Origin of the sequence: Priestia flexa NBRC 15715 (assembly GCF_001591565.1) — a bacterium.
GTDB lineage: Bacteria > Bacillota > Bacilli > Bacillales > Bacillaceae_H > Priestia > Priestia flexa.
Window position 1 is genome coordinate 1 of sequence record NZ_BCVD01000011.1, and the last position, 46072, is coordinate 46072.

At 37.2% G+C, this 46072-nt stretch carries 46 protein-coding genes and 1 pseudogene; 8 read left to right on the plus strand and 39 right to left on the minus strand.

Annotated elements, in window-relative coordinates; translation table 11 throughout:
* From BFL01S_RS03310 to BFL01S_RS03320, 3 genes are all read right to left on the minus strand, one after another.
* Positions 1-1101: LXG domain-containing protein (locus BFL01S_RS03310; protein ID WP_174521175.1), on the minus strand; the 1101-nt coding region annotated here is incomplete at its 3' end.
* 55 nt (positions 1102-1156) lie between these two features.
* On the minus strand, positions 1157-1420 hold the full coding sequence (locus tag BFL01S_RS03315) for a DUF5344 family protein (protein WP_061784862.1): 264 nt from the start codon (positions 1418-1420) through the stop codon (positions 1157-1159).
* 2 nt (positions 1421-1422) lie between these two features.
* Positions 1423-1848 carry a hypothetical protein gene (locus BFL01S_RS03320; protein WP_061784863.1) on the minus strand — a complete coding sequence of 142 codons (426 nt, stop codon included), beginning with the start codon at positions 1846-1848 and terminating at the stop codon, positions 1423-1425.
* 219 nt (positions 1849-2067) lie between these two features.
* Here BFL01S_RS03320 and BFL01S_RS03325 point away from each other — a divergent pair, with 219 nt between their 5' ends.
* From BFL01S_RS03325 to BFL01S_RS03355, 7 genes are all read left to right on the plus strand, one after another.
* Complete coding sequence (locus tag BFL01S_RS03325) at positions 2068-2490, plus strand: Rrf2 family transcriptional regulator (RefSeq protein ID WP_061784864.1); 423 nt, start codon at positions 2068-2070, stop codon at positions 2488-2490.
* Positions 2491-2586: 96 nt separating this feature from the next.
* Positions 2587-3441: an SDR family oxidoreductase gene (locus BFL01S_RS03330; RefSeq protein WP_025909578.1), complete on the plus strand. Its 855-nt coding sequence runs from the start codon at positions 2587-2589 to the stop codon at positions 3439-3441.
* A gap of 607 nt (positions 3442-4048) precedes the next feature.
* On the plus strand, positions 4049-4294 hold the full coding sequence (locus tag BFL01S_RS03335; RefSeq protein WP_061784865.1) for a beta/alpha barrel domain-containing protein: 246 nt from the start codon (positions 4049-4051) through the stop codon (positions 4292-4294).
* A 16-nt stretch (positions 4295-4310) separates the two neighbouring features.
* Positions 4311-4679, plus strand: a complete 369-nt coding sequence (locus tag BFL01S_RS03340; protein ID WP_025909580.1) for a spore coat protein — start codon at positions 4311-4313, stop codon at positions 4677-4679.
* Between the two features lie 18 nt (positions 4680-4697).
* Positions 4698-5834, plus strand: coding sequence for a zinc-dependent alcohol dehydrogenase (locus tag BFL01S_RS03345; protein WP_061784866.1), 1137 nt, complete (start codon positions 4698-4700; stop codon positions 5832-5834).
* A gap of 16 nt (positions 5835-5850) precedes the next feature.
* Positions 5851-6045 (plus strand): hypothetical protein, encoded by a 195-nt coding sequence (locus BFL01S_RS03350; RefSeq protein WP_025909582.1) that lies wholly within the window; start codon positions 5851-5853, stop codon positions 6043-6045.
* A gap of 18 nt (positions 6046-6063) precedes the next feature.
* Positions 6064-6363: a spore coat protein gene (locus BFL01S_RS03355; protein ID WP_061784867.1), complete on the plus strand. Its 300-nt coding sequence runs from the start codon at positions 6064-6066 to the stop codon at positions 6361-6363.
* 198 nt (positions 6364-6561) lie between these two features.
* Here BFL01S_RS03355 and BFL01S_RS03360 read toward each other — a convergent pair whose 3' ends face one another.
* From BFL01S_RS03360 to BFL01S_RS03415, 13 genes are all read right to left on the minus strand, one after another.
* A complete protein-coding gene (locus tag BFL01S_RS03360) occupies positions 6562-7329 on the minus strand; it encodes a tyrosine-protein phosphatase (protein ID WP_061784868.1) in 768 nt (255 codons plus the stop codon).
* A gap of 216 nt (positions 7330-7545) precedes the next feature.
* Positions 7546-8355 (minus strand): N-acetylmuramoyl-L-alanine amidase family protein, encoded by an 810-nt coding sequence (locus tag BFL01S_RS03365; protein ID WP_061784869.1) that lies wholly within the window; start codon positions 8353-8355, stop codon positions 7546-7548.
* Complete coding sequence (locus BFL01S_RS03370; RefSeq protein ID WP_061784870.1) at positions 8355-9410, minus strand: YARHG domain-containing protein; 1056 nt, start codon at positions 9408-9410, stop codon at positions 8355-8357. The genes BFL01S_RS03365 and BFL01S_RS03370 overlap by 1 nt, the downstream gene beginning before the upstream one ends.
* Before the next feature lie 228 nt (positions 9411-9638).
* A complete protein-coding gene (locus tag BFL01S_RS03375; protein ID WP_061784898.1) occupies positions 9639-10775 on the minus strand; it encodes a nucleotidyltransferase domain-containing protein in 1137 nt (378 codons plus the stop codon).
* A gap of 58 nt (positions 10776-10833) precedes the next feature.
* Positions 10834-11181 carry a helix-turn-helix domain-containing protein gene (locus BFL01S_RS03380; RefSeq protein WP_061784871.1) on the minus strand — a complete coding sequence of 116 codons (348 nt, stop codon included), beginning with the start codon at positions 11179-11181 and terminating at the stop codon, positions 10834-10836.
* Between the two features lie 74 nt (positions 11182-11255).
* Positions 11256-13052 carry an ABC transporter ATP-binding protein gene (locus BFL01S_RS03385; RefSeq protein WP_061784872.1) on the minus strand — a complete coding sequence of 599 codons (1797 nt, stop codon included), beginning with the start codon at positions 13050-13052 and terminating at the stop codon, positions 11256-11258.
* Between the two features lie 41 nt (positions 13053-13093).
* Complete coding sequence (locus BFL01S_RS03390; RefSeq protein WP_061784873.1) at positions 13094-13579, minus strand: lasso peptide biosynthesis B2 protein; 486 nt, start codon at positions 13577-13579, stop codon at positions 13094-13096.
* 43 nt (positions 13580-13622) lie between these two features.
* On the minus strand, positions 13623-13922 hold the full coding sequence (locus BFL01S_RS03395; RefSeq protein ID WP_061784874.1) for a lasso peptide biosynthesis PqqD family chaperone: 300 nt from the start codon (positions 13920-13922) through the stop codon (positions 13623-13625).
* Entirely contained in the window at positions 13894-14847 is a 954-nt protein-coding gene (locus tag BFL01S_RS03400) for an aldolase (protein ID WP_061784875.1), read from the minus strand. Before BFL01S_RS03400 ends, BFL01S_RS03395 begins: the two co-directional genes overlap by 29 nt.
* A gap of 90 nt (positions 14848-14937) precedes the next feature.
* Complete coding sequence (locus BFL01S_RS20275) at positions 14938-15063, minus strand: paeninodin family lasso peptide (RefSeq protein WP_025909593.1); 126 nt, start codon at positions 15061-15063, stop codon at positions 14938-14940.
* Positions 15064-15077: 14 nt separating this feature from the next.
* Positions 15078-17012 carry an asparagine synthase-related protein gene (locus BFL01S_RS03405; protein WP_061784876.1) on the minus strand — a complete coding sequence of 645 codons (1935 nt, stop codon included), beginning with the start codon at positions 17010-17012 and terminating at the stop codon, positions 15078-15080.
* Positions 17013-17410: 398 nt separating this feature from the next.
* On the minus strand, positions 17411-18175 hold the full coding sequence (locus tag BFL01S_RS03410) for a tyrosine-protein phosphatase (protein ID WP_061784877.1): 765 nt from the start codon (positions 18173-18175) through the stop codon (positions 17411-17413).
* Positions 18176-18403: 228 nt separating this feature from the next.
* Positions 18404-19165 carry an SGNH/GDSL hydrolase family protein gene (locus BFL01S_RS03415; RefSeq protein ID WP_061784878.1) on the minus strand — a complete coding sequence of 254 codons (762 nt, stop codon included), beginning with the start codon at positions 19163-19165 and terminating at the stop codon, positions 18404-18406.
* 174 nt (positions 19166-19339) lie between these two features.
* On the opposite strand from BFL01S_RS03415, the gene tagU reads away from it, so the two are divergent.
* On the plus strand, positions 19340-20278 hold the full coding sequence (gene tagU, locus BFL01S_RS03420; RefSeq protein ID WP_061784899.1) for a polyisoprenyl-teichoic acid--peptidoglycan teichoic acid transferase TagU: 939 nt from the start codon (positions 19340-19342) through the stop codon (positions 20276-20278).
* 40 nt (positions 20279-20318) lie between these two features.
* Here the strand turns inward: tagU and BFL01S_RS03425 are convergent, their stop codons facing one another.
* From BFL01S_RS03425 to BFL01S_RS03530, 23 genes and pseudogenes are all read right to left on the minus strand, one after another.
* Positions 20319-20669 carry a triple tyrosine motif-containing protein gene (locus BFL01S_RS03425; protein WP_169799836.1) on the minus strand — a complete coding sequence of 117 codons (351 nt, stop codon included), beginning with the start codon at positions 20667-20669 and terminating at the stop codon, positions 20319-20321.
* A gap of 67 nt (positions 20670-20736) precedes the next feature.
* Positions 20737-21702, minus strand: a pseudogene (gene tagH, locus BFL01S_RS03430) (teichoic acids export ABC transporter ATP-binding subunit TagH); the annotation flags it as partial.
* A 17-nt stretch (positions 21703-21719) separates the two neighbouring features.
* The gene (locus BFL01S_RS03435) at positions 21720-22523 is read right to left on the minus strand and encodes an ABC transporter permease (RefSeq protein ID WP_061784881.1); all 804 of its coding nucleotides are present in this window, start codon (positions 22521-22523) and stop codon (positions 21720-21722) included.
* Positions 22520-23797 (minus strand): nucleotide sugar dehydrogenase, encoded by a 1278-nt coding sequence (locus BFL01S_RS03440; protein WP_061784882.1) that lies wholly within the window; start codon positions 23795-23797, stop codon positions 22520-22522. Before BFL01S_RS03440 ends, BFL01S_RS03435 begins: the two co-directional genes overlap by 4 nt.
* A 72-nt stretch (positions 23798-23869) precedes the next feature.
* Positions 23870-24883 carry a glycosyltransferase family 4 protein gene (locus tag BFL01S_RS03445; protein ID WP_061784883.1) on the minus strand — a complete coding sequence of 338 codons (1014 nt, stop codon included), beginning with the start codon at positions 24881-24883 and terminating at the stop codon, positions 23870-23872.
* A 10-nt stretch (positions 24884-24893) separates the two neighbouring features.
* A complete protein-coding gene (locus tag BFL01S_RS03450; protein ID WP_235859195.1) occupies positions 24894-28400 on the minus strand; it encodes a CgeB family protein in 3507 nt (1168 codons plus the stop codon).
* Positions 28397-28657 carry a hypothetical protein gene (locus BFL01S_RS03455; protein WP_061784884.1) on the minus strand — a complete coding sequence of 87 codons (261 nt, stop codon included), beginning with the start codon at positions 28655-28657 and terminating at the stop codon, positions 28397-28399. Before BFL01S_RS03455 ends, BFL01S_RS03450 begins: the two co-directional genes overlap by 4 nt.
* Before the next feature lie 5 nt (positions 28658-28662).
* The gene (locus BFL01S_RS03460; protein ID WP_061784885.1) at positions 28663-29958 is read right to left on the minus strand and encodes a glycosyltransferase; all 1296 of its coding nucleotides are present in this window, start codon (positions 29956-29958) and stop codon (positions 28663-28665) included.
* A complete protein-coding gene (locus BFL01S_RS03465; protein ID WP_235859196.1) occupies positions 29955-31190 on the minus strand; it encodes a glycosyltransferase family 4 protein in 1236 nt (411 codons plus the stop codon). Before BFL01S_RS03465 ends, BFL01S_RS03460 begins: the two co-directional genes overlap by 4 nt.
* 86 nt (positions 31191-31276) lie before the next feature.
* Positions 31277-32158, minus strand: coding sequence for a UTP--glucose-1-phosphate uridylyltransferase GalU (gene galU, locus BFL01S_RS03470; RefSeq protein WP_061784887.1), 882 nt, complete (start codon positions 32156-32158; stop codon positions 31277-31279).
* Between the two features lie 32 nt (positions 32159-32190).
* Positions 32191-33315, minus strand: coding sequence for a non-hydrolyzing UDP-N-acetylglucosamine 2-epimerase (gene wecB / locus BFL01S_RS03475; protein ID WP_061784888.1), 1125 nt, complete (start codon positions 33313-33315; stop codon positions 32191-32193).
* A 45-nt stretch (positions 33316-33360) separates the two neighbouring features.
* A complete protein-coding gene (locus BFL01S_RS20630; RefSeq protein WP_169799837.1) occupies positions 33361-33513 on the minus strand; it encodes a hypothetical protein in 153 nt (50 codons plus the stop codon).
* Positions 33514-33533: 20 nt separating this feature from the next.
* Positions 33534-34301, minus strand: coding sequence for a tyrosine-protein phosphatase (locus BFL01S_RS03480; RefSeq protein WP_061784889.1), 768 nt, complete (start codon positions 34299-34301; stop codon positions 33534-33536).
* Between the two features lie 285 nt (positions 34302-34586).
* The gene (locus BFL01S_RS03485; RefSeq protein WP_061784901.1) at positions 34587-35300 is read right to left on the minus strand and encodes a CpsD/CapB family tyrosine-protein kinase; all 714 of its coding nucleotides are present in this window, start codon (positions 35298-35300) and stop codon (positions 34587-34589) included.
* A gap of 1 nt (position 35301) precedes the next feature.
* Positions 35302-36051, minus strand: coding sequence for a YveK family protein (locus BFL01S_RS03490; protein ID WP_061784890.1), 750 nt, complete (start codon positions 36049-36051; stop codon positions 35302-35304).
* Between the two features lie 235 nt (positions 36052-36286).
* Positions 36287-37294: a mannose-6-phosphate isomerase, class I gene (manA, locus tag BFL01S_RS03495; protein ID WP_061784891.1), complete on the minus strand. Its 1008-nt coding sequence runs from the start codon at positions 37292-37294 to the stop codon at positions 36287-36289.
* 16 nt (positions 37295-37310) lie between these two features.
* Positions 37311-38150 carry an aldose epimerase family protein gene (locus BFL01S_RS03500; RefSeq protein WP_061784892.1) on the minus strand — a complete coding sequence of 280 codons (840 nt, stop codon included), beginning with the start codon at positions 38148-38150 and terminating at the stop codon, positions 37311-37313.
* Between the two features lie 59 nt (positions 38151-38209).
* On the minus strand, positions 38210-39589 hold the full coding sequence (locus tag BFL01S_RS03505; RefSeq protein ID WP_061784893.1) for a sugar phosphate nucleotidyltransferase: 1380 nt from the start codon (positions 39587-39589) through the stop codon (positions 38210-38212).
* Between the two features lie 3 nt (positions 39590-39592).
* Complete coding sequence (locus tag BFL01S_RS03510) at positions 39593-40738, minus strand: glycosyltransferase family 4 protein (RefSeq protein ID WP_061784894.1); 1146 nt, start codon at positions 40736-40738, stop codon at positions 39593-39595.
* A gap of 18 nt (positions 40739-40756) precedes the next feature.
* Complete coding sequence (locus BFL01S_RS03515; RefSeq protein WP_174521176.1) at positions 40757-42109, minus strand: UDP-glucose dehydrogenase family protein; 1353 nt, start codon at positions 42107-42109, stop codon at positions 40757-40759.
* A 31-nt stretch (positions 42110-42140) separates the two neighbouring features.
* Complete coding sequence (locus tag BFL01S_RS03520) at positions 42141-43337, minus strand: glycosyltransferase family 4 protein (protein WP_061784895.1); 1197 nt, start codon at positions 43335-43337, stop codon at positions 42141-42143.
* 46 nt (positions 43338-43383) lie between these two features.
* Positions 43384-44844: a lipopolysaccharide biosynthesis protein gene (locus BFL01S_RS03525; protein ID WP_235859197.1), complete on the minus strand. Its 1461-nt coding sequence runs from the start codon at positions 44842-44844 to the stop codon at positions 43384-43386.
* A 27-nt stretch (positions 44845-44871) separates the two neighbouring features.
* On the minus strand, positions 44872-45999 hold the full coding sequence (locus tag BFL01S_RS03530; protein WP_061784897.1) for a glycosyltransferase: 1128 nt from the start codon (positions 45997-45999) through the stop codon (positions 44872-44874).
* Positions 46000-46072 lie beyond the last annotated feature (73 nt).

The following is a 46072-nucleotide window of genomic DNA, read 5'->3' on the forward strand; positions in this document are numbered from 1 at the left end:
CCAGCTTTCTTTGGACACTTCGATGGCAAGCTTTGTGCTCACTTTCGCTTTTGCGAGACCGGCTGCTGCTTGGGATTGGACATCTGCCCACGTTTCGTGAGCTGTGTGCTTCATATCCTTTACGCCGTCTGAAACAGCTTGTACGCCGGTGTTCCAGCCCGTTTTTGTCGCGGTCCAAGCAGCTTCTGTTCCGTGGGTGACTTTGTCAACGCCTGCGTGAAAGCCATCCATTGTCTTATCCCATGCATGTTCGACCCCACTTGTGACGCTTCTCCAAGCCGCACCCCAAAATCCTTTTTCTTCTTTCTTCTTGGCATGTGGGTTTTCGCATACTTCAAGCGTGAAGCTTTCTTGCGCTTGAATGTTCTTTTGATTTTCGTAGGCTTTTCGCTCGGCTTCTTTGGCTTCCACATACGAAACGGCGCGGCTGTTGGCTTCCCCCTGCATGCCATACACTGGGCTTGCTTTATAGGCATCAAGGTCAAAGTAAAGAGGCGTCGCGTTACCTGCTTGACTTGTGGAACTTGTGACGGCTTGAATGTTTTGGGTGACCATATTATAGAAGAATGACAGCCCTTTGTATTCTTGAACGAGATCCGCGTCTAGCTGATTCACGGCTTGGAGCGTATCCTTTCGCTCTTGTTCTGCTTCTTCTAGGTACTGATTGTACTTAGCACTTGAAAAGACGTTGAGCGGTAAGATATGGTCGATTGTATTAAAAATATTCTGCAGAGCGTTTTGCTGCTGGATAATCATTTCTTTAGCTTGCGTGTTTCCTTGATGAACATTTTGGTCTAGAAACGCTTCCGCTACAAACGTACTTCCTTCAAGCTCTGAAGTTCCCATTTTTGCTTCAATGGTTTCAAAAAAAGCTCGGTTTGTTTCAATTAAGTTCAGCCACTGATTAGCAATGTCTGCGTGGCTTTGATAAAAAGCTTTAATATTGTCTGCGCCTTTTCCTTGAAGATCCTCATCTAAAGCGGCGATTCGCTTAAACGCTTTTTGTAATACTAGTAGTTGCTTTTCCATTTCGTTATATGAACTGATGCGCTCTTTTGCTGTCTCTAGCAGCGCGCTCGCATCATATACAGCGTTTTGCACTCCAAAAAGCTCCTCTCTATTATATACGTTTTCTACCTATCTTTCATCCTACGCCTTATCTGCGCGCCATCATCTCATCCTGCGCTTTCAGCTGTTTGAGGTTGCTTTCCGTATCCGCTATTTGCTTAGTCAGAAGCTGAACATAGTTCGTCATGAGCTGCTGGATTTCCATCTCTTGATTCTTCATCATCTCCGTGATTTCTAAACGATTGTCTCCGACGCTTTTCATTTCCTTTACGACGATGTTATCTTTCGCTGCCTTTAACGCGTTTAGCTCATTCATGACCGATTCATAGTTTAATTTAATCGTTTTTCCCATGCTTACAGCCTCCCTCTGATATGACTAATCTTTCGGTGCAGATCCTCCGCTGCTTCTTCTCCTTTATGTACAAGCGAACTCGCTTCTGTTGCCACGAAGCTCAGTCCGTTTAATAGAAGCTGTTGACGTTCAAGCTTCAGAATTGCCGAATCAATATCCGATAAGTAGTCTTCATATTCATCTTGTAAGATTCGCTTCAGCTCTTCTTTCGCACTTTCACGCTGTTCATCAAATGAAGTCGACCGCTTTCCTTTCCATCCTTCTCCAAGCTCTGGATTGGTTACTAAGCTCATATCGTTCATGGAGAGCGTTCTCTCTGACGTCACTTGCTGCTTGGCGGACTCCAACAACCGAATTTTTTCATTTACTTCCGCTGCTTGATGAGAAATCGTACTTGATAGCCCAGCAATAATCTTTGCGTAATCCACTGATCGCACCTCCGCACAGTATTTTTCCATATTTTATAGTATAAAATAATGAATATTGGTTCTAAATAGGAAGAACTTCTCTTTTTCTACTAATATCTGTGAGTTCAATGGAAATTTTTAGATAAAAGACCTATACATATTCCATTTTTTTCTTTGATCTTTTTTATTGACAAATAAAATACATTGTAACTATAATGGTTACAACGGTGGTGATAAGCAATGAAACAAATTAGCAGCCGATTCTCCATGGCCGTTCATACGTTAACTCTAATTGCGGTCGCACCCAGTGAATGCACGGGCGACTTTATTGCAGGAAGCGTAAATACAAACCCTGTCGTCGTTCGAAGAATTATGAGCATGTTGAAAAAAGCTGGCTTAATTGACGTACGGGCAGGTGTTGGCGGAGCGTCGCTTTTGAAAGAACCGTCAGAAATTACCCTACTCGATGTTTACAAAGCAGTTGATGTGGTTGAAGATGGACAGTTGTTTAATATTCATGAAAAGCCAAACATCTTATGCCCAGTGGGAAGAACGATTGAAGACTCTCTTTCTGCGGAGCTAAAAGAAGCTCAGGCTGCCATGGAAAAACGATTGAATGAAACGACCATTGGAATGATGATTGAAAAAGCACATGGTAACTAAAGCTCTTTTATGAGCTTTTTTTAAAACACTAGTTGTAACCATTCGAGTTATAACCAGTATGGTTATATATACTAAATAAAGTGGAGGAATGAACAGATGAAAATGTTAGTTACAGGAGCAACAGGACAATTCGGTTCAATTGTAGTTGAAACTCTTTTACAAACGGTACCCGCAGAAAACCTAGCGGTGAGCGTGCGAAACCCTGAAAAGGCAGCGCACCTAAAAGCACAAGGAGTTGACGTGCGTCACGGTGATTTTGATCAACCCGAAACGCTTGCTGAAGCGTTCGCTGGCATTGATCGTTTACTGCTTGTATCAACAGACGGAGATAATAAAACGCGCATTCGTCAACATCAAGCTGCCGTTGAAGCTGCAAAGCAAGCGGGCGTTTCGTTCATCGCTTACACAAGCCTGGCAAAAGCAGACGAAAGCACTCTTTCTCTTGCAGAAGTGCATCGCGCAACGGAAAAAGCCATTAAGGAATCAGGCATTGCCTATTCTCTTCTTCGCAACAACTGGTACGTGGAAAATGAAGCGGGTACGGTTCAAGGCGTACTTCACGGAGCACCTTGGCTAAATCCAACAGGTGATGCAAAAATCAGCTGGGCGTTACGAAGCGACTATGCTCAGGCAGCAGCTGCTGTTTTAGCTGGAGAGGGTCACGAAAACACCGTATATGAACTAGCAGGCACGCCGCGCACTCAAAAAGAACTTGCCGCTATCGCAAGCAACGTGCTTCAAAAAGACGTGGAAGTCGTAAACGTAGACGATGCTGGGTTTAAGGAAGCGCTAAGCGGAGCTGGGTTACCAGGCTTTGTCGTTGACATGCTTGTTGAGATGCAAGAACCAATTCGTCAAGGCTCTCTCGATGTAGAAAGCACTGACTTAGAAAAACTGCTCGGTCGCAAAGCACAGCCGCTTGATGTGTTTGTTCAGGCATTGATGAATTAATAGGCACAACAAAAAGAGAACACATACCTTTTATTACAAACGTATTTATCATTAAAATAAAATGATATACAATTGATAAACCAAAAAAAGGATAGATGAACAGGATTAAAGTGTCTGTATTCATCTATTCTTTTTTGTACAACAAAGGATTTTATTGACCACAACACAATGATGATTGTCGTAGCATTATAAAGAAAAGAAGCGGTAACACTAGTGTATAATACTATCAATCTTTTTAGTGTAGGAATCATTACCGCCCCTTTAAAAACTAGAGAACAAGTATATTTATTATAAGAAACACTCCGCTAAACATATTTCAATATAGAAATGATTTCATCACTTTTTATTGATTAATCATTCTTCCTTACTTACCTATCTACTATGTAAGTCAATGTTATAAACTTTCCTTATGACTCTTACCGAACTATAAGCAGAAAAGACTACTGAAGCAATTATTCTGAACCACGACAATACCCCCCTACTCTATGAACCATTTAACCATATCAAATAATTTACCAATTTTTCAAAAAAACCATTCAAGAATATCCACTCTTATTTTTGGAACAATACAATTGACTGTACTAACAAATAAGGAGGTTAGTTAGAAATGGATCATCAACGATTAGCCAATCATGAATCACTGGATTTACATGAAGTTATAAATTTTAAAACGCTTTGCATAGCGAAATCTAAGCTAATGCAAGGACTCGTATTTGATGATGATTTAAGAGCCTTAATGAAAAAAGATGTGGAACAATCTATCAAAGCGCTTGAAGAATTACAGGTAGTTTATCAACGCGTACCGTTTGAAGCACCAGTTCCTCAAAACCGACCAACACCAATAATAAATTAACAAGGAGGCACTTTCATTGAATCAGGACTATCTAGACCCTATAAACGCGTTGCACATGCCAGAGCTAGCGGATACTACATTTGCAATGGATTTACTTCTTCGCTCCAAAGAAGGTGTACGCAATATTGCCACGGCATTAACGGAGACTGCATCGCCTGATGTTAGAACCCTCTTACGAAATCAATTAATGCAAGGTATTGCCATGCACCAAGAAATTACGGAATTAATGATCAATAAAAAATGGTTCCATCCATACGAACTAAGTGAACAGTATAAATTAGATCAACTCTCTGCCAACAATACATTGATGATTGGAAAAATGAATTTATTCCCGCTTGAAAGCAATAGAAAAGGGCTGTTTGACCGAACACCTGATGATCACTAACACTGGAGGCTGTATAGCATGAAGGCAGTAACGTATCAAGGTATTAAAAATATTGTAGTTAAAGAAGTGCCAGACCCAAAGATTGAAAAACGAGATGACATGATCATTAAAGTAACGAGTACAGCTATATGTGGGTCTGATTTACATTTAATTCACGGCATGATTCCTAACCTGCAAGAAAACTATGTTATTGGCCATGAGCCAATGGGAATCGTTGAAGAAGTTGGACCCGATGTGACTAAGGTAAAAAAAGGAGACCGAGTCATTATTCCTTTTAATATCGCATGCGGTGAATGTCTTTACTGTAAAAACCATTTGGAAAGCCAATGTGATAACTCGAATGATAATGGTGATATGGGTGCCTATTTCGGATATTCTGGTAACACGGGTGGCTACCCAGGTGGGCAAGCTGAATATTTAAGGGTGCCATTTGCTAATTTTACTCACTTCAAAATCCCAGAAACCTGTGAAGAACCTGATGAAAAGTTAACGGTGATTGCCGATGCGATGACTACTGGTTATTGGAGCGTTGACAATGCAGGCGTAAAGAATGGTGATACAGTTATTGTTCTTGGCTGTGGTCCCGTTGGTCTTTTCGCTCAAAAATTCTGTTGGCTAAAAGGTGCAAAGCGTGTCATTGCCGTAGATTATGTAGACTATCGCTTGCAACATGCCAAACGTACTAACAAAGTTGAAATTGTTAATTTTGAACACTTTGAAAATCCAGGAATGCATTTGAAAGAAATAACAAAAGGCGGCGCTGATGTTGTTATTGACGCAGTTGGTATGGACGCTAAAATGACTGACTTAGAATTCTTAGCGAGCGGAATGAAACTTCAAGGCGGAGCATTCGGTGCGTTTATTACCGCTTCACAAGCAGTACGTAAAGGCGGCACAATTCAAGTGACAGGCGTTTACGGTGGCAAATATAATGGATTCCCAATGGGAGATATTATGAACCGAAACATTAATATTCGAACTGGACAAGCACCTGTGATTCACTATATGCCCTATATGTTTGAATTAGTTTCGACTGGAAAAATTGATCCAGGCGATGTCGTAAGTCATGTCCTTCCACTTAGTGAAGCAAAACGCGGCTATGAGATTTTCGATACGAAAACAGATGATTGTATAAAAGTCGTGTTGAAACCTTGAGAAAGGAGATAAAAAAATGAACTATGGCTTACATGAAGTTCTTGAGCTCCAAGAAATGGCGGCATTTAAGACCACTTGTTTAACGAAATCTAAAACAATGAAAGCATTGGTTAATGATCCTTTATTAAAAGATATTATGCAGCAAGACATTGATGTATCTACAAGACAATTACAAGAATACGCTTCGATTCTTTCCAACGTTAAGCAGTGAATTAGGAGGTGAATGACTATGAATGGAATCATTGAATCTTTAACTGGCATGGACGCACTGTCTGATCAAGTCGTTGCAATGGATTTGCTCATTTCAGCTAAAAGCGGCGTTAGAAATTATGCCATGGCCGTTACGGACGCAGGAACGCCAGAAATTAAAGAAATGCTCACTCTCCATTTAGTGGAAGCTCTTGATATGCATGAACGAATTTCCACATATATGATGGAAAAAGGATGGTACCACGCTTGGGATATGAACGAGCAGGTAAGTTTGAATTTAAACAACATTAATACAGTATTAAAATTACCTACATTATAAAAAATACCGAGGAACAGTTTAGCACTCTCCACTAAACTGTTCCTCAGTATTTTCTGAAAGGAAATACAATTAATACCTCCTGCTGACTTCTGTTTGTTTTACACGATGTAATTTGGAACCTTAAAGATAAGATGCTGTTCTTTTACTAAAAACATATAATCACTTACTTTCCATTTTCAAACGTCACTCTCTTTTTTTCTATGCCCAAAGCTTAAAAATCTTCCCTCTCTTCACCGCTTCCGGCTCTTCCATCTCAAGAGCCATTCCTTCAATGACTGCTTCTGCATTTTCCATAAACGTATAGAGCTGGCCCGTTCCGTACTGGTCGGAAATGACGTCATAAGCTTTTGAAAGAGAATAGTCCCAATACGTGCGCTCGTCTACGCCTGATGCGATAACGTGAGCGAGTCGGTGCTTGATAAAAGTTGAAGCAGATTTGCGCGCTTGCTTTCCGTTGAGCCCTAGGATACTTCCAGCGCTAAGCTGAGTTACAAATCCTTTTTTTACAAGATTGTATAGTTTATCTGGGTGCTGTTGAAAGACTGGGTGACGTTCAGGTGCTTGTAAGATTGGTACGATTCCTTGAAGCTGCAGGTCGTAGAGTACGCTATCGAGATTCGTTGGTAACGTATGATAAGGTAGAGACATTAATAGATATTTGTCCGTATGGTTCAGTGTAAGAAGCTTTTGTTTTTCATAGTTTTTAAGTAGCTGAGGCGAGGCGGGTACGAGCTGCCCCGGCAAAACGCGAAGCGGAATAAGGGCTTCTTCTAGCCAATCGTTGGCGGCGCTCGCATACAAAATAAGTTCATGGCGCGTCACGTCGGACTCTTCCCAAAACAGCGGAGTGGCGACGACGGAATGAACGCCTTTTTTCACAAGCGAACGCGCCATATTCGTAAACGTCTGCACATCTCTTGGTCCATTATCAATGTTCGGCAAAATAAAGGTTTGAAGATCAATCATTGAACGATGCCCTCCTCCACAAATTGTCTATCTTTATCATACGATGTTTCACGGAGATTCTCTATGGAATTCGCTCGACAACTTATCCAACAATCATTCGTACAATTACAAGAAATACGAAAAGTCCTAACAAAATCCACCAAATTCGCTTATGAATTGATACTTAAGAAAATGGACCTAAATAAAAAGAATGGCGAGGAGCCATTCTTTTTATTCCTATTGTAACGCTGCGTATTTTTCCACTCCGGTTGTGACGGCTTGAAGCATCCCTTCTAAGTAAGCCGGATTAGACAGCTTTTGATCTTCAGTTGGGTTTGTCATATACCCCATTTCAAGAAGTACAACCGGCACCGTAGACCAGTTAAAGCCCGTTAAGTCACTGCGGTAGCGAATGCCGTTTACTTTCATACCACTTTGCTTTTTTACTTCACTTACAATGAGAGTTGCTGCGCTTTCACTTTGTTTGGAGATTGCTTGCTTCTTGCTTGGAACGAGAATCCCAAAGCCGCTGATGTTTGGATTCTCGGCTCCGTCTGCGTGAAGCCGAATGACAAGGTCTGCTTTCTTTTCATTTGCCATCTCCGCTCGCTCTTTGTTGCTGATGTCTACATCATGAGCTGAGCGCGTCAAATACACTTCAAACCCTTTTTCTGTTAGAAGCTCTTCAAGCAAAAAAGCCGCTTCTAAATTGAGCACATATTCAGGTTTTCTTGTCACGACCCCTGTTGTCCCGCCCGTTACCTTCATTTTCGTTTCGTTTGAATAGGGTGACACGCGCTCATGTATTGTATTCGCTCGCGCTTGATGACCGGGGTCTAAATAAACAATAAACGACTTTTTGGTTGGCTGCTGCGCTTCTTCTTTTTTATCTACGACAGGCAGTTCTTTAGTTTTTAACTCCTTGACTGGAATTCCTTCATGGCTTTCTTCAACAAGCTCATTATTGCTTTCTCTATCCACTCCAAGCATGAACGCCCAGGCCAGACAGACAAGCACAACAAGCAGTAGTGAATACCAACCTTTCATTACCTCCGTCCCTCTTCTTTCTTTAAAAGAGCAACGTTATACTCTTCGGTTTTACTGAGCTTAATATTGTTTGAGGAAGCGGGATAGTACCAGGACTTCGCATTAAAGTAGTTTTGCAAGTAGTCCGTTTCAAACACGTATCCGTAACGCGCATAGATTTCGTTTCGCGCAATATATAACTCATGCTTACTAAGACCAGCTACCTCAGACACCGACAGCTCGCGACGGTCACTATCGGTAATAACATATTCCGAATAGCTCACAGGAGGTGCCGACGAACTAGAATCATCATAGTACACATACTCTTCATCAAACAAAACTAAGTTATCCTTTGACTCGCCTATTAAAATAGGAATCGAATACCCACACGAACCCGAATAATCGACAAGCACCGAAGAATTCATCGAGTACGGATATACGCCTAAACACTCCGTGCCTACGCTAATGTACAGAGACGCATTCACACGCGTTGCCAGCTCGTTGCTCACGCGATATACGTCTTTTCCCCACGCCTTTAGTGCACTCATCTCTCCTTTATCGTAAAGGGTAAAGAAGCGGTTTGCTACGGGCGTTCCAAGACGATCTGCGCTTATATAAAGCGTGCCGTTCACTTTATCATGTTCAATCTCCCAGCTATCAACGGAAAACGCTCCGCTGCTCCCCTTTACGGAAACGTTCGCAAGCTTCTTTTTGTAGTCATTTACAATATTCGTCGGCTTCGGAGCAGTGGGTGCTTTAGGTTCTTCTTTAGGTTCTTCTTCATCTTCAGCTACTTCTTTTACTTCCGGCGTTTCAGCTTCCGGTTTAGTTACGGGCGTAGTTTCATTGGAATTCTGTTGGCTCGTTACGTAATCATAGACAAAGTAACCAGCTCCTCCAAGCACAAGTAGAGTTGCCACTACAACCCATATCTTTAGCCAAGAGTTCGTTGATTTTGACTCTCGAGTTCCTTCTTGATTTCTTTGACGAGTTCCATCTACCATCGTTCCACAACTTGGACAAGCGACCGCATTTTCCGGCAGCTGCTTCCCACATTCTCTACAAAATGATCCCATGCCTCATTCCCCTTTACTCATACATAATTTTCAAGGTGTGTCTCCCACTCACTGCACAACGGGTATATTGTCACCGTTTATATGTATGCAGAAGAGTTGAAATGCATTTCACTAACATCATTAAGTAGCCATTTTTATAAAAACAAAAAGAGCAGCGAATGCTGATATTCGCTGCTCTTCCACCTTTAGATTGAATAGCAGTACTAAACCTTTCTTCTTGTTTGCTTACTATGAGAGCTTCTTTACTTTCCTTCCCATCCATAAAAATGGCCTTAGCGGGAAATAGAGAAAATGAAGAGGTTTTGGTAATGGTAATGTTCTTGCATCCCAGCTTCGTGGATAAAATAACATCATTGCATAAAAAACCTTTTGCATATTAGATTTTAATGAGATTAAATAGCTAGGGTCATACGTAAATTCTTTTGAGATATGAATATAGAAATATGCTTTTTCCGCTAGCTTCCTTTGTCGCGAACCTTCTGTTGTTGCTTTTAGCTCCTTGTTAACTGATGTATTCAGCAGCTGAGAACTTAAAATCATTGCTTGCCCGACTAGGTGAGCATAACCTAATTTCTTCATTAATACCTTTACTTGTTGATAATCTAGCTTTTTTTGAAACACTTTATCCATATCTACTAGCCAGCGCAGGCGGAACCAGCCGTGACGTGCCCCATGAACCACAAGGTGCAAAAACAAATCTTCTTCACCTAAAAAAAAGACAGGAGAGCTTGTCAGAGCGCTGCGGCTTTTTCGCTGCCAAAGCTCGTCAAAAGACGGCTCTTTCACCGGAGGATTATGTAATCGCCAGTGAATTTCAATTTGAATTTTCTTTTGCGGGTGGACGTACTCAACGTGATGGCTTCTCCATTTCCTTTCATTTAAGATAGGGGCCGCTCCATCCTTTACGTAGCCAGAAGCTAAAAGCAGCGCATCTACTTTGTCTAAGTCTGTTTCCCGAACTAAAACATCTAAGTCTTTTGACGTTCGAAGCGAAATATCCCCGTACAAGTGATGAGCAAGAGCTGGACCTTTTAAAAACAACGTTTTGACTTCATTTTCAGCAAATAGCTTGCTTATCTGCTCCATTTCTCCGCTGAGCTGAAGCATCTTAAATGTATTTTTTGTGTACGTCTGCTGTAAGGCTTGGATAACTTCTAACGGAACGATTGTTTGTGGCATGTCCTTTAGTTTCAAATAAATGATGGGCTGGCATCTATGGTGATGAACCAAATCTAAAAATAAGCGCCAGTCAATATTCTGAAGCTGGTCTATGTCTTTCAATTCATTCTTTGATTTTACTAGCTGGATTAAAAGCTTTAGCTCCTTAGATAAAACGGTTAAATCTAATTTAGAATGATTACTCATCATTTCTTTTATACCTGCCTTTATTTTTTAGGAAACTTCCTCTCAAACTTGTAATAAGTTAAAGAAATTCATGAAAATCACCTAAAGGAAGCTTCTTTTTTTTGAAAATAACTAAATCCACATGTCTTTTTAATTCCTCCAGCTGCGTAAGCTCCATGTGAATGATTTCATTTTTTACGCTACTAATGCTTTCTCTTTCTTTATACGTATCTCTCCACCCAATAAGAGATACAGGAGAAACCCCAAGACCAGCAGCTAGCTTTTGCACGATATCGATTGTTGGATTATCACAAATATTACGTTCTAAATTACTTAAATACGATTTCGTGATCTTAGATCGTTCTGCAAGCTGTGTAAGCGATATGTGCTTTTGCGTTCTTATTTCTTTTACACGGGCACCAATCATGACATTTTTGCACTCTCCTTACAAAATTTATGGTAATTTACGATATCAAACTAGCATTCTAAAACCGCTCTCACTTACACCAGTTCTAGCTGACCTTTTAACAGCTCCCTAAACGTACCGTCTGGCTGAGCAGCAAGCTGCTGAAACGTTCCTCTTTGCGTAATCTCTCCTTTTTCTAACACAACAATTTGGTCAGCAGCTTGTATCGTTGACAAGCGATGAGCAATAACGATAATCGTCATTTCGCCTTTTAAACGCTCGAGTGATTCTTTAATTTTGTTTTCGTTGCTTGTATCCAATGCGCTTGTCGCTTCGTCTAGAATAAGTACAGATGGCTCTTTTAAAATAGCTCTTGCCAAAACGAGGCGCTGACGCTCTCCGCCCGATAACTTTGTTCCTCGGTCTCCAATGACCGTATCGAGCCCTTGCGGCAATTCCTTCACAAACTGTTCTGCCTCAGCAAATTTAAGCGCTTTCCATAATTCATTTTCGCTTGCTTCAGGCCTCACCATCAGTAAGTTCTCCCTTACGCTTGCATGAAACAAAAAGGGATCTTGAGGCACGTAGCTAATGGACTGCCTTAGCGACAAAACGACGTTTCCTTTTAGTTCATTGTCATCTACTAAGACGCTTCCTCTTTTAGGTGAATTCAACCCCATTAACACGTCGATAAGCGTACTTTTTCCAGCTCCCGATGGACCTACAATAGCCGTCATTTGCCTAGCAGGAATGGTAAGGTTAATTCCTTTTAGCACATAGCTTTCACTGTCTTGTTTGTAACGGAAATATACATCTTTGCATTCTATCTCTCGCTGATTACTAGAACGATTTGCGGCTGCTTCGGTCGTTTCTTTCGTAAATTCCCGACTTTTTTTACAGTCTTCCATTAGTTCCAGAAGAGATTGGCAAGCAGGAATGGTTGCGGCTATTTGCTCAACGTTTGACTGAATAGCAGTAAATCTTGGCCACAAGCGGGAAAAGATAAGAATGATGAGTAACAGCTGCTCTTGTTGAGCTTGAAGAAATTCTAAGGAAACAAAGATAAATACGGCAATCAAAAATGCAGACGTCACTTTATATACAAGCTTGGAACTTGATTTCAGTCGAATATATTCTAGCTGTTCGTCACTCATTTTAAGCGTTAAGGACTGCAGCCAGTTAACATGTGACTCTTCTAACGCGTTGCTTTTTATATCTTTCATTCCATTTAGCTGATCCGTTATGCCTGCCATGTATTCTTCTCCAAGCTTAGAGGTTCTACGACCTAAGTATTTTGATCTCTTTACGAACCTTTTGGAGAAATACCCCAAAATAACGCCCAATAGCAAAATGACAACCGTCAAGTTTACGGATAGCCATAAGGCGATAGCAACTTGGATAAGCATAAACGTCACGTTTGAAATAAATTGAAGAAAAAAATTAATTCCGCCTATCACACGAGCTAGCTCAGCGGTTAATAGATTCGTAAGATCTGATTTTCTTTTTCGTAGAAAGAGCCCCCATTCAGAAGCAAGGAGCGAGCTGTAAACCTCCAGCCTTAAATGCCGGCTAAACCTTTCTCTAATTCTTACATCTCGAATTGATAGGCTTCTTTGCAGCACGTTTTGTCCAACAATCAGTAACAGATAAAGGCCTAACGCAAAAGGTAGATAGAGACTGTGAGGAACGTTATGAAACAGATTGAAAAATGGGAGTAGCTTGTCTGAACCAACACTCGCGTCAATAATTCCTCCGATGCTCAGCAAGGGAATAAGCAGTAGAATGCCAACCCCTTCAAGCAAGCTGACAATCACCATTCCAAATAGGTTAAAATAAAGAATCTTCCCAGAAAATTGGTGTAATCTTTTTACGTAATATAGTAGTGGTGCCAAGTTCTGTCCTCCTAGACTAACCCATAGCCGTATATGATGCTTTAGGTTTTGCTGTGAGTGATTGTCGTTTTTTCATTGTTCATCCGCTTAGAAAATTTCCCCACTACGGTAAACTGTTCTTTTCCTTCCGAACCGGTTACGTATACAGATCCGCTTCTAAGCCACGCATGTGCAATGAGTTTTCCTTGTTTATCCTTTCCGGTTCCAAGGTAAAGCGTGCTTTCAATCTGGCGTCTTTCTAGCATCTTCATACCGGCTACCGCTTTTACTAGACATTGGCTTTCCCAAAACGTATAGTGACTCATTCGATGGATCGCCTTTGAAATATTTTTCAGCACAACATAATCTGATGTGCTTTCGAAAAAACTTGTTTCCGTCATAGGCTCACCTAAAGTAGGAGCAACTCTTGAAAACGGAAGCGCTTTAAATATTCTTCCATAGCCTAAGTAATAGAAGGCTTCCAGCAACAGTATCTTTTCACTTGTTTCTAAGCGTAAAAAATTTCTTGTTTTTTTTATTATTTTCATACCAGCTACTCCGCTCTCTTTACTATTAAATGAACAGAAGCATTTACTTTTGAGTCGTCACTTGAACTAGCTTTTCCTCATACATATGCGCTAAAAATGACAGAACCTCTTGTTCACACTGTTCTTTACTTACATTATATTTCGTCATAATCTTCGTAACTACTTCATTCACAGCGATTGGCGCAGCAATAAGCTCCCACATCTCGCCTCCAGTTGTTCCTAAGTTGTAGTACTTCCCGTTTTCGATATTAAGCATGACTTTTTCACTCCCCATATCGCTCACTATATTTCCTTCTCTTTGTGTCACAAGATGATTAATTGAAAGCTTGTCTACTTTGACCATTTAAATCCCTCTCTCTCATGCTATCGACTACTTTGGCCACCAATTCGTATGGTGTAAATCTTGAAACAGGCCGGATTAACTGGAACGCTGGAACACTCTTTAAAATAGTTGAAGAACACTCGAAATGCCATTTCTTTAACCCTAATCTTTGGACAAGCGAGCCCCGAAACGTATGATGATGCAAAATCCGAAATCCTTCTAACCCGTCAGCTTTTCGAACCTCCGCAGATTCTGAAGTGCCTTTCACAAGTTCAAATATTCCTGCCAGTGGAAGAGAATCATTGTAAAAGCTGTCTTTCACCGGTATCGAATATTTTGTTTCTCGTTCAAATAAAGGCTCGTATTTTCCTGTATCCATTCCAAAGCTAGCTAAGCTTTCTTCCCACAGCTTTTGCTGGGGATAAGTTGGTTGGATCATTGGAACATTGTCTTGTGAAAACGTGACAGGAATGACGTCATCGCTTATGAGCTTATAGCCTTCTTGAATAAAAGCCGAAGCTAGCGTAGATTTACCGGCACCAGAGTTTCCTACAATCGCATACGCTTTTCCGTCCACAGCTACCGCGCTCCCGTGTAGAGGGAGTATGCGCTTTTGCATGAGAAGTACCCCCATGCAGGTGCCTAGGATGTAAAGTCTTACTCGGTCTTTGTCAAATTCTTTTAGAGGTACTACGATAATTTCGCTGCCGTTTCGTATCGAAAAAAGCGCTGTGTTTGGGACCTCAAAAGCAACTTCGTCTCGGTATACGGTAAAGCCTTTTTCTTGATTTAAAAGAACTTTAGTTTCTGTGAAGTCTGCTAGTTTAATTGAAACATCTATATTATCACCTGGAAGATCAAGAGAGTTTAATTCTTGAAGCGGCAGCTCGCTCGAAATCGTAAGCCCAAAAGCACTATAAACATAATCATTTTGTATCCTAACCATTCATTTCACTCCAGATGTCATCAATTTTTCTGAAAACCCTTATACATCTTTACTTGTATAAGGGCAGTCGTTTCCACTCACTACTTGAGATTAACTATAATGAATTGTTTCATCAGGGTCAGGCTGTACCGCGTCAGGTGTGCTTAATCCAGGTCCAGCCATTGTCATGTTCACATCAAGTACTTCTAATACCGGTTTCTCCCATTCTCTTTTCATCGTATCACCTCCCTTCAAGTCAGCCTTTTCATGAATCGATAGAGAATCAAACTGCGCATGAGCACTCTGAAATCATGATGGAATACATGTTCAGGCCGCGGGTTATCTCTTAGATTTTCTATAGCGGATTTAATCACGGTCATATCTACGTATCCTGACATGAAGTCTGCTTTCGTCACTAATTCCATTTCATTCATAAAGAGACTCCAATCCGACGTCATCCGCTGAATTCCGTCTGCTCCTTGTAGACCTCTTGTCCTTTGATTTAGCCTGATATCATCTGGAAGAAAGCCTTTGGTTGCTCTTCTAATAAGCGACCGGTCTTGACCATTTTGGACAAACTGATTTTCTGGTATGGATAAGCAAAACCGAACAACTCTTAAGTCATTTGTGGGATCACGGTCCCACAGAGAGTGATGTAAAGATAGCTTAGTCGTATACGTTCCGTTTATGCTCCAGTAGTACGGCTCTGCAAATTGAATTCTTTTAATTTCATATGCGCTTTTATCCAACAGTCCGCTTGTATTTACTCCGTGCTGTTCCAGCTTGTCGTATACGCGAAACTTCTGCGCAAAGTCTGGGTTAATAAACGGCGTAAAAGGTGGTGGACTCTTCTTTGAAAGCAGCGAATGCACTTTCGGGAATGCCTTCTTTGCTACAACAGGGAAAACGCGCGATTTTTTGACGCCTAACTGTCGACTGTACAAATGGACTTCACGCAGAAAGCTACCTAGGTTGGCACGCTTTAACAGCTTTGCTTGATAGTCGAGAGCCGGCCCCCACGATACCGTCCAATTTCCTCTTTGACCATTTAGCAAGACGCCCATTCCTTGCTTGGCAGCTTGCTCATAAATTCCTTTTAGCCAAAAGCTATTTTCATAGAATTTGTACGGCGTCTCTACTATATCGAGCCATTCATCAATCTCAGAAAACGGACTTTTTTCTTCAAAGTTGAAGTAGTTATCTTCTATGTTCCCTACGTACTGAACCGTCGATTGAATAAGAGGTTTTTCATTGGCTACTCTGCTTTTAGGTGACCAATCCTGAAAGCCATCTATCGGCACGTAGCTAAACGTATGTAATTTTTTATTTTCTTTAGAAAGAGTTCGGGAAGCAAAGCTTGCTACTGAACCCGAATCTAACCCTCCGCTCAAATGAGCGCCAACTTTTTTTCGCGTTCGCAGTTTGGAATTCACGGCTTGTTGAAACACTTCGTAAAAAGCTTCTTCATACTCTTCATTCGACTTTAAACCCAATGGCTCTTGCCTACTGAGCGTGCAGTACCTCTTAAGCTGAAACGTATTACCACGCACCGTAATGGAATGAGACGGAGGCACTTGCTGAATGGCTTTGTAAACCGTTGACGATGCATCCGTCGATTCAAACGTAATGGGGATGGCTAAAAACTCGGCAAGCCATTCTTCATTTATCTCTTTTTTTACATATGGTAGAGAAAATAGCGGATTCATGGCTGTGCAAAATGAGAATCTTCTGTCATCTTTATAGAAATAAAGAGTTCGGTTACCAGAAAAATCTCTGGCAGCAAACATCTTCTGCTTTCGCTCATCCCAAATGACAAAAGCGAAATCACCGACTAGAAATTTTGGCGCTTCTTCTTCCCACTTCTCATACGCCAGTAAAATTAATTCACTATCCGTTATCGCACTCTCTGTATCATGAATATGTAGCTTGCGAAACAGCTCTTCGCGATTATCAATAATCGCATCTGCCGTAATGGCGATCTGCTTTTCATAGTCATAATAAGGCAGCTGTTCACCCACGGAATCCGGTGTAATCCATTGTGTATGACTGATGAGCGCCACCTTGTCTTTTTTCCATGATCTTGTGTTATCTGCCTGATATTGTGATAAGCACTCCAGGAGACTCATCATATTCTCTTGGGATATCGGATCATCGTTCCTATGATAAATTCCAGCTATGGCACTCATTCTTTCTCCTCTCACGACATAAGATATAGGTCTTGTTCTTAATTGAGAACTTATATTTACATTTAACCGCTTCTTTGTTCTTAATTAAGTACATAATAGCAAATTTATTCCTATTATGACTAGTCGTAAATTAGTTTTTCTGAATTAATGGCAAAAAACAAGACTTTTATACTAAACAATATTAATCAAAAAAAGAAAAAAACATAAGTATTTATTACCTATTTAGATGTGCAGGAGAGTAAAGGATGCGATGAAAGTTACGGTCTGAAAAAATAGCAAGAAACGTAAAAGCATTGGTCATAATTCGACCAATGCTTTTACGGTCAGTTCTCTATTAAGAACACACGAAGCCAAGTAGTCCCATATAACAAACCAGTTTGGGTATATACCTCACTCTTTTAGAACACACCTAGAAATTTCTGTGTTTTCATTCGCTGAGGTCGTTCGCGATAGACCACATCTCCATTTGCAATGGCTTCTGCGTTCTCTCTAAGCATAAACTCTTTTGCGTTTCCAAATTCTTTTTTTACAACTTCGTATGCACCTTGAAGTGAACTTTTCTCGTAGCTTTTAACATCTGCTCCCGTTGCCACTAAGTGAACACAGCCATGCTCTAAAAATTGAAGTGCAGCTTTCTTCGCTTTGCGTCCATTTTTTCCAGTTAGGCTTTGAGCGGACACTTGTACAATCGCACCATTTTTCACCAGCTGATAAAGCTTTTGTGGATACTTTAAAATGAACTGAGAGCACTCGGGCTCGCTGATTACCGGCACAAGCTCTTTTAACTGCAGCTCGTAGGCAATGGTTTCAAAGTCTTCTCCACCCTTATCAAAAGGCATATGAACAAAGAGATATTTCCCTTTGTCACTTAGCGTCAAATATTCTTGAGAACTGGAGCGTAAAAGATGTGCTGCTGCTAAAATGCGTTGACCAGGAAGAATCGTAAGAGATAAATAGGATGATTGTAGCTTTCTATTTGCTTCTTCTACAGATGTAAGAATGTGGTTCTTATGCGTCCCCTGCATACTACCGTTATAGTACGGAGTTGCTATGACGGTCTTTACGCCTTGATCTACTAATTTTTGCGCCATTTGTAAAAACTCACGCTCATCTTTTGGCCCGCTGCCAAATTGAGGTAGAATGTTTGTATAAACGTCTATCATATGTCTACTCCTTACTAATGCATTATCTATATTATTATAATCTACTTAATAGGTATTTTCACACATAGTATCCGACACGCATCGACATATGTGGTTTTTTGGTAGCGGAAAAGATGGATTACTACTCGAAATGTATCAAAAAAGACTTGAAAGGTCTTAATTTTTTTCATATACCTGCCGATATAATTAGATTACAAAGTAAAAAAGCGTTCACAATGAACGCTTTTTTTACTCTGCTGCCCAATATTCAATTACCGCTTCCGCCCAAGCTTTGTTCCCTTTTTCATTTGGAGCATTTTTGTCTTCGGTTAAGTACGTTAATAACTCTTCTGAACTCGCTTTTGGCCACTTTTCCCAATGATTGATATACTCATAGCCATGTTCATCTGCAAAAGCTTGCAGCTGCTCTGCTTCTTTCGGGTAGTTAATGGCATTATAGATTGGATGAGAAGGTTGAATAATTGTAACTACGCCGTCTACTTGTTCTTCTACATGTTTCATAATAATAGACAAGTTATCTAGCGTATTTGTAATGCCAACTACTCCATTATCGTTGGCTAGAAAAGGTTCAAAGATTAGCACATCCGGCTGTGCTGCAATAATCTTTTTGTATGATTGATTCTTCACAAACTGTAACGTGGTCGATTGATCATATTCCTGTACTTCTACCGTCACTAAATCTGATCCATATGTATTCGTTAATTCTTCTTCTACTATAGCAGGCCAAGCATCACTTTCTTTTGATGTATCTTGAGAACCAGCAATAACAATTTTCAAAGGTTCTCCTGTTTCTTCAGCATTTTGCATCTTTGTTACAATCGCTTCTGGTAAATTTTTTACGTTCCACTCTTTTGCTTCGCTATTTTGAACGGCTACTCTCGTTGGAGAGGCTACGCCCTGTGCGGCAACTTTCTCATTCCAGTACATTTTTCCTACAACAAGAGAAATAACTAAAATAAGAAACGCAATGATGTTAACTGCAATTTTCATTTTCTATCTCCTTTACTAGTGGCTTTCCTTTTTTCTGTTATTATAATATAATTTGAGAGTAATTGAATAAAAATGAGTAAATTTGTCATTTTTTTAATCTTTTTGTCTCAATTCTTAAGAATTAAAGTAAACTTATGTATTTATCATCAAATTTATAAAGAAAGAGAGATTGATATGGAAGAACAGCGTAGAAAAAGAAAGAAGAAGAAAAAAACAGGATTTAAAATTGTTTTAAGCATTTTACTAGTTTTAATTATTGGTATCGGTACCTATTTAGGAGTGCTGTATAGCTCTGTTCAAAGTACGTTTAACCAAACGCATGATCCTTTAACACGAGACGTATCTGAAAAACGCTCAAACAAAGTGAACTTCGGCAATCAAGATCCCATTTCAATTTTACTATTAGGTGTAGATGCGCGCGGCAATGATCGTGGACGCTCTGATAGCCTTATCTTAATGACCGTAAACCCTAAAGATCAATCAATGAAAATGGTAAGTATTCCTCGTGATACCCGTACTGAAATCATCGGTAAAGGCACACAGGACAAAATTAACCATGCGTATGCATTTGGCGGCGTAGATATGACTGTGAAAACAGTTGAAAACTTCCTAGACGTACCTGTTGATTATTATGTACAAGTCAACATGGAAAGCTTTAAAGACATTGTAGACGCGGTTGGTGGAGTTACGGTGAATAACTCCCTTGCGTTTAACTATGATGGCTATAACTTCTCAAAAGGACAAATTTCGTTAAATGGCGAAGAGGCATTAGCTTACTCTCGCATGCGTAAGAAAGATCCACGTGGTGACTTTGGTCGCCAAGAGCGCCAGCGCCAGATTATTCAAGCCGTTATTAACGAAGGTGCTAGCGTTAAATCTTTAACGAATTACGGTACAATTTTAGATGCAATTGGTGAAAACGTGAAAACAAACTTAACGTTTGATGATATGAAAGAGATTCAGGCTAACTATCGCGATGCACGCCATACGTTAGATCAACTTGAAGTTGAGGGCAGCGGTGGCAAAGTGAACGGTGTCTATTACTACAACGTATCAGAAGAAAATCGACAACAGCTATCATCTGCTTTAAGAGAACATTTAAATCTAAACTAAAAAAAGAAGGCTCTCTAAATATAGAGGGCCTTCTACTTTTTTACTCTGCTACAGTTACGCTAACTGCGTCCGTACTTTTTGTCGACTTATTATCTCCAGATTTTACGAAAACACGAACTGCATACTTGCCTGACTTTTCTAATGGATACTTAAATGAACTATCCGTTGAATAAGAAGTTTTCTTGATAACTTTACCATCTTTATGAACATAATATGCATACTTTAAGTTATCTCCAGTTGCTTTAACTTCTACTTCTAATCTTTTATTCCCAAAATTATTAATAGATGCTTCTTCAATTTTAACTTGGTTATTCTGCTCCACTTGTTTATCTGCTGAAGCTTTATCATTAGAGTCATTGCTACAACCACTGAATAATAATAAACCCGCCACTACAGGAACTAACAATTTTGCTTTCATTTTATTCACCTCAATAATAGATTATTGGCTATGCCTTTTAAAAGAAAAGTAATGCACCTAGTAAAACGGTAAAAAGAGATAAGAATAGTAACTGTAAATTCAACATCACTTTTTTCCGTTTATCTATCTTGTTTTTTTGATAACGCTTTACACGTTCATCAATAGGATATAGTGGCCCATTATAGGCAACCTTATAGCTATCATCCGTCTCAATTTCAACTTTCGCCTGCTTTTGGAGCATATCTTGCTTATATTTTTTCTTTTGCTCTTCACTTAACTTATTGAACCAGTCGATAAATTTTTTGTATCTCGCTATTACTCTCCTAGCCTCTCCAAATTGTCGAACTTCACCAAAATGAATCCACATCACCTTATCACAAATAGTTCTAATTTGAGATAGAGAGTGGCTAATAAAGAAGATGGTTTTCCCCTCTTCCTTAAATTCATTAATCTTGGTTACACATTTATCATAAAAAGTTTGATCTCCTACTGATAACGCTTCGTCCACAATTAGAATATCAGGATTTGTGTGAACAGAAATTGCAAATCCTAACCTAGATTTCATACCACTTGAATAATTTTTAACAGGCTGATTCATAAATTTACCTATGTCAGCAAATTCAATAATATCTGGCGTAATTCTTTTTATTTCATCTTTTGTTAATCCATGCATTAAGCACTTTAGTTCAATATTTTCTAACCCTGACAAGTTGCTATTTAAACCTGCTGATATAGCAATTAAGGACGTCTCACCATTAACGGTCATCTGACCAGATGTAGGCGGAACAACTTGTGACAGTAGGTTTGATAGAGTAGATTTGCCTGACCCATTAATACCTACAATCCCAATTGTTTCACCTTCGTACACTGAAAATGAAACATTCCTTAGAGCATAAAAGCCTTCACTTTTCTTTTTAGGAAATAGTATTTCCTTTAATTTATCTGATTTTTTAGCATAGAGTACATACTTCTTGCTAATATTTTCAAATTTAATCTTTAGCTTCATCGATTTAAGCTCCTAGATTATAAGTAATCAATAAATTTATTTCTAAATTTTATGTGTAATATTGATCCTACTAATAATATTAATAAAGTAACAACCCAAAAATATAGTGTATATATCCAATCTTCATAAAACCATCCGGACCCTAAGATAGAATATCTAAAACCTTCTATGATGTAATAAATTGGGTTTAATTCTAATATTGTTTTAAAAATATGAGGTAATCGTGATGGATCCCATAGAATCGGTAATAAGTAGACCATCATTCGCATAATTGATTGTAACGCTTGTTGAAAGTCCCTTACAATCGTTGCAATTGTTGAACCCAAGAGAGTAAAAGCAAACAAGAATACAAAAAGTGCTACTAAGTAATAAGGAAGCTGCAATAAGTGCCACCCAGGGTTAACCCCATAGATCATTAAAATTCCAGCTAAAATCAGTAACATAATAAAAAATTGAAAGCTATTACTAATGATTGTAACAGTTGGAAGCACACTAACTGGAAACTTCATTTTGGATACAAGACTTACTCTTGCATAGACACTGTTACATCCTTGGATAATGGCTGGACTAATAAAAAACCAAGGGATAAGTCCAATAAGTAGCCATACAAAGAATGGTACACCATTAATTGGCTGTCCACCTCGAATACCAAGCCCAAATACTAACCAATAAAGAAGAACCTGCGCAGCAGGACTTAAAACCTGCCACACAGCTCCTAGGTAATGCAATTGATATTTGCCTTTGACATCATAAAGAGCCAAGCGAATAATTAAATGAAAGTTTGAGGATTGTTCTTTCAAAATCCTCCCAATTAAGTTCATGCCATTACTTCTACTTTCTTAAGAAACGCATGTAACGTTCCATAGTTAATGTAGTCAAAGTCGTTAGAACGATTAGCTACTACATTTTTCGTATCGAAAATACGCTTTGTTGCCATACCTTCTAGTTCAGACCAGTTTAACTCTTTAAATTCATTATGATCTGTCAATACTAGTACAAGATCAGAGTTACGTACTGCTTCTTTAATATCTTGTTCTACCCAATCCTGTTCAACGTGTGGATCAAAAGCACGTACTTCATAGTTGCCTTCAGCTTTTAATAGGTCATAGATTTCCATTGCTGGACTTTCGCGAATATCATCTACGTTTCCTTTATACGTTAAACCGAATACTGTTACGATTTTCCCATTAACTTGTTCCATTAACTTGTTTGTGTTTTCAACAACATAGTGTGGCATTGATGTGTTGATTGTTCGTGCTAGATTAATAAGTTGTGCTGTCTTTGGTGCTTTTGCCACGATAAAGTATGGATCTACAGCTAAGCAGTGTCCACCTACTCCAGGTCCTGGTGTATGAAGGTTTACACGTGGGTGCTTATTCGCCATTTCTACTACTTCTAAAGCATTAATTTCTAGTTCGTTACAAACTTTTGTTAATTCGTTTGCCAGTGCGATGTTTACATCACGGAACGTATTTTCCATTAGTTTAGACATTTCTGCTGTTTTCGCATCTGTTTTAATAATTTCACCCTGTACAAATGTGCTGTATACCATTGCACCAGCTTCTGTACAATTTGGCGTCATTCCACCAACAATACGGTTATTATGAATTAACTCATGAAGGATTTGTCCTGGCAGTACGCGCTCTGGGCAGTGTACTAAGAAGATATCCTCTCCTACTGTAAACCCAGCAGCTTCAACCAATGGTTTTACATGATCATCCATGCTTCTTGGCGCAATTGTTGATTCAACAATTACAACGTTACCTTTTTCTAAGTATGGAATAACATTATTTACTGCGCTTAACACGTAAGATAAGTCACAAGATTTATGTTGATCGTCATGGTTTGGTGTTGGTACTGCAATAATAAAAGCATCTGCTTTTTCAGGTTGTAGCGCCGCACGGAACGTTCCTTTTTCAATTACTTCATTTAATGCTTCTTGTAAACCTGGCTCTTCTAAATGAATTTTCCCATTGTTTAACGATTCAATTACGCGTGAGCTCACGTCTACTCCTACAACGTCTACATCATGTTTTGCAAACATAATGGATGTTGGTAATCCGATATATCCTAGTCCTACTGTACAAAGTTTCATTAGTATTTCCTCCTGCTATTAGGTAACTTTATTTTAAATATGCCTAGCATATTTATAAACTGTTTATTATTCTTAATAGTTTAATTGTAAAGAGCTCTTTGAAATTAATTTATCCCATTCAGTCGTTATTGCTTCCACGCTAAAACGATTATTTACATACGTTTTTGCTTTTACAACCACTTCTTTTTGCTGCTCTTTCTCTAGTGAATTAAATTGAAGAACGCTGGCTACGGATTCTTCCACGCTAGAATAAATATATTGCTTTGGATAGATTGTATCACTACCATCCCAATTTAAGATGACAGGATATGCTCCTGATGCCATTCCTTCACTTGGTGATAGGTGAAAGCTTTCAAAGTCACTAGTAGATAAAATAATACCGACTTTTGATAACCATTCAGATACATCACCGAATCCTTCAAAGATCACAGCATCTTTCCAAGGTGCATTGTCAATTCGTGCGAAGATTTCTTCGTAGTATGCTCTTTCTTCATCTTTGTTCCATACCCACGGATATTCTTGTGGCATTTTCCCTTTTACATATAGCTTATAGCGATTATCTTCTTGCCATAATTTTTCTAACATATCCACCGCTAAATCTAAACGTTTACGCTGCGGACAGATTCCGATAATCCCCAGATGATACTGAGCGTCTTCTACTTTAGGCTTATTAAGGTGGCCTGTGTCAACAACGTTATAGATCATTGTCATCTTCTCACGTGGAAAACGGAATACGCGGTAGAATTCCTCATATACGTACGGTGAAATAGCAATAATTTTATCAATGTTATCTAAGTTAAAGCTGAAAGGATACATTGTATCTCTTTCTTGTAAATGCATACGTACAAATAATCGCTGATGAGGCTTTTTATTTTGTGAATACCATACAGCATTTCCTAGTCCCCACTCACAAACAATGACGTCTGCCCAATTTAAGCACTCGTTACTTTTCTCTTCATCATGAGTGTTATGGCCTGTCCACTCATCTGTTCGAATTTCATACGTAGGTTTGCTCGCTAGATTATCCATGATAATACGAGCAAACTTTAAATCGTGTCCTGCAAATAATACTTTTGTTTTTTTCATAGTTAAAACCTCACAGCTCTACTTTTTTTAGAATAGAATCTAGCTGTTTTGCTTCTTTCTGTCCCACATGTACATAGTTAAATTTGTCACTGCTGAAGAATTGCTTACCAAACCTTGCATACGGCGATAAGTCCTGTTTGTTTTTAAACATTTCTAGTACTTCTTCTAGTGAGTGGTTGCTATATACATTTGTTTTCGCAATTGTTCGTTCTGGTGTTAAAGACGTTACGAACTCGTACTCTTGACCACTATTTTTTTCTTGCAGTTTGTTTTTATTTAACGTGTAATATGTTCGTTTTCCAATAAAGTCACTATCCGTAAACGTTGTACTTAGCATTAAATCTAGTAAATAGTTTTCACCATAATAAGAGTCTTGGCTAAAGTACGTTACGTATGGCGTGTTAATCCAGTCACGAATATTTAAGTAGTTATGCATATAGCTGGCTACGAACGTATGAATAGATGACGTATTATACTTGTTGTATACATCTAGATAACCGTCAAATGTGTCGATCAACACGTATAACTTTTTATTTTCGTAACTTTGACGATTAAATTGATTAACGATGTCTTCAAATTCTTCTTTGCTGTTAGCCATTGCTACAACCGTTACAGTTGGTGACTGAGCTACAAAGTTCAGACCAATCTTTTCAATCACATAACTTAGACGGTGCGTATAAGTATGTTTCGTTAATACATCACGAATCCCAATCAATGCTTTTTCTTCGTAATATTCGTTATTCTCTAGCAGTTGTTTAAACTCTTCATATAGTTCTTCTGGATTTTCAGACATATAAACTAAGTCACCAAAGATATGGTTAATACCTTGAGCATACGTACTAATAACAGGTGTACCGCAAGCTAAACCTTCATATACTCGACGCGAGAACATAGTTGGAGACTCTTTTACCGTATTAACGTTAATCATTACTTTATAGCCTTTGTATGCTTTATCAATCTCGTAATACTTTAAGTTTCCTTTTACGAATGGCTGAAAACGATCTGGAAACTGGTGGTTTGGCATTAGGCCTTTTAAGTTTTGGATATAGTTACGATCATAGATATCTAGTCCTACTTTAGCAGCAGCATCTAACAAACGATCCATATCGATACATCTTTCTTCATGATGACGGTAGTAAGAGCCTGCGAAACAAGCTTTACTTTCACGATTTTCGACAATCTTAATAGGATTGTGAATGGCTGGTTGAGCAGCAAACGGTAGCGCAAAAGCATTTTCGTGACCAGCTTGCTCTTGGTAGAATGGCACCATGTTTTCATCTGTGGTAAAGATATAATCAAATCGTCTAGCTGTTTCAATAAAACGATTAAAGTGAACTGGATCTTCTTTATTCCAAAATACAGTAGGAACATTATTTTCTTTACACCATTGTAATAGAGCGAATAGCGGTTTCATGTTTTCTTCGCCGTAGTATCCAACACGCTTATCCCAAACTCCGCCGTTCCCACGCCAAGCAGATTCAACCATAAGTAAGTCCGGTTGCTCTTTTGTCATCACTTCACGCCAGTTGTCAGGAGTCATCTTAATTAATTGACATTCGTGCTCATATGAAGCTGTCGTAAACTCATCAAAGATAACAGCCATTTTCATTTGCTTTAATGGCTTAGGTGGTAGAACTTCAAACGCATCAATTTCCGTTTTGTCTACGTAGTTAATTGGCTCTTCACTTTCAAGGCTCTTCATCTCTTTTACAGTGAATTGCTCTACCTCAAACTCGCCTTTGCCAGACACTCGAAGCGCTAAGCGGAATTGATTAACATCGGGATGCGCCTGTATTTTCGTTGTCCCGTTAAATTTAAGCTGAAGTACCTGTACTTTCTCATTATCAGAATATCCAATAAACATTGGAATAACCGAAACGCCTTCTTCAACTTTTCCTCTAACAGAGAAGTCATACTCAAACCCCTGCTGCATAGTCATTAAAGGATACGTCGGTAATGACGCAAAGTGGTTATTCTTCTCTTTATATGACATGTATACGTTTTTACCCGGTTCTAGCTTTGCTTCTCCATGTAAAGAGTTCTCACTTGTTGATAGCTGTGCTAATTTTTTGGATGCAATGAACCAGCTTGAGTGCTTTAAATCTAACGCTAAACTATTCGTAATTTCTATTTCTTGTTCATCGATATTTAATTGAAGCCCTTTAAAATAACCTTGCCCTGAGACTCGAACTAGGAATTGAACCGAATCCGTTTCTTTTTTAAAGCGAAGTTCTGTAGAACGATTCACACTTACTTGATGTAACTCTGTTTGTTTGCCTTGATTATAGCCCATTACATATAAAGTTAAGTCTATGTCTCCGAACATTTGGCTTGTAGGAGTAATTGTATAGTTATAGTTTGGTTGAATCGATAACTCTCTGTTTTCTTCGTTCATCTCATTAATGCAATGTAAATGAAGAAATTCTTGTCCCGTTAACTTTGATTGGAAAAATTGATTCCACGGGTGATAAACTACTTTCCCCGTTGATTTTTCCCATCCTTCTAACGATGTTGCATTTAACGGTACTTTCGTGGATGCGTTAATATAGCTTGGACGACGATCGATAGAAAAGTCTTCTTTCCACCAGTAAGCTACATTATTTATAATAATAGACTCAACTGAGAATTGACCTTTTCCAGAAACTCGAATTGCTAAACGCATCGCATCAAATTCGATTTCCGGCTTAATTAAACGCTTAGTGTTTAATTTCAATTCATCAGAAAAGACTTTTTCATCATTTTTATAAAACACTAAAGCAAGTCTTACATCTACATCCGCATCTTTATCGCCTGTAAACTCAGCAGCAATATTATTAGCTGTTACAGAGATACTTTGCTTAGGAGCCTGTGAAAAAGCTGCATTTCCTTCTTGATGTGAAATATAGGCAAACTGCTTTTGGTCGAAACTCGCATAGAACGTTTGTTCAAATAGATTGTAATAAAGCTTAGTAGATTTAGGTATGTACCAGTTATTTTGGTCTAAAACAATATACTTTCCTTCTGCTACTAACTCTCCTTGACTCCAAAAAGATTGACTGCCTATGAGAATTTTCTCTAACTTGAAGTTTCCATTGCCTTTAATACGAATTGCTAAGCGGACCTTATCCGTGTTTTCAGCAAAGTGGATAAGCTTTTCACTATTCATTTCAACTCTATGAGTAGTTAGTTTCAATTCGTTACTATACTCAATAATGAATAAATCAACTTCCACGCCTTTATCTTTTGTACCCTTAAACGAAACAGTTTCTTCTTGAGATACAGTAATTAATTCTTCTTTGGGAGGAAGTTGAAAATCTAAGTTTTGTTCACGGTATGTTAAATACGTAAATTCATTAGAACTCAAATTAGTAGTGAAAGTTTTTTGTTCTGGACTAAAGGAAACGTCAATATTGTGCTTTTTAAACCAGCCGTTTGTCATTTCAAGCTCAACGAATTCAAAGTTTGTTATTCGCTGAGACATTGCCCACTTTCTCTTTTGAGTAATCAATTTCATACGATCTTGAATATCAATAATCATCTTTGATTCCCCTTTGATGCTTTTTGCTTAAATACGCGTCTTCTTACTTGCCAATACTTCAGCGTAAGTTTTCCTAAGAACGATTGTGTAAGAGCAGAATAACGCTTTTCTAATAGCTCATAACGCTTTTGCAACTCATTATATTCTTTTAATTCGCGCTCTCTTAAGTTCAGCTGAACGATTAGTTCTTTTTTTACTAACTCTAACTCTTGCTCTAGTACATCAGTCGGGACTCTACTTTTTAATTGCGTGCTCATTGCCTCTACCTCTCCAATGCTCGTGTTTGGTAAACTTTTAAGAAATTAACTTGTTCATTTTCCCAATTATATTTAAATTTAGCAGTTCTACAATTCCTGCTCATTTGATCTCGTAAAGTTGGATTTTCAAGTAACTTGTTAACCGCTTCAGCAATTTCAACATGATTATGTGAATCTACACACAAGCCTACATGCTCTGTTTCTACCACTTTCTTAATCTCTGGGAAATCACAAGCTACAACTGGTACATCACTCATAATGTATTCAAATAGCTTATTAGAAGAAGCCGAATAGTGGTTAAAACAAACATTATTTAATACTTGAAAACCTAGATAAGCATTTCTTGTATAGTGTGGAAGCTCATCTAATGGTACTTTTGGAATGAATTTAACCTTATGTTGAAGATTCATTTCTTCAACCATTTTTTCAAGCGTTGGCTTAATTCTTCCATCTCCAATAAACACAAGAACCCCTTCTTTAAATAAAGGAGCTGCTTTTACTAAATTTTCAAGACCTCTTCCAGTTTGAATGCCGCCTTGGTAAAGCAGGATTTTTTCATCTCGTTGCAAGTTTAATAGCGTGTGCATATCTGCTTTCTTTTTTACATCTTTCTTAGGTTGAAACGGATAGTTATATACAACGTGTGGGTAGAACCCATATAAATCTTCATTATATTTAGCTCTGGTATGATTTTCGACGATCATCGTATCAATTCTCTTAATGAAAAAGGATTCCATCTTTGGATAGAACCCACTGTCATAGCCAGTACGACTCGTCTGGACTTCATGAGAATCATACACTAGTTTTTTTCGCTTAAATCGTAGCTTTGAACAAATATAACCTTGGGGTAACGTATTTAAATCATTGGAATGATAGACATCATACTTCTTACTAAATCCTTTTAAAATCATCCGCAAGATGATGCTGCCTCTAACCCATACCACTTGAAGTTTTGTTTTTAAAAGTGCCAGTGCAAAAATAGTTAAAGGTACCACAATAAAAGGTGCTAGGTAAGCGAGAGCTGCCCATGCTAGAAAAACAAATGGAAGAACCAATTTATTTCTCATTATAAAACGATAAAAAGATTTTAATATCACTAGAGACGATGGGTAACGCTGTACGCGATGGACGTGAAAGTTCTCATTCACTTCTTCAAACTGCTTTAAGCCTTCGAGCTTAGGATCATGAATGCAAATTAAGTCCACTGCATATCCTTCTTCGGATAGTGCTGTACATTCTCTTAGTACACGCGCATCATTCGTAAAATGATTCCATACAAACATGCATACATTTTTTTTCATAGTACTTCAGCTTTATCTCCTGATTCTACTTGGTTTAATTTAAAGGTTGCTAACTTACGATTTTCAATTAAGTTAATTAACACATGAATATTGTTTTCCCAATAGAAGTGTTCTTTCACATATCGCAAACCATTACTCCCCATCTCTTTACGCAAAGACGGATTAGTGTACAGATGTAAAATGTGACGTACCACTTCATCGACGTCGTGAGAATCCGAAACAATTCCCACTCGTTTTGATTCAATAACTTCTTGAGCATATCCGGACACAGCAGCAACAATTGGTATGCCTCGAGTCATATAATCAACAATTTTACCTGGCAAAACCGTTTCAAATACTTCTTTACCGTTCAGCGTTACTAACCCAATATGATGTTGAGAAATAATATCTAGACACTTCTTTCTAGTCGTTGGCTTAATGAAGTTAACGTTAGTTAACCGATGTTGATCTTTAAATTTGATAAATTCTTTCTTTTTAAAGCCATATCCCATCACATTTAGTTCAATGTCATAGTCATTTAATTGCTTGGCCACTTCCATTAGAACGTTTACGTCTTGAGCTAAACCAATATTCCCCGCATAAATCACCTTAAACTTGCCTTGACCTGCCTCTTGAAATGATACTTCATCTTCCTTAGCAGCGTTGGGCATAAAATGTATTTTTTCTAATGAGATATTATAGTTCTCAACAATAAAGTCAATAAACCCTCTACTGTTGACAATAATTTGGTCTGATTTAATATATAGCAGCTTTTCAAGCTTACTAAAGAGTGATATAACAAACGGATAATTAAATACCCCTACGCCTTTTAACGATTCTGGCCACAAGTCTCTAATATCTAAGATTAGCTTACTACGATAATGGTATTTTGCTACTAATCCTACCACCGCAATAAAAATGGGCGGAGACGTCACGAATACCACATCATATTTTCTTCGATCAAAAAGGATAAATAAAAGCATCTTCAAGGCCATTTCTAAATAAAACCACAAGCGATTCATAATACTTCTAGAATACTTGCGATTTTTCACTTGGATGCGCGTTACATCACGTTCTTCCTCAATCAAATCATCATCCCAAAATTGATTGTCACTATAAATCTTTTTGTTAGGATACATCGGATCTGTTGTTAAGACGTTTACTTCATACTCTTCTTCTTTTAATAATTTATAGATATTTTTTATACGATTACCCGCACTGCCAATTTCCGGATAGAAATTTTGTGAAATCACAAGTACTCTTTTTGACAATCCCTTTTCACTCCAATACGACTTCATCAATTGAGAAGATTACACTTCTCAATTGATGAAAGCTGACATTAAGCGTCTACTTTTTCTCTTTTTAACAATTCCTCCATAAAGTTCAGAAGATTGTTTCTCAAGTCATCATGCTGCAAAGCGAATTCTAATGTCGTTTCAATAAACCCTAGCTTTTCACCTACATCATAGCGGCGCCCTTCAAAATCATAGGCAAATACGCGCTGAATTTCGTTTAGCTTCTGAATCGCATCTGTTAACTGAATTTCTCCACCAGCACCAATTTCTTGTTCTTCTAAGAAACGGAAAATCTCTGGTGTGAAAACATAGCGCCCCATAATAGCTAAGTTAGAAGGTGCCGTTCCAGGAGCAGGCTTTTCAACAAATGTATTTACTTGATAGCGACGTCCCTTGTTAGAAATCGGATCCACAATTCCGTAGCGGTGTGTTTGGTCATCATTAACTGTCTGTACTCCAATAACTGATGATAGCGTTGTATCATATTCATTCATTAATTGGCGTAGAGCAGGTGTTTCAGCCTGCACAATGTCGTCACCTAAAAGCACAGCAAATGGCTCATCACCGATAAATTTACGTGCACACCATACAGCGTGTCCTAATCCTTTTGGTTCTTTTTGGCGAATATAATGAATCTCTACGTTTGAAGACTGACGCACTTTTTCTAGAATGTCGAACTTCTCTTTTTCTACTAAATTATTTTCTAACTCTGGTGCATAGTCAAAATGATCTTCAATTGCGCGTTTACCTTTACCCGTTACGATGATAATGTCTTCAATCCCCGACTCAATTGCTTCTTCTACAATGTATTGAATTGTTGGCTTATCTACAATGGGTAACATTTCTTTTGGCATTGCTTTTGTAGCTGGCAAGAATCTTGTTCCTAGCCCTGCTGCTGGAATAATTGCTTTTCTAACTTTTTGCATAAGAGAATCCCCTTTTCACTTGCAATTTAGAATTATTTACTTTCACTTTTGAAATATTGAATAATCGCATCTGCAATACGTTGTGATGCAAAGCCATCTCCATACGGATTTGATGCTTTGGACATGCGCTCATACTCTTCTTTATTCGTTAATAATTCTTTCGCAAGGCGGTAAATTGTTTCTTCTTCAACACCCGCAAGCTTTAATGTGCCTGCTTCAATTCCTTCCGGACGCTCAGTTGTATCGCGTAATACAAGAACCGGCACTCCTAAAGATGGCGCTTCTTCTTGTACACCGCCAGAATCCGTTAAGATGATATGTGCACGTGATGCAAAGTTATGGAAATCCACTACCTCTAACGGCTCAATTAAGTGAATGCGTGAGTCATCACCTAGTACTTCATCCGCTAGTTCACGAACAACTGGATTTAAGTGAACCGGGTATACTACTTGTACGTCGTCATGTTCTTCTACAATCCGTTTAATTGCTCGGAACATGTTGCGCATCGGCTCTCCTAAATTTTCGCGACGATGCGCTGTTAATAAAATTAAACGATCGTCACCGATTCCATCTAACACAGGATGAGAATATTCTTCTAAAACCGTTGTTTTTAACGCATCGATTGCCGTATTACCTGTTACGACAATGCTGCTTTCCTGTTTGTTTTCTTCTAATAGGTTTGCTGATGACTTTGAAGTTGGAGCAAAATGCAAGTCAGCTAATACGCCTGTTAATTGACGGTTCATCTCTTCTGGGTACGGAGAATACTTATTCCATGTACGTAAGCCGGCTTCTACGTGACCAACTTTAATTTGATTGTAGAATGCTGCTAACCCAGCAATAAATGTTGTTGTTGTATCACCATGAACCAATACGATATCAGGCTGTACTTTCCCCATAACGTCGTTTAGTCCTTGCAAGCCTCGCGTTGTTACATCCATTAATGTTTGGCGATCTTTCATAATGTTTAAGTCGTAGTCTGGTTTAATATCAAATACGTGCAGTACTTGGTCTAGCATTTCACGATGCTGGGCTGTTACTGTCACAATCGATTCAAACTCTTCTGAGCGTTTATTTAGCTCAAGTACTAGCGGAGCCATTTTAATCGCTTCTGGTCTCGTTCCAAAAATCGTCATTACTTTAATGCGTCTTTCCATGCTGTCACCTATTCTTTCTGAATTTTTTTAAAGAACTAGTCGTAACTAGTTAACATTTCGATGCAGTTCTTTTTCTTTCTTTTTGATAGATCGAAGAACTAATCGTTTAATCTCTTCAAGCTGCTCAATTGATGCATCTTGGTTAATATAGCGAATCGTTTTCTTTACATTCTTAGGTAAGTTATCAAAATTCTTCATCGTTTATCACTCAATTATTCTTAAAATAGTCCTAAAAACTTTTTTCTTCTAACATGCTCAGGTGGCTCTTTAAAACATGCTTGTCCATTAATAACATGCTCGGCATTATCTAAGAACTTATAAACCGTATCAAGTCCGTACTCTTTTTGGACAAGGCTCACTGCTTGCTCCATATTAAAATTCCGATGCTTCAAATCATGTGAGTCGGACGCAATAAAATGAATTAGATTGGCTTCCAACAATTGATTCGAAAAATTTTTAATTTTCTTTCCGAACTGACCAGTGATACTGGAAGCTGTAAGCTGGGCTAATGCGCCTTTCTTCACAAACTCATACAGCAATTCAGGTTCTTCTATCAACCTGCTGTTCCGTTCTGGATGTACAATAATCGGTATTAAGCCTTCGGATTGTATATCATATAATAATCTCTCTGCATAGCGGGGGACTTGACTGGATGGAAACTCAACAAATATGTACTTGCCTGTATTATTTAACGTAAGGATTTCACCTTTATGATAATCTTGTAAAATCTCACCATATATACGAATCTCTTGGCCTGGTAAAATAGTCAAAGGTATATTTTCAACCTGCAACCGTTTGTTTAACGTATTGACCGCTTGTTCGACTGTCTGCTTTGTATTAAAGTAACGGCCATTTTGATGGTGAGGTGTAGCGACAATATTTTTAATACCCTGGGATACAGCTCTTTTAGCCATTTCTACACTCATCTCTTCGTGAACAGATCCATCGTCAATTCCAGGTAAAATGTGACAATGCAAATCAATCATACCAACACCTCATCCTTCTTAAGACCTACCAAAACACTCTTTATGTTAGCACACTAAACTAGATATTTCTATGTCTTTTTTTGTCGAAAAGTCTCTATGCCTTTTTCATTCTGTCTTATTACACCATCTATTTCCCATTACATTAACCTGATTTTTCGACTTTTTGCAGACGAAAAACCGCATTTTACGACATATAAAGACTACAGATATACGTCACTTTTATTTTATGGAAGTAAACACAAATAAGACACGAAGACTTCTCTAAAGAAGTCCTCGTGTCTTATTTTATTGACCAGAACCATAATAATAGTAATAATTACCTTCTTCTTCTGATCTGCCATTCAGTACAACACCCAACAGTTTACCTTGTTGCTTCTGCAAAATATCTTTTGCTTTTAACACTGCTTCACGTTCTGTTTGTCCACTGCGAACAACAAGTAAAACACCCTCACATTTATTAGCTAAAATATGAGAATCCGTAACGGGTAACACTGGTGGTGTATCAAAGATCACCATATCAAATTGCTTATACATCTCTTGAATTAAGCTTTCCATCGCTTGTGAAGCTAACAACTCAGACGGGTTAGGCGGAATTGGTCCGCTAGTTAGCACCCATAGGTTGTCCACATGAGACTCTTGAATACCAGATGCTAGATTTGTTTGCTTTGCTAGAACGTTAGTCAAGCCAATATGGTTTTCTAACTGAAACGTATACTGTATGCTTGGTTTACGCATATCTGCATCTACAAGCAATACTCTCTTTCCTTGCTGGGCAAAAACAACAGCTAAGTTCGCAGCCGTTGTAGACTTTCCTTCCGATGCTAGAGTTGACGTTACCATAACAGAGCGCATTTCACCGTCAATACTTGAAAATTGAATATTTGTTCGAATTGTACGATACTGTTCACTTATCGGTGATTTCGGCTTTTTATGAGAGATTAAGCTACGTATATGAGTTAATCGGTTAGATGATGATACGCCTTTTCTTTTCTTAAACAACTTACCCACCGTATGTCTCTCCTCTCACCGCATGATTTGCGCCTGTTGGTGTTACTCGAGTTCCTTCAAGTTCGCGGTCTTTAATTACTGAAATGGAACCGATAACCGGAAGCTCCAATATCGTTTCTACATCTTGCTCGGTCTTGATTGTATTATCTAGGTATTCTAATAAGAAAGCTAAACCAACACCAAGCATAAGCCCAACTACAATCGCAATCGCAATATTCATTAATGGCGCAGGCTTAATTGGGTTTAAGCTGTCAGCTAACTCTGCTTTTGATAGAACACTAACGTTATCAATGCTCATAATGCTAGGGATCTTCTCTTGGAACACAGCTGCCGTTGTGTTGGCAATATCCATTGCGCGCTTCGCATCCGTGTCTTGTACGACGATATGCGCTACTTGAGAGTCCTCTGAATTTGTGACTTGAACTTGGCCGCTTAGCTGCTTAGCCGTTACGTTTAAATTAAGCTTTTTAACAACATCCTCTAAAATAACAGGGCTCGTAATGATCTCGTTATACGTACTAATTAACTGAATGTTTGTTTGTATCGTGTATGCATTAAGGGGCTGCTGTTCTGAACTTTCTTGATTCACAAGAATTTGCGTTCTTGCTTGATAGACAGGCGTTAACACAAAGAAACTAACGATACCGCTTATCATCGCTGCGATAATTGTAATGAGCGCAATAAGCCAAAGACGTTTCTTTAACGTGCCGAACAACTGTCGTAAATCAATTGTCTCTTCCATTGGTGACCTCCGAATTAAAAGATTGTAGCTTCGTAAAGACTCTATTTACCATTATAATTCACAAAACTATTTTTTTCTACATATTCCTGTAAATCTTGTGATTATTTAGTACTGTTTATATCGGCATAGATAGAATATTATTTACTAGATTCATTACATCATTTCTTAATTATTGATTAAAGTCTTCTCTGTCTTACATTTGAGCTAATTATTTTTTTACTGAATGTGTAATTCCTCAAACGTTAGCCATTTCTCTAGCTGTTCCTGCCACATGATGCTGTATGCCTCCTTTTTGATTTGGATGAGATGCGATGATTGATAATTGACCCTCTATTTTAAATGTTTCGACTTTATTTGGGAGAATAAAATGATCGCCTTTTTGCAATGGAAACTGACCTTCACTTGTAATCAGCGTTCCTTTCCCTTCGACTACACTTCCAAGCGTAAACGGTCCATCTTGGAATAGTTCAGCAGCTGTGTCAATGTCCCATTTATAGACGGTAAAGTAGTCTTCTTCTACAAAGGTCGTAATGGTTGCTCCGTTAACTTTCGTAAATGCTGCTTCTACCTTTGTAGCCGTATGAGGGACTGTCGTCACCTCGATGGCTTTTTCAATATGAAGCTCACGAAGCTGCCCGTCTTGCCCGACGCGATCATAATCATAGACGCGATACGTTGTGTCCGAGCTTTGCTGCGTTTCTAATACGAGCGTCCCTTTACACAAGGCGTGAATGGTACCGCTCGGCACATAGAAAAAGTCACCGGGCTTGATTTTTACACGCTGTAATAAATCATCCCAGTGACCTTGTTTAATTAGATGAATGAATTCTTCCTTCGACTTTGCGTGATGACCAAAAATCATATCCGCATCTTCATCACAGTCAATAATGTACCAGCACTCCGTTTTGCCAAGCTCACCGAACTCGTACTCTTTCGCATACTCATCGTTTGGGTGAACCTGTACCGACAAATCGTCGTTTGCATCGAGAATTTTTGTCAAAAGCGGGAAGCGATCGCTTTGAAAATGGCCAAATAAATCGGGACGCTCTGTCCAAAGCTCACCTAACGCTTTTCCTTCTAGCTCTCCGTAGCGCACAACGCTCTGACCGTTTGGATGAGCAGAAATTGCCCAGCATTCCCCCGTCTGTTCTGACGGAATTTGATAATGATATGTATCTCTTAGCTGCGTTCCACCCCAGATGCGCTCTTGGAACAGCGGTTTTAAAAAGATTGGTTGTTTCAATGAATTACATCTCCTCTTATCTTTCCTTTAGTGCAATTGTTAAAAACGTATGTAAAACCTCTTTTGGTCTTAAACGTTGAATATCTTTCTTTGTATTTAGTGAATTGGGCTTTGCCATCCATGGTTCTATGCACAAAAACTCTTTTTCAGGTTCAGACCATAATGTCACATATTTAAATTCGTTACTATACTTTAACCGCAATGATTTTCTTTCATGAATAGGAAACATAATTTCAGGATTTTTACTATCTAACAAAATTAATGCTTCTCTTTCATCTGTTAAATCTATCTTGTTTGTAATGGGTTTAACTGTATTATCATTCACGTCTAAATAAGTTGAAGCATCCGTAGCTAACTCTACCTTTTTATTCTCAATTCTAAAATACGGATGAAATCCACTATAAAACGGCATTACCTTATGTGATAAATTTTGATAAGACTGATGTATAATAAACTCTCCGTTACAAAGTTCAAAGGTAAATGTTAAATGAAATTCAAAAGGATATTGTTTATACGTTTCTTCATTATTCCATAGTTCAAGTGTAATAAACTGACTTTCCTCATCAACGCTTTTTACGTTCCATGAAGCATTCCGAGCAAACCCATGATTATTCATTTGAAATATTTTATCTTCTATCGTATATTGGTTATTTTCTAAACGATCACAAATAGGAAATAAAATAGGAATACCACCTCGAACATTACTATGTTTATCATAGAATGTTTCTTCATTTAAATACAAAATTTCTTGACCATGCAGTCCAATACTCGTTACAATTCCTCCACGCTCTGGAGAAATTTTAAACCAAGAATTTGTTTTCTCTTCTTTAATTTCATAAATAGAAAAATGAGACATCTAGTTCCTTCCTTTGTAAAATAAAGAAAAAAGCAGGTCACCACCTGCTTTTTTCTTTATTATGCTCTTTTCACATGCAGCACGTTTTCCTCAATTTCTTCCCATGTCATATATAAACGAACAATATCTTCTTCAATTAATTGAGTTCCTGTTTGAACTTCAATAATTTCTAGGTCAGTTGTCGCTTTAATAGCATGCTTTTCGCCAGCTTTCACTTGTAATATATCGCCTGGTTTTACAGTGCGCAGCTCATCATTTAAGATAAATTCACCTTCACCTTTAATAATAGTCCATACCTCATCTCGGTAATCATGAAGCTGATAGCTTAAATTTTTACCTGCCGATACGCCGATACGCTTAGTTAAAACTTCTTTATCTTCTTCAAACTTTGTGTAATCAAGTACTTTATACCATCCCCAACGACGCTCTTCATACATTGGGCGATTATCAAAAGCTCCCACAAGTTCTTTAATGCGCGGACTTGCTTCCTTGTCAGAGACAAGAATTCCATCGGGGCTAGCTGCTACGACTAAATTTGAAGCACCTAACACCGTGATAGGAATATCTAACTCATTGATTAAATGAACGTTTTCGCTATCTTTACTCACGACACCTTTACCAATTTGCTTCGTCGCCATTTCTTCCGTAAGCGTGTTCCATGTCCCAAGGTCTTTCCAATAGCCATCATACGGAAGAACCACAATATTCTGTGTCTTTTCAACAACCTCATAGTCAAAGCTAATTTTTGGTAACGTTGCATATTGTTTTAATAACTCTTCATACTGAATAGGCAAGCCTTTTTCTTCTAAAATGGAAATAACATAGCCAAGCTTAAACGCAAATACACCGCAGTTCCAAAGCGCTCCGTCTTGAATTAAATTAGTCGCTGCTTCTTCGGACGGTTTTTCTGTAAAGCGCTGAACAGGTAAGTAGTCTTTTTCATTTTTATTTGTAGTCGGTACAATATATCCATACTTCGAAGACGGATAAGTGGGCGTTACTCCAATTAGCGCTAAATCTGCGTTACTATCTTGAACAACTGTCTCCAAATCTTTTACACGACTAAAAAAAGCATCATCAACATATGGATCAACTGGTAAGATTGCAACCACTTCATCCAAACTAGCACCTTTAATACTATATACATAAGATGCTGCCAATGCGATAGCAGGGAACGTGTCACGACGACAAGGCTCAATAATTAAGCCAGCTTGATTATCAAGCTGGCTTTTAATCATATCCTCTTGTGATTTTCCTGTTGCAATGACTGTTGATTGAGCTAATCCTACGTTAGAAATTTGGGTCCATACTCGTTGGACCATAGATTGCAAATGTGACTCTCTATCTTCTAAAACTTTTAAAAATTGTTTTGAACGTGAATCATTGGATAGTGGCCATAAACGTTTACCTGATCCTCCTGACAAAAGTACAAGCTTCATTATTTACACCTCAACTCTTTCTCTATTGACTTTTTCATTTAATTTACTTTCTACAAACAATCTAAACTCATCTCTAAATCGTTCTGGTGAAAACCTTAAAGCATTTTCTCGACAATCTTCTGCTAAAATAAGATTTTGAACTTCTTCAAAACGCTCCACACTGCTAATAATTGCTTCAGTAGTCTGATTTGCAAAGAATAAGCCTGTAGGAAATTCCGATTCACCAAAAGCGTTTATTGTTTCCAGCGCTCCACCTTTTCCATAAGCTATTACTGGCGTTCCGCAAGCTTGAGCTTCTACTGGAGTAATGCCAAAATCTTCTTCTGCAGCAAACACAAATGCTTTAGCTCTCTGCATATGGTCTTTTAAAACTTCAAACGATTGATATCCTAATAAGGTGACATTAGGTGTTGCAATGGCTTTAATTTTATCGAAATCAGGTCCTGTCCCAATTACTACTAGCTTTTTATCTGGCATTTGACTAAAAGCTTCGACAATCAAATTAATTTTTTTATAAGGTACCATACGAGAAGCCGTTAAATAGAAGTTTTCTTTTATTTCTCCCATTGTAAATGAAGATACATCGACTGGGGGATAAATAGTTTCTGACTCACGTCTATATACTTTCCATATGCGTTTACCAATAAAATTAGAGTTCGATAAAAAGTAATCTACACCGTTAGAAGTTCTGTAGTCCCAATTACGAATGTTATGCAACATTATTTTAGCTAACATCCCTTTTAATCCTTTATTTAATCCTGCTTCTTCAAGATATTGATGTTGTAAATCCCAAGCATAGCGAATTGGGGAGTGAACATAAGAAATGTGCAGTTGATCAGGACCAGTAATAACTCCTTTAGCTACTGCATGAGAACTTGAAATGACAACATCGTATTTAGAAACGTCTAGCTGCTCAATTGCTAACGGCATAAAAGGTAGGTAGCTACGATACTTCTTTTTTGCCATCGGCATCTTTTGAATAAAAGATGTCTTTACTTTTTTGTTCATAATAAAATCTCGTTGATTTTCTGGAAGAAAGTCAACGAGACTAAATAAATCAGCTTGAGGGTATATTTTTAATAAATCTTCTAAAACTTTTTCTGCACCTGCATAAGTTACAAGCCAATCGTGAATAATGGCTACTTTCATTTAAAAGATCCCCCTTCTTTACTTTATATAGTCTAAAGGTTGTATCTTTTTAGTCTCATTATTTAATAAATAAGGGCGACCAATTGATTTATAATTAACCTTTACTTTTTTCATCTTAGATAGTTCAAAACAATTACGTCCATCATATATAAAAGGAGACTTCATATGTTTATTAAATAATTCAACATCCATATTTTTAAATTCATCCCACTCAGTAAATATAAAGCACAAATCAGCCTCTTTTAAAGTATCTTCGATTGTATTTCTATAAATAATTTGATTGTTACTGTATATTTTTTTGAATTTTTCCATTCCTATAGGATCATAAACTTGCACTTCAGCCCCTTCATCAAGTAACAATTGAATATTGGGTACAGAAGGTGCTTCTCGTAAGTCATCGGTCCCTGGCTTAAAAGTAAGACCTAAAACTGCTACTTTAAGACCTTTAAAGAACGGAAAATCTTCTCTAGCCATTTTAATTAATTTAAATTTTTGCTTTTCATTTACCTCTATGGCTGCTTTTACAGTTCTTAAAATATAGCCTTCTTCTTCTGACAACCAATGTAAAGCCTTAGTATCCTTTGGAAAGCAAGATCCTCCATATCCAATCCCTGCATTTAAAAACTTGTCTCCAATACGATTATCATAGCCCATTGCGGCGGTAACATCTTCAATATTAGCACCTACTTTTTCGCATAAATTGGCAATATCATTCACAAATGATATTTTTAAAGCTAAGAAATCATTTGAAGCATATTTAACCATTTCTGCACTACGACGGTCCATTGTTATAATGGGAATATTAAAAGATTCATAAACTCTACTTAATTTTTGTTTCGCATATTCGCTTTCGGCTCCAATGACAATTCGAGATGCTGAGAGTGTATCACGAACAGCTGTACCTTGAGCAAGAAACTCAGGGTTAGAAACAACTTCTACGTTGACTTTATTGTTTAAGTGTAATTTTATTAACTTTTCTACCTTATCATTTGTTCCTACTGGAACTGTAGACTTTATTACAACTATACAATCTCGTTTGACAGTCTCAGCTATCTGGCGAGCAACTGTATAAACAAAATTCAAGTTAGCCGATCCGTCTTCATTTTCCGGAGTTCCTACTCCAATAAATATAATATCTGAAGATGCATATGAGTTTTTATAATCAGTTGTAAATGTTAACTTTTTTGAAAACAAATTTTTTGTAATCAGTTCATCTAGGCCTGGTTCAAATATTGGGCAATTCCCTTTGTTTAAAAGTTCAATCTTTTCTTGGTCTGTATCTACGCAGGTTACATTATGACCAACTTCAGCTAAACAAACTCCTGTTACTAGCCCGACATAACCAGTACCAGCTACCGTTATATTAATCAATGTAAACAGCTCCTTAATTTTTATTAGTTATCTAATCTCTTAACTTATGTATCAAATCACTTAAATACATTTTTGAGTCATAATTGTGAACTACTTTTTCCCTAGCTTGTTTTCCTAATAATAAACGGTACTCTTTATCATTTGAAATTCTAAGTATTTGATTTGATAGATTGTCAATTAACTTTTCATTTACATCTACTAGTACTCCACAACCATCAGATAAAATTTCAGGAATCGCACCTACTCTAGTCGAAATTATAGGTTTTCCTACTGCCATAGATTCCACAATAGTTAAACCAAAAGGCTCACTCCACAGAGATGGTAATATAATAATATCCCCACCATTTAAGTATTTGGGTAAATGACTATGTTCAATATAGTTTGTTAATATAACTTTATTTGGAGGCAGTGAATTAAGTTCATTTCTCACATCTTTTACATAATCGCTTTCGTTGAGTTCACCTATAATAACAAGCTTTAGATCAGGATTTTTTTTAAATGCTTGTTTAAATGCTTTTGTTAACTCTAGAACACCTTTCTCTGGAATTATTCTTCCGTGATAGAGTAATATTATATCTTCGTGGGTAAATTTATATTTTTCAGACAAAAATGATTGATAAGTTTGATTAGGCTTAAATTCATTAGTATTTATTCTATTTTCTAACGTTAGTATTTTATAAGAGTCTTCATCTCTACACACTTGTAAGATCCTTCCACTTATATAATCACTAACCGAAAGAACTTTATCAAAGAGTTGAATAACTTTTAAAGAATAAGAATTCTCTACATTTATAGTATCATTATGCAAGTGTAAAGCAATATTATCATTCTTAAGATATCTTCTTAGATAATTTATATATAAAGGTCTGTTTTCAACTATAATCCAATCATATTTTTGTTTCCTAAGCTCTTTAGTTACATTTATTAAATACGGATGTGTAAGAATAAAGAACATGAACTTTTGCAATCTAAATTTTGCCAATAATCTTTCTGCTACAGTAAAGACTCTTTCATATAAAGAATTGTACTTAATAAATTTAAAGTTTGTATTTTTTATCTCTTTACTACTCATTTCAGCTTTTTTATCATATTTCGAATAGACAGTAATATCGATTGGGCTACAATAATTTTCGTTATTTTTAATTAGTAAATCTACTAACGTTTCTACTGCTCCACCTTTTACTGCTGGAACTGGTTTTACTTCATTACATAAAATAGCAATTTTCATATTTTCTCCATCTTATAGCATAAAAATTTTAATTTTAAAACAAGATTTAAACAGATATTTTCTCCTTATCTTTCACTTTAAACTTTTCACTTTGATAAAAACGAAAGATTTTTTTAATAGTAGAAGCTTGTGAAATAATTAATATTACAAATACTATTGAATTAATTAGAATAAGATAGCTTTGTAAGTATGCATTAACAACAGCTGTAAAAAATAAGATAGTTAATACGATATAATGATTTACAACAGAAAATGCCATTCCGTTTTTTGATGAAAAATATGTTCGAGCTGCAAAAAAGCAAATATATGATACAGCAGTTGCTATAGCCGCCCCTAAGGCTCCTAATTTGGGAACTAATAACAAATTTATAACAAAATTCGGGATAACCGCTACTACTCCTACCCAGATACTCAAATAAGTTTTCCTAGAGAATACTATTCCTAAACTTGTTGTTTCGCTAACAGTATATATAATTGGTTGTAAACATAAAAAAGCCACTATATATCTAGAATCTGAATATTCTGGAGATAGTATATAAACAATTAAATCTTTAAACCCTACTATAAACATAAAGATAACCGACATACATAAAAGTATTCCATCACTAACTAATTTAAAATACTTGATATCTTTTTTTTGGTCATACCACCTATAAGCAGTAGGTGTCCAAAAACTAGTAAAACTCAATTGTATAATACTCAAAACACCTGCAATTTTTAACGTAGCAGTAAAAATACCAACTTCGTAAAAATCACTCCATGCTCTTAAAGCTAACCTGTCTAATGAATTTAAAAGACTTGAGATAGATGTAGCTATTAAAATCGGAAGACCGAACAAAATCATTCGCTTTAATAATTTTTTATTAATGGAAAACCCTTTATATTTAAAAAGTTTTCTATATCTTATTATTAGATACAGATCTGCTAACAATTGACCAATTATGGCGGAATATACAACTGCTAAGAAATCTCTTCTTAAAAAAAAGATAAAAATCAAAGTAAAGATAAGAATAGATAATTTCGTTAAAATGGTTAATAAAGAATATTCTAATGCTTTTTCTTGCATTCTTAATGAAAGTAAAATAAACCGTTCAACAACCATAGCAATAATCATAATTCCAAATAGAATTGTAGCAATTTTGAATTTCTCATCTCCAAACAGAAGTAAAGAAATATCACTTAAAAATAATAAGATAACTATAAAAATTAATATAGCTAATATCAAAGGGATTAATATAGCATTTTGAAATAGCAGTTTTTTATTTTGTATTGAATGATACTCTCTAGTATAAGCTTGATCCACACCTAAATATAGAAAGGTTGCTACAATAGTTTGAAGTAATAAGAATATACTGGCTTTTCCATATTCACTAGGATTAATAAAATGCGTTGTTAAGGGTATTGTGATAAATGTAATCATTGCTCCAATAACAGGTCCAATTGAAAATCCTATAAGTTTTTTAATAAAGTTATTCATTTTATCAATAGAAATATTTCTATCATTCACCTCAAACTCAATATTTTCCGGTAATAATTAAATTGAATATAAATGTTCTAACCACTCATTAATAATATTATCAATAGCAAAGTCCTTTGCTCGTATTAAGCTTTTATATTGTAATTCTTTCCTTTTAGATATATCATTTGTTAATTCGTTTATATAATCCTTAAATTTTTCTACATTATATTTCTTTACTAATACACCAAACTCTCCTTCAAGCAATATTTCTTTAGGTCCAAAGTTGTCAAAGCTCACTATTGGTAACCCAGATGCCATTGCTTCAGTAATAACTAAGCCGAATCCTTCCCATCTAGAAGTGGATATAAATATAGAACCTTCAGCATAAAGATTTCTTAACTCATCATGATGTAAAGGACCTTTTAAAATAATTTTCTTCTCTAGTTGATGATTTTTAATAAGTGTTCTGAAGTTCTTTTCGTCATTTCCTTTTCCTACAACAATAATTTTCCATTCACTGTTTATTAATTTTGCAATTTTAACCAAGTAATCTAATCCTTTTTGTTCCATTGATAATCTACCCACAAAAATAATATTTTTTTTATCTAATTTACTCAGTTTGGGGTTATTTAAAGTTAGGGGGTTATATATCCTTTTTGAATTAGAATTTATTTGTTTAAAATTAGTTAAATCTGCATTCGTTAAGCATACGACCGAATCTGCTAATTCTAGTCCTCTCTTATAATCAGTAATAAATTCTTTACAGTAATTGTTCAGGTAGACATCATAACTATTATGTTGCCAAGCCACAATTTTAAGTTCTGGAATGCTTTTTTTAATAGTAGGAATAATAGCTGTTAAAGTATTTTGACATAAAATTAATAAGTCATAACTATTTTTTTGTAAGTGATTAATTAAATCTAATATTTGTTCTTTATAAATATCTAATATACTAATTGGATTTTTGTTAACTCTATATTTAAAATATAACGCTTTTTTTATAAGCTTTCTGCTAAATTTTCTAGATCTAATGTCTTTAGGAATGTTAACCTTATCTTGTACATGATAAAAAAAATCATATTCACCCGAAAAATCAACCAAGGTGACATCTTCACCCTTTTCACATAAAGAGTTTGCTATTTGTATAGCAACTCTTTCTACACCACCTAGACCGAATCCCATATTGGTAATACAAATTTTCATTATATAGTCTTCCTTTTATTTTATTAAGATTAGCTCACTAGTGTTGCATTAAAATAATTTCAGTTTTAAAAAT

Bases quoted from the DNA above. Each gene is read 5' to 3' on its own strand.
- BFL01S_RS03445 (WP_061784883.1), bottom strand. From the start codon at position 24,883: ATGAAAAAAACAAAAGTATTATTTGCAGGACACGATTTAAAGTTTGCT.
- BFL01S_RS03530 (WP_061784897.1), bottom strand. From the start codon at position 45,999: ATGAAAATTTGTATTACCAATATGGGATTCGGTCTAGGTGGTGTAGAA.
- BFL01S_RS03455 (WP_061784884.1), bottom strand. From the start codon at position 28,657: ATGAGCACGCAATTAAAAAGTAGAGTCCCGACTGATGTACTAGAGCAA.
- BFL01S_RS20630 (WP_169799837.1), bottom strand. From the start codon at position 33,513: ATGAAGAATTTTGATAACTTACCTAAGAATGTAAAGAAAACGATTCGC.
- galU (WP_061784887.1), bottom strand. From the start codon at position 32,158: ATGCAAAAAGTTAGAAAAGCAATTATTCCAGCAGCAGGGCTAGGAACA.
- BFL01S_RS03400 (WP_061784875.1), bottom strand. From the start codon at position 14,847: ATGGTTAGGATACAAAATGATTATGTTTATAGTGCTTTTGGGCTTACG.
- wecB (WP_061784888.1), bottom strand. From the start codon at position 33,315: ATGGAAAGACGCATTAAAGTAATGACGATTTTTGGAACGAGACCAGAA.
- BFL01S_RS20275 (WP_025909593.1), bottom strand. From the start codon at position 15,063: ATGAAAAGAGAATGGGAGAAACCGGTATTAGAAGTACTTGATGTGAAC.
- BFL01S_RS03355 (WP_061784867.1), top strand. From the start codon at position 6,064: ATGAATGGAATCATTGAATCTTTAACTGGCATGGACGCACTGTCTGAT.
- BFL01S_RS03505 (WP_061784893.1), bottom strand. From the start codon at position 39,589: ATGAAGCTTGTACTTTTGTCAGGAGGATCAGGTAAACGTTTATGGCCA.
- BFL01S_RS03380 (WP_061784871.1), bottom strand. From the start codon at position 11,181: ATGATTGGTGCCCGTGTAAAAGAAATAAGAACGCAAAAGCACATATCG.
- BFL01S_RS03325 (WP_061784864.1), top strand. From the start codon at position 2,068: ATGAAACAAATTAGCAGCCGATTCTCCATGGCCGTTCATACGTTAACT.
- BFL01S_RS03370 (WP_061784870.1), bottom strand. From the start codon at position 9,410: ATGGGATCATTTTGTAGAGAATGTGGGAAGCAGCTGCCGGAAAATGCG.
- BFL01S_RS03375 (WP_061784898.1), bottom strand. From the start codon at position 10,775: ATGAGTAATCATTCTAAATTAGATTTAACCGTTTTATCTAAGGAGCTA.
- BFL01S_RS03345 (WP_061784866.1), top strand. From the start codon at position 4,698: ATGAAGGCAGTAACGTATCAAGGTATTAAAAATATTGTAGTTAAAGAA.
- BFL01S_RS03490 (WP_061784890.1), bottom strand. From the start codon at position 36,051: ATGGAAGAGACAATTGATTTACGACAGTTGTTCGGCACGTTAAAGAAA.
- BFL01S_RS03395 (WP_061784874.1), bottom strand. From the start codon at position 13,922: ATGGTCAAAGTAGACAAGCTTTCAATTAATCATCTTGTGACACAAAGA.
- BFL01S_RS03405 (WP_061784876.1), bottom strand. From the start codon at position 17,012: ATGAGTGCCATAGCTGGAATTTATCATAGGAACGATGATCCGATATCC.
- BFL01S_RS03460 (WP_061784885.1), bottom strand. From the start codon at position 29,958: ATGAAAAAAAATGTATGCATGTTTGTATGGAATCATTTTACGAATGAT.
- BFL01S_RS03480 (WP_061784889.1), bottom strand. From the start codon at position 34,301: ATGATTGATTTGCATTGTCACATTTTACCTGGAATTGACGATGGATCT.
- BFL01S_RS03335 (WP_061784865.1), top strand. From the start codon at position 4,049: ATGGATCATCAACGATTAGCCAATCATGAATCACTGGATTTACATGAA.
- BFL01S_RS03440 (WP_061784882.1), bottom strand. From the start codon at position 23,797: ATGAAACTTTGTACAGTAGGACTAGGATATATCGGATTACCAACATCC.
- BFL01S_RS03520 (WP_061784895.1), bottom strand. From the start codon at position 43,337: ATGAAAATTGCTATTTTATGTAATGAAGTAAAACCAGTTCCAGCAGTA.
- tagU (WP_061784899.1), top strand. From the start codon at position 19,340: ATGGAAGAACAGCGTAGAAAAAGAAAGAAGAAGAAAAAAACAGGATTT.
- BFL01S_RS03410 (WP_061784877.1), bottom strand. From the start codon at position 18,175: ATGATAGACGTTTATACAAACATTCTACCTCAATTTGGCAGCGGGCCA.
- BFL01S_RS03350 (WP_025909582.1), top strand. From the start codon at position 5,851: ATGAACTATGGCTTACATGAAGTTCTTGAGCTCCAAGAAATGGCGGCA.
- BFL01S_RS03510 (WP_061784894.1), bottom strand. From the start codon at position 40,738: ATGAAAGTAGCCATTATTCACGATTGGCTTGTAACTTATGCAGGTGCA.
- BFL01S_RS03315 (WP_061784862.1), bottom strand. From the start codon at position 1,420: ATGGGAAAAACGATTAAATTAAACTATGAATCGGTCATGAATGAGCTA.
- BFL01S_RS03390 (WP_061784873.1), bottom strand. From the start codon at position 13,579: ATGAAAATAATAAAAAAAACAAGAAATTTTTTACGCTTAGAAACAAGT.
- BFL01S_RS03500 (WP_061784892.1), bottom strand. From the start codon at position 38,150: ATGTCTCATTTTTCTATTTATGAAATTAAAGAAGAGAAAACAAATTCT.
- BFL01S_RS03435 (WP_061784881.1), bottom strand. From the start codon at position 22,523: ATGAACTTAATTGGGAGGATTTTGAAAGAACAATCCTCAAACTTTCAT.
- BFL01S_RS03415 (WP_061784878.1), bottom strand. From the start codon at position 19,165: ATGAAAATTGCAGTTAACATCATTGCGTTTCTTATTTTAGTTATTTCT.
- BFL01S_RS03360 (WP_061784868.1), bottom strand. From the start codon at position 7,329: ATGATTGATCTTCAAACCTTTATTTTGCCGAACATTGATAATGGACCA.
- BFL01S_RS03365 (WP_061784869.1), bottom strand. From the start codon at position 8,355: ATGAAAGGTTGGTATTCACTACTGCTTGTTGTGCTTGTCTGTCTGGCC.
- BFL01S_RS03450 (WP_235859195.1), bottom strand. From the start codon at position 28,400: ATGATTATTGATATTCAAGATCGTATGAAATTGATTACTCAAAAGAGA.
- BFL01S_RS03330 (WP_025909578.1), top strand. From the start codon at position 2,587: ATGAAAATGTTAGTTACAGGAGCAACAGGACAATTCGGTTCAATTGTA.